Below are 57,671 nucleotides of genomic sequence, written 5' to 3'. Positions count from 1 at the left end.
GTAAACCCCCTTATTTTGCTGGTATGGGATTAACTCCTGAACCAGTCAATGACATACACGGTGCACGCGTGCTCCTGAAACTCGGAGACTCCGTGACAACAGATCACATTTCACCAGCGGGATCTTTTGCCCCAGAAACCCCAGCAGGCCAATACTTGCTGGCTCAAGGTGTGCAGCGAAGCGACTTTAACTCATATGGTTCTCGACGTGGCAACCACGAAGTCATGATACGCGGCACCTTTGCGAATATTCGTATCCGAAATGAAGTAGCCCCCGGGACAGAAGGTGGTTTTACACGTGATTTTACTGATCCGAAGGCCCCCGTCGTATCCGTATATGAAGCAGCTCAACGATATAAAAAAGCAGATATTCCGCTTGTTGTCCTTGGTGGAAAAGAATACGGTTCAGGTTCATCACGTGACTGGGCAGCTAAAGGCACATCCCTTTTAGGAGTACGAGCAGTCATTACTGAGAGTTTTGAACGTATCCACCGTTCAAACCTTATCGGTATGGGTGTATTGCCCTTACAATTCCCCGAAGGACAAACACGTGATTCGCTAGGGCTTATCGGTGATGAAGTCTTTGACATCACAGGTATTGAAACACTCAACGAAGGAATAACGCCACGAACCGTTCACGTTCTAGCACAAGCCAAGGGGCGTGAACCCATCGAATTTGAAGCGCTTGTCCGTATCGATACACCCGGTGAAGCCGACTACTACCGTAACGGCGGTATCTTGCAGTATGTCTTGCGTCAACTAGTGCAGGACAAGTAGGACACGAAACAAAAGTGGGGGTGGGCATCAATAAGCGAATGAGTTGCCCTAGCCCCCCCCCACTGATATCGAGTGTTGAGGTTGAGTCTCACCCGTGTCAGTTCCTGTCTAGTTTCTCCCACGGGTATCAGATGCTAGCCGGTATCAGTGCTGACGAATGGGGTAACAGCGATGAGGGAAGTAACAACCCTTTCCCTCATCGGTTTTTGCTTACATGCCCCATCTTATGACAGATAAGGAACCTCAACGTCAGCAGCACCCTGCGGTTGCAATCCCCACACTCTACCGTAGAAACCTAATTCGGTTTCCCAAGCGTCTTTAATATTTTCCCCGCGACGGAAACCATGTCCCTCACCTGCGAAAATTTTGAGAACCGAAGGATGATGTGCAGCATTGAGAGCCTCATGCATCTGTGTAGCTTGGCTTGGGGGAACCACTTTGTCATCCTCACCTTGCAAAAGCAAGAGGGGAGCGCTCATACGATCTGTATGGAATAAGGGGGATCGTTCCTCCCATATCGGTGAAGACATATCATCAGTCCCCAGCAAGAGGAAAGCATAACGGGACTCAAATTTATGAGTTTCATCAGCTAAAGCCCGTAAATCACCCACTCCATAGAATGAACACCCTGCCGAAAAAACATCAGTAGTTGTCAGGGCAGCAAGCGTTGTGAAACCACCGGCAGAACCCCCGCGGATAGCCATACGTTTACGATCAATAAGGCCGCGTTCAGCCAAGTAAAGTGCGCCGTCCACACAGTCATGAACATCCATCACACCCCAGTTCCCGTTCAAGCGTTCACGGTAGTTACGGCCAAAGCCTGTGGAGCCTCGATAATTCACATCCAAAACAGCGAAACCACGACTTGTCCAGAACTGGAAAGGCACTTTCAAGCCAGGACGACATGATGTGGTAGGCCCACCATGAACATTAACGACCAAAGGAGGAAGCTCGCCCTCTGGCGCAGCAAAATTCGGATTTGCAGGCGGGTAAAAGAAACCATGTGCCCGTTCACCATCACGCGTTGACCAAGAGATTGCTTGGGCTAAAGAAACATACTCTGCTTCCACTTCCGCATCAGATGAGGGGCGAAGAACCTGTGTTTTTCCATCCTTCACTTCGACAATAGCCGGTGCGTGTGTTGCTGAATCAGCAAGGAAAACAACGCGCCCATCAGCGGAAGCCACATTGCCGATAGGCCACCACCCGGTTGACCATTCTTCAAGCAAACCATTATCCAAACGAACAGTTCCAATATGCCATGTGACGTCTTCCGCCCACGAGCAAATGAGCAGGTCATTATCGAAATTATCGAATGTATGAAGCCCTAACTGCCAGTGCGGATGTGAGAATGCTTGAGGGCCTGGGTGCAAAGGGCGCGTACGCAAACGAGTTGTCCATGCATGTACGTCCTCGTCCTCAAACCAAGTGAATCCTTCAGTTCGATACAGATTTGCCCATCCTGTTGAATCATCAACATGGATAAGATCACCATTTAAAGTCCAACGAGGCTCATATACGCACACATCAGGTTGATCAACAAGGATAACTGAGGTAGTAATTCGGCCTTCAAAATCTAAAGATGCTACGTGGAGCACGCTATGTGTCCACGGCATATCTGGGTGATTCCATGTCAGCCAAGCAAGTTTTGAATTATCAGGCGATAAAGTCGGAGCCATCACGAAATCAGCATCACAGTACACAGGAATAATATGCGATCCATCGCGTGCTGCAGAACCATCTAAAGGAATAGCAACCAACGAGTTTGATGGTTCACCTTCTAAGCGGTGATCTTCACGCACAGCATAAAGTAAGCCGCGATCAACAGCCAATTCAATATCGCCATAACGGACATCTTCAAGGGGCGTCAAAGGAATAACACGTGCACGAGCATCAGAACGGTCAAAACGATATAAACGACCATCATATCCATCTGAAAACACAATGAGGCCTTCATGAACTGCATAGGCTCGTCCACCATACTCATGGACACGAGTACGCACATCAGGTAAACGCACCCCATCAATCAAAGGTAAGACTTCACTGGTATGCCCCAAACGATTACGACGGAGCAAAGTATTGCGACCATCCGCCAGCGGGTGTCCTTCCACCCAGTATGTGTCAGGGCCATCAACACGCACTTGCGACAATGAAACGCTGCGCGCGACAAAAGAATCGCCAGTAATGGGTGAAGACCATTCGCCATAGTGTGCGGTTACCTGGGACATGTAAACCCCTTGTGTGGACAATCGATTATTAGTTACATACGCCACCTCTAGTTTAACTGTTAGCTGAATTGAATGCGTTGCATGGGGATAGCGCTGTGAATTCTGTCGATGAAATACGCAGCGACCCAAGAAAAGTATGTGCAAAGAAGGGGAAAGCAGAAAAATAACAAGAAGGTATAGGCAATTCATCATATGAAAAATACGGAGGAGGCAGTGGCAGTTATCACCCGCAGGAAAAAGAAGGATACATTCTGCCCTTTGTGGCATTAGAATCCCAGCATGGCCGGAAAAAAAGAGAAAAAAGATGTGCTTGGTGCCATCAAGCATCCAGCAGATTTACGCACCCTTACTCCGGCTGATTTATTTATACTCGCGGCGCAAATCCGCAGCCGAATGATCAAAACAGTTGCCCGTACCGGCGGGCACCTAGGGCCGAACCTTGGCGTTGTTGAACTCACTATCGCATTACACCGCGTATTTCATTCCCCTCATGACACATTAATTTTTGATACAGGGCATCAAGCCTATGTTCATAAAATGCTGACAGGGCGATCGGATTTATCAGATTTACGTCAAAAAGGTGGTATTTCAGGATATCCGAGCCGCGAAGAATCAGTCCACGACGTTGTAGAAAATTCACATGCCTCGGCTTCCCTTTCGTGGGCTGACGGTATATCGCGTGAAAAACAACGCCAAGGCGATCAGTCATGGACCATCGCAGTAATCGGTGATGGTGCTTTAACCGGTGGAATGGCTTGGGAAGCTCTCAATAACATTGCAGCGGATGAGCGTCGTCGTGTCATGGTGATCGTCAATGACAACGGACGTTCCTATGCGCCCACAATCGGCGGGGTCGCTCATCATCTCGATGTCCTACGAAGTTCAAAAAGCTACGAACGCGCTTTAGCGTGGGGTAAAGAACGCCTCATGAGAATGGGAGATCCTGGGCGTTTCGCCTACGATGCCCTCCATGGAATTAAATCTGGATTAAAAGATGCGTTAATTCCACAAGCTATGTTTGAAGGCTTAGGTTTGAAGTATTTAGGTCCAGTTGATGGCCATGACATTCTTGCTCTTGAGGATTTATTGACACGTGCCCGCGCATTAGAAGGTCCTGTACTTGTTCATGTGATTACTGAAAAAGGCCGAGGCTATATTCCCGCAGAAAAAGACATTGCTGATCGTTTCCATGCGGTTGGTCAGATTCATCCTGAAACCGGTTTACCGGTAGCTCCTGCTCGTTTTGGTTGGACCAGTGTTTTTGCTGAAGAAATTCGTGATATTGCACGTGAAAATTCGCATATTGTTGCAATTACTGCTGCCATGCTTTTACCTGTGGGTTTAGGCCCAATGAATGATGAATTTCCTGACCGTGTTATTGATGTTGGAATAGCGGAACAGCACGCGGTGACTTCAGCTGCGGGAATGGCGTATATGGGTGCGCATCCTGTCGTCGCCTTATATGCAACTTTCCTGAATCGTGCTTTCGATCAAGTACTGATGGATGTGGCTTTACATCACGCGGGGGTCACATTTGTTTTGGATCGCGCGGGAGTAACAGGCGATGATGGGGCTTCTCATAATGGAATGTGGGATATCGCTATGCTTCAGGTCGTACCGTCTTTGCGCTTAGCAGCACCACGTGATGAGGTCACTTTACGTGAGGAATTACGTGAAGCTGTGGCTGTTACTGACGCGCCAACAGTGCTTCGCTACGGGAAAGGGCCGTTGCCTGCGCCTATTCCTGCTGTACGTCGTCACGTAATGATTGATATATTGCGCGAAAGTTCAAATCAGGCGGCTCTGCCTGATAAAGATAAGGCGGGAGATTTTCAAAAGAAACGTATTCTGTGTGTTGCTACAGGCTCAACAGTGCCGAGCGTCCTTGCTGCAGCAGATATTTTAGAAACTCACGGTCATGATGTCACAGTGGTTGATCCACGCTGGTTACTTCCTGTTCCTGAAGAATTACGTGACTGTGCCAAGAATGTAGATCTTGTAGTGACTGTAGAAGATGGCATTGTTGATGGTGGTTTCGGCTGGGCAGTACGCGATCTGTTGTCCGGAGAAAACTGCGATGTCATGGTTTTAGGAATCCCACGTACATTTTTAGCCCATGCGACACGCTCAGATATTCTTCATGAAGTTGGTCTTGACCATGAGGGAATTGTTTCTGCTGTACTCTCACATGTGAAAACCCGGTGATTCACGTCCTGAAACGTGTCAGTTCCATAACGGGCTCGAAGATCAACCCGATAACTTGTTATTAGTTGAGAAGGTTTTACTTGCACACGGTATTTTGTAGCTCCTGTGTACGCATAGGGGAGGTAACGCGACTTTGAGTGTATTGAGGCCCTGAAAGCACGTGATCTTCGTAAGCACAACAAAGCACGGGTAATGGTAATGATGAACGCCTATGCGCAAAGAGCTGTAATGATTGCTGACATGGTGAGTTCTTTTTGCCACGGGCGAGCATCCGACTCATGAAAACGAGCGGTAATCGCTTCAGATAGCGGCCGCTTTCCCTCATAAGGAGCCCAAGCAAGCCAGCGTTGCACTTTCGGAGCCAAGACGATTTCTGCGGCAATTCCTTGTGGCTCAGCTACTGACTGAACCGCTGCGCGTACTGCAATAAGGCGAGCATATGCTGCCGGATCAATACGCTTCCAATTGCGGGCTTCTGGTATAGACGCAGGATCTCGTGTTGGGTGCAAAAGAGGAAGTTCGCAATCTTTTAGTGTTTTCACGGAGGTAATCGCTCGCATCCATTCATCGCTGTATTCACGAGCTTTCGGTGAACGAAATTCTGCTATGGCATGCAACGCCCGTTTATTACGTGGTGGATATTGGGCTGCGCGAATAAGAGCAGAATTTCTGACGAGGAGTGTGGGCGCTATATCGATGCTTTTTGCTAAGCGTTCACGTGTTTCCCATAGAGCACGTAGAAGTGCGAGCCCCCTACGATCACGTATTTTCCCTGCCCCTGGTAGCGTGCGCCAGCGATCTTTTTTGGGTGTGTGGGGCGGCTGATGACGAATGTATGTGAATTCTTGTTGAGCCCATTCCCAACGGTGCATATCGTGGAGCTGATGACTGAGCTGTATGTAAAGTTCTGTTAATAATTCAACGTCGAGAGATGCGTAACGCAGCCAATCCGGCGGCAGAGGCCGTACTGACCAGTTTGCAGCCTGATGGTCTTTGAGCATGGTCAAACCGAGAGTACGTTCACATACCGCAGCAAGTCCAAAACGTTCATATCCTAGGAGGCGGGCGGCTATCTCCGTATCAAAGATATCGGTTGGCTCAAGATTGACGTGCCGTAGGTTAGGTAAGTCTTGATCGGCTGCGTGCAAGATCCATAGGGTATGCAGGGCGGGCGCTAAAGAGGATAAGTCGGGCAGGGCATGAGAATCTATGAGGAAAAGCCCCGCGTCTTCACGGCGTATTTGTATGAGGTACGGGTCGGTGCCGTAGCGAAACCCTTGAGCACGTTCAACATCCAAAGCGATGGGTTGCCGGCCTTGAGCAAGTGTCTGCGCAGCTTGCGCGAGAGCCTCTGGAGTGTCGATAACTTGTGGGATACCTCCACGCGGTTCAGTAATGAGTACAGGATCGGCAAAATTACCTGGAGGTAAGGATGAAACTGTAGGGGGAGTCATGACAAAGGAACTCCGATGATGTGCTGTGCGGCAGTAATACCTGCGGTTCGACACATGAGTTCACTCCACGCGCTCAGATGTTCACCAAGGTAGGCCGTGTAGGGAGTCCATGATGCGCGTAATTCGACATGCAGGGTTGCTCCACGTAAGTCGAGGCCTCCGAAAGATTCTGAGATTTCACGGGTAACGGTGCCTGTGATGTCATGATATCCAGCACCGGCTTCTTCGAGGCAATCGTGAGCCCAATGCCATATGGCTTCAGAAAGTAAGGGATCATTACACATTTCTGCGTCAATTTGTGAGCGCATATGTGCAACGACGCGGAAGGTTCCATTCCAACCGGGTTGGGTGTGGGGGTCGTGGAGTATAACGAAACGTCCTGTGCTGCGTGGCTGAGCATAGTTTTCCTCACGTGTGCGCAGAGTTAAAGCAGCATTCCAAGGGGACAAGCGCGTGGGGGCAGGGATTTCTTCGTATTCCATCAGTGGATGTTGAGCGGCGTCACGTACAGATAAAAGAGCGGTGACAAAATCCGCTGGTACTGCCGTTTCACTCACTTGTTTACTGTAAGTCGTTGAAGCGCTCTTGCTGGGTAGGCGCGCCGATTACGTGTGGGCATTAGTCAGTGAAGTGAAAATATTTGTGCTGTTGGGTGCGGAAAATTTTGTGCGGTACTGAAGGGTGCGTGGAGTTGAAATTGAGGTGCTCCCGCGATGGATACTGACGTGATGGACAGATGCCGGATAAAAATGAGAAGCAAATTTTGGCAGAAAATCAACGTTTTACTTTAATATGTGATCCGACTCGCATCTCTCAATTTCTTATCTGGGGTCAAATACTGTTAAGCTTCCATCCGTTCCCACTGAGGAACGCGCATTAAACGGTGTGTGTTATCGTGGGTAACAGCGAGTGCGGATGTGGCTCAGTTGGTAGAGCATCACCTTGCCAAGGTGAGGGTCGCGGGTTCGAGTCCCGTCATCCGCTCGGGCGATTGGCGCAGTGGTAGCGCGCTTCCCTGACACGGAAGAGGTCACTGGTTCGAACCCAGTATCGCCCACGATTATGTTGGACACAGCATGATCGGAGCCTTAGCTCCAAGCAATGTGGTTTTGCGGATGTGGCTCAGTTGGTAGAGCATCACCTTGCCAAGGTGAGGGTCGCGGGTTCGAGTCCCGTCATCCGCTCGGTCTACATGCAGAGTCCTGCCGGGCTTTGATTGGATACCTTGGTGGGTTGGCCGAGAGGCGAGGCAGCGGCCTGCAAAGCCGTATACACGGGTTCAAATCCCGTACCCACCTCGGGCGATTGGCGCAGCGGTAGCGCGCTTCCTTCACACGGAAGAGGTCACTGGTTCGATCCCAGTATCGCCCACCATTTCTTCTTACTTTTCCGGAATTGTTTCTAACGGGTTTCATTCGCTACCTTTTATGCGTGTCTGCTTTAGAAAAGCTGAGAATCTTAGTGAAGTTATGCTGCTGATGAGGTGCCAGCATGTCACACTAGAGGAGCGTATATAGGCGTTCATGATACTGCGTATAGAAAGACAGCCATGGCTTCAGGGAAAAAACGAGTAGCAGCACCACAGGTAGATATACATAATATTTCCCTTGCCCCTATCGTCCTCATCAAAGGAAGTGAAGGACTACTTGCTGATCGTGCAATGGCACGCCTCAGGGTCCTTGCACGCGAAGCTGATCCGCAGGTCGAACGTACAGACCTATCGGCTGCTTCCTACCAATCGGGCCAGCTGGATATGGTGACTTCACCCTCGCTTTTTGGGGAAGCGCGTATGGTGATTATTTCTGATCTGGAAACATTGGGAGAGTCGCTGAGTACTGATCTTTTGGCTTATATTAAGCATCCTGCGTCGGATGTATGGCTTTTCTTGCGACATCCTGGTGGGAATGCGAAAGGTAAAAAAGTTATTGATGCTATCGGGCAGGCGGGTTTTCCTGTCATATCAGCGGAACCTTTGAAAAAAGATAAAGATAAATACGCTTTACTCATGGCGGATGCGAAAGCTGCGCGACGAGCCCTTGATGCTGAGGCTGCGCATATGCTTGTTGATGCACTGGGAGCAGATGTGCGTTCAATGGCTGCTGCTTTAGCTCAGCTTATTGCTGATGTGGAGGGGCGTATTACTGTTGAGGATGTGCGCCGCTATTATTCGGGACGTGTAGAAGCAACAGGCTTTGAAGTAGCGGATGCGACAATTTCGGGGAACACGGCCCAAGCACTTACTCTGCTCAGACATGCTTTAGCAACAGGAACAGATCCTGTTCCTTTGGTGGCTGCTTTAGCAATGAAAATTCGTCAAATGGCAAAGGTGTCACTTCCTGGTCAGGGACATAACTTGGGTATGGCACCGTGGCAAGTCGATCAAGCACGACGGCAATTACGCGGATGGAGTGAAAACTCTTTAGCAACTGCTTTTAGTGTGCTGGCCTGTGCAGATGAAGAAGTGAAAGGTGCTTCAAAGGACCCTCACCGCGCCATTGAAAAAGCTGTTGTGGCTTTGTGTCGTCTGCGTGGGGAGCACTGAAAAGCTCGTTATACAAAGAAACGGGTGTAAGCCATACCATCGGTACACCTACACCCGCATATACATGTAAAGTATTCGACTTTATGGCTGAGCCAACATATCCTTCATGGCGGAAAATTCCTCGGTAATTTCAGGATGTTCTTTGTACGTCACTTTGCTGACAATCACTGCGATGAGTGTCGCAATAAGAAATGCAGGCAGTAACTCGTAAATATCAGAGTTAATAGCATCCCAAACAAATACGCTGATTGCGCCGCTAAGCATACCGGCTAATGCTCCCCAATTTGTGAGTTTTTTCCAGTACAAACTCAAAAGGGTGATTGGCCCAAAAGATGCGCCAAAACCTGCCCAAGCAAAACTCACAAGCTGAAGAATAGTGCCTGAAGGATTCAATGCAAGGAGTAACGCAACTAAAGCGACAAGAAGCACCGCCAAACGTCCAAGGAGGACCAATTGTTTTTGAGTGGCTTCTTTCTTACGTATTACCCGGTATAGGTCTTCAACAAGGGCTGATGAACATACCACAAGTTGGCTGGCAAATGTGCTCATAATTGCTGCTAAAACAGCGGCGAGAATCAGGCCCGCAATGAAAGGATGCAGCAATAGCTGTGACATACGTAGGATAACGGTTTCTGAATTCGGAAGTTCTTGGTGTACGTGGGAGAAATACGCGATACCAACAAGGCCAGAAAGGATTGCGCAGCCTAAAGAAACTATCATCCAGCTCATACCGATACGGCGTGCGCTCTTGGCTTCAGCTGGGGTACGTAAGGCCATGAAACGTACGACGATATGTGGTTGTCCGAAATAACCAAGGCCCCACGCTATACCTGAAACGATTGAAAAAACTACGGCCACGGTAAAACCGTTATATCCGATAAATGAGAGGTTGCCGGAAGCAACCGTCCGGATTGTTTCCGTGGTGGCGCCGATTCCGCCGATTGAAATAACTCCCACCACAGGAACAACGCCCAAGGCCACCATCATCATGAGGCCTTGAGCGACATCGGTGAGTGAAGCTCCGAGGAATCCTCCAAAGAATGTGTAGAGCAAGGTAATTGAAACGACAATAAGCATGCCGACGATGTAGTTTCCATTGAAGGAGCTTTCAAAGAAAACACCGGAAGCTACCATGCCAGATGAAATATAGAGCGTGAAGAATACTAAGATAATAATGCTGGAAACAATACGCAGGATATGCGAGGAATCTTTTAGGCGATTTTCAAAGAAGCTAGGAACGGTGATGGAATTTTTGGCTACTTGCGAGTAGGCCCGCAAACGTGGAGCAACAAATTTCCAGTTAAGAAAGGCGCCGATTGTCAGGCCAATGGCAATCCAGGATTCAATAAGTCCCGTGGTATAAATAGCACCTGGTAGCCCCATGATAAGCCACCCTGACATATCTGAGGCACCGGCGGAAAGGGCTGCAACTAGTGGAGGAAGTTGGCGCCCTCCAACCATGTAATCTTCGTGTGTTGAAGTTTTCTTGTATGCGACATACCCTAAAAAGAGCATGGCAAGGAGGTAAACTCCTAGGGCTGTATACATCCAGTAGGTATCCATGAGTTCGCCTTTCCTTCCAAACATCGTTGTTTGTTTACATTCATCCTTTTATGGGACTAAAGGCCACTGTAGACGAAAAAACTGTATGTCATACCGAAATGATAGTTTTTCCTGTTCTTATACGTATGTGTGAACATATCTTGACAATATAGGGATTCTTCATGTAAAGAAAGGCGGTGTGATTATGGATCACACCGCCTTTAATCAGTTGGAATAACTGAAAGTTTTACTCACCAAGGGAAGCAACGCGACGAGCAAGTTTTGACTTGCGGTTCGCTGCTTGGTTCTTATGAATAACACCCTTGGAAACAGCCTTATCGAGCTTACGTGAAGCGACACGAAGCGCTTCAATAGCTGCTTCTTTATCGCCAGCATCGACAGCTTCGCGAGCTTTGCGAACTAAAGTCTTGAGTTCAGACTTTACAGCCTGGTTGCGTTGACGACGCTTTTCATTCGTGCGAATGCGCTTCATCTGAGACTTAATGTTTGCCACAGTTGAATGACTCCTTGTGTTTGTACGTACAGGTCGGTGAGGGCTGTGTCAGAACCGGGACTGGGACGTGGGGACATCCACGAACGGTTCAGACCAGACCCCCTGCCCGACCAGGCCGGGAGTCCAATCGGTAATTCTAACAGTAAGAAGCAATACTTCCAATCTTTACAAGAGTAAATAGGGGTGAATGAGGTCACCTCTGAGTATCCCTGCTTTTTACGAATGCGATCACATATATGCACAGCTATTCACATGTGATATCGCCCGTATCGGTATTTATCCACAGATTTCCTTTATTGAAAGCGAAAGAATAATGATTTTGAGAAGGTGTAGGCAAGAAACACATAGTGCGTATCACTCATGCATGGAGGAAGAAAAAGATGCCAGTTTTATATCGCACGCTTGACACACATGAATGTGCTTATACCTATGAAAATGAAGGGAAAAATGTCAGACAGGGTATTGACATACACGATCCCGCTTTAGAGCAAGCTTATGCGTATGCTGAGGCGCATCAATATGATGATGCCATAGCAGAAGTTGAAAATTATGTGGCATGCCATCAAGAAATAGATCCACGAATTCATGTACGCCTGATGAAATTATTAGTTGACTGGTACGCGCAAGATCAACATTTTGCACAGGCTCGTCGCTATGCTGCACAAGCGGCACGTATTGCGCATGAACGTCTGGAACCGCATGATGAACTTGCCTTGATTGCGCGCAATAGTGACCTGTACTGGAAATGTGTATGCGGATATGACGATATTGCGCGTCGTGATTACCCAACCCTGATACGGGATGCAGAAAAATACTTAGGAAACCATCATCCATTGACCTATGCCATACGTAATAACTCGGCTATGCCTTTCAAAATTTGCGGAGACTACGAACAAGCAGCACAAAAATACGCAGAGCTGAAAGAAGAAATGAATGAGGACGCAGAATGTGACGGAAGCCTAAAAACTATGGTCGCCTTTAATGAAGCCGAAGCATATGCATTAAGCGGCCACCCAGAAAAATCCACTGAAATATATCAAGAACTCATCGAAAACATTGATATGAGTAAAGAAAGTAGCCGTATATACGCTTTGAGAATCCGTCATGAAATAGCAGCGAATATCTACGACAGTGGGGAAGTTGAAAAAGCAACGCAGATGTGGAACGCGCTACTACATGAGTGTCGTGAAACTTTGGGGGAATATCACCCGTTGACTATGAAACAAAAAATGCTACATATCAGCCTTTTTATAGCGCAAAAAGACTGGGTAGCAGTGAAAAAACTATGTGCAGAAATCTTAGAATCTCCAGAAAATACCTTACCGAGCGGATGGCGTGAAGAAATAGAAGTTATTATGAAAACTCCACCTCCAATGGATCTACCACATTAAATGTGCGCGATATGGCATCGTGTCAGTTGGCGCATTACGTATACAAAGTGGGACGATAGAAGTACTGTTCATGTTTTCACGGAGGTCCTCGTTGTCCCCCAAAGCGACATCCACGCAAGCCGCGTCCATTCGTCCTGCCCATACACCGCAGGAGCGTATCCGTAATTTTTGCATCATTGCGCATATCGATCACGGTAAATCAACACTGGCGGATCGAATGCTTCAACTAACGGGTATCGTAGAATCCCGCGATATGCGCGACCAATATCTTGACCGAATGGATATTGAGCGTGAACGAGGAATCACCATTAAATCCCAAGCTGTTCGTATGCCGTGGGCAGTAGGGGAGGACGCATACGCGCTGAACATGATCGATACGCCTGGACATGTGGACTTCACCTATGAAGTTTCGCGTTCACTTGCCGCATGTGAGGGAGCTGTTCTTTTAGTTGACGCAGCACAAGGGATCGAAGCGCAAACACTGGCTAATCTTTACCTCGCAATGGAAAATGACCTTGTTATTATTCCGGTTCTGAACAAAATTGATTTGCCGGGCGCTCAACCTGAAAAATATGCTCACGAAATCGCTCAGCTCATTGGATGCGATGAATCGGAAGTTCTCCAAGTCTCAGGGAAAACAGGACAAGGAGTTGCAGATCTCCTCGATGCGATTGTTGAGTTAGTGCCACCACCATCAGGTGATCCTGAGGCCGCGACACGTGCAATGATCTTCGATTCCGTCTACGACACATATCGTGGAGTCGTTACCTATGTGCGTGTAGTTGATGGGAAACTCACAACCCGTGCTCGTGTACGTATGATGTCAACAGGCGCCACGCACGAACTCCTCGAAATAGGTGTGATTTCGCCGGAACCGCAACCATCAGACGGCATCGGTGCGGGTGAGGTTGGCTATCTCATTACCGGTGTTAAAGATGTGCGCCAATCAAAAGTTGGCGACACTGTCACCAATAATGTGCGTGGGGCTGACACGCCTTTATCAGGATATCAAGATCCTAAACCTATGGTTTTTTCCGGTATTTACCCTGTTGATGGTTCAGATTTCCCAGATCTACGTGACGCACTTGAACGACTCCAACTCAACGATGCTGCGCTCACGTACGAACCTGAATCCTCAGCAGCACTCGGATTCGGCTTCCGATGTGGATTCCTTGGGCTTTTACACCTAGAAATCGTGCGCGAACGACTGGAACGCGAATTCGGCCTTGACCTCATTGCTACGGCCCCGAATGTCGTGTACCACGTCCGAAGCGAAGACGGAAGCGAAAGACGCGTTGATAACCCATCCGAATATCCGGAAGGCAAAATCGCTGAAGTTCGTGAACCCATGGTGAATGCGACTATTTTGACACCAACGGAGTTTACGGGGACCGTAATGGAATTATGTCAAGATCGGCGCGGCATGATGAAAGGGATGGACTACTTAAGCGAAGAACGAGTAGAAATCCACTACGCGCTGCCACTGGCCGAGATAGTTTTTGATTTCTTTGACCAACTCAAATCACGGACACGTGGATACGCTTCCCTGGACTACCAAGAATCAGGAGAACAAGCTGCTGACCTTGTAAAAGTGGATATTTTACTTAATGGTGAAAGAGTCGATGCTTTTAGCGCAATCGTTCACAAAGACGCGGCTTACGCATACGGTCTACGTATGACGAAACGCCTGAAAGAACTCATTCCACGGCAACAATTTGAAATACCTGTTCAAGCTGCAGTGGGTGCTCGCATTATTGCACGTGAAACAATTAAGGCACTGCGTAAAGATATGCTGGCAAAATGCTACGGCGGTGACATCACTCGTAAACGTAAGTTGCTTGAAAAACAAAAAGAAGGCAAGAAACGCATGAAGTCAATTGGGCGTGTTGACGTTCCACAAGAGGCTTTCATTGCTGCCCTCACATCCGATGTACCGACAGGTAAAAAGTGACCGACGAATACCAGCACGCGACACCTCCACAGCTTCCACGCCCGAAAACTCCCCGCACCTCACACGGTGGCGAGGGCGTATTCATGGCACGAACAAAGTCATTCACCAGACGTTCACGAGAGCTGCCGGTCACTTTGCAACGCATATGGGAAAGTCATGCTGACCGCTACATTGTGAAAGTTCGTCGCGGCGTAGGTGACACCACTGTTGCTGAAGATTTCCGCATCGACACACCCGATCTTTTTGGTCGAAGCGCGCCAATAACATTAGAAATTGGATCCGGCGGTGGCGAACAAGTCATATACGCGGCACAATCCCACCCAGAACGTGACTTCTTATGCTACGAAGTATGGATTCCCGGTATAGCTAAACTAATCGCGGGAGCAGTGCGTGAAGGCCTCACAAATATCCGAATCATTGAAGCTGATGCTCAACAAGCAATACCTGTGATGATAAAAGAAGCCAGCATTGATGAAGTATGGACTTTCTTCCCTGACCCCTGGCGTAAAACTCGTCACCACAAGCGTCGCTTGGTTTCTGCTCAATTCGCTCCGCAGATCGCTCGTATCCTTAAAGATCACGGTGTCTGGAGGCTAGCTACAGACTGGGATGATTACGCGTGGAACATGCGTGATGTCATCGAAAATGACGCGCATTTTCATAATCCTTACGCAGGGTGTCACCCTGATCCTCAAGACCCAGCAGGACCACGTGGTGGCTTTAGCCCACGATGGGAAGGGCGCTTACTTACACATTTTGAACAGAGGGGACAAGTCGCAGGACGTACAGTTCATGACCTCACAGCCGTGCGACTCCCACGTACACAGGAATAGCCAGTGTCTTTGCATCAGCCTGATGGTTTTGTATGGCCAGCAGATGGGCATATACCTCATCATTTAGCTGAAGTACATGCTCAACGGCCCCTGAGCATGTACGTACATGTGCCTTTTTGTCAGGTGCGTTGCGGTTACTGTGATTTCAATACGTACACCACGGGTTTTGGGCAAGGCGCAGATATTGCAACATATTCTTCAAGCGTCGTGGCAGAAACTCATTATGCTGCGCAGGTGTTGCAAGAAGCAGGCTTTCCCATCCGCCCAATTCGTACACTTTTTTATGGTGGAGGTACGCCTACCCTCTTATCTTGCGAATCAATAGAGCATATTCTTACAGGAATACGCGATTCTTTCACTTTAGCGATAGATGCAGAAATTACCGTTGAAGCAAATCCAGAAACAGTTGACGAACAATCAATACGCGCTTTAGCCGAAACGGGAATCACCCGTATTTCTTTCGGTATGCAATCAGCTGTACCGCATGTGTTAAAAACACTGGATCGTACCCACAGGCCTGAACGAGTACCACAGGTTGTGGCATGGGCACGTGACTTTGGCTTAGATGTGTCACTTGACCTGATTTATGGAACTCCCGGTGAAAGCCTTAAAGACTGGGAACTGAGCCTACAAGCAGTCCTTGAGATGCAGCCCGACCACATAAGCGCCTACGCCCTCGTCATCGAAGAAGGCACAAAAATGGGAGCAGATCTTGCTCGCGGACGTATTTTGCCACCTGATCCCGATAATGAAGCCACAAAGTACGAAATGGCAGATGAAATACTCACCGAGGCTGGATACCGATGGTACGAAATCTCTAATTTTGCTCGAATAAAGCCAGGGGAAGAAAACACAGCTGCTACAGATGCCACACTTTTACGCTATGCCTGTCGCCATAACCTTGCGTATTGGAAAGACTGGGATTGGTGGGGGTTAGGGCCGGGATCTCATTCACATATTGGTCGCTGTCGCTGGTGGAATAGGAAACACCCACGCGCCTACGCACAAATGGTGACGCAGGGAGTCTCACCAGCGGCTGCAGGCGAAATTTTAGATGCTCACACGCGTGAACTTGAGCGTGTCATGCTGGCTGTACGTACAGCACACGGTTTACCAATTCCACCATCAGTATCTGAGCAACGTGTTAAAGAACTTATTGATGAAGGACTAATTGATGAGGACACAGCACATAATGGACGCATACTCCTCACCTTGAGAGGTCGTTTGCTTGCTGACTATGTGACGCATATGCTCGTGTGATTTTCCTTTAGACTTTGCCATATTCATGTGAAAAACCCAGTATTTTCCTCATAAATAACGAAAAATCATAAATCCGTGAGCAACACATCGGTACCGTGTAATTTTTCTTTCTCTAAGAGGCTGTAGGCTAAATCCTCGTGATGCCTCCTGCGACATATGATGATCCTTACGGCCCTGACGTGTTGGCCTATAACCCGCATCCCCAACGCCCTCGCTCACGTGAAGTACCTGTAGAACTCGGCATGGTATTAGAAGACGTGTCAACAGGATGGGTGGGTGCAGTTGTTCATGTAGAAAAATCTGGTGGTATGCACGTTATCGTCTTAGAAGACCGACGAGGTCGCAGGCGGACATTTCCTCTAGGTGGAGGATTTTGGCTAGAAGGTGAACCAATCATTGCCCTCCCGCCCCTCAAAACTTCCAGTATGAAAGCTTCTCAAGCTCGCGCAATGACAACGCCTCTTGGACGTCGACTCACCAATTCAGGTTCCATCGCAGCAGAACGCAACGTGCCGCGTGTAGCACGCGCCTCACGTTTATGGGTCGAAGGTAAACATGACGCGGAGCTTATTCAACATGTGTGGGGTGACGATCTCGCAGATGTTGGGGTAGCCGTGCAGATGTTAGAAGGTGTGGATCATCTTGGAGAAATACTTGATGACTTTGCTCCTGATGAATACCGTCGCGCGGGGGTTTTAGTGGACCATATGGTTCACGGGTCAAAAGAATGGCGCATAGCGCAAGAAGCGAACAAACGTTGGGGAACATCAATTCTTATTGTCGGTCATCCTTTTATTGACATTTGGCAGGCAGTAAAACCTGCTCGTCTGGGTTTAACGCATTGGCCTGATATTCCACGCGGTGAAGATATTAAAACGGGCACACTGCGATATCTTGGGTGGCCGCATGACACTCAAGCAGATATTGCTCGCGCTTGGCGAAAAATATTAGGAGCTGTGAATTCCTATAAGGATCTTGAACCAGAATTACTGGGACGTGTGGAAGAACTCATTGACTTTGTGACTGCTCCTGGCACGCACTAATCGTCCGGCAAGAGTAGGCTTAGCACTCAGAAGGAATGAGTGCCAAGACCGCTATCGTCGGGGAGGTGACCAATGAATGAAGAACGTCGTCTAGATGTCCTACGAGCAATCGTTTCAGAGTACGTTCATACTCGTGAACCTGTGGGATCTAAAGTTATTGCCGCCGCACACGATTTAGGTGTGTCCTCAGCAACGATACGTAATGATATGGCTGCCCTTGAAGAAGCAGGTTTAATTTACCAGCCTCACACAAGTGCAGGGCGAGTTCCTACAGATAAGGGATACCGTCTTTTTGTTGATCGCTTAACAACAATTAAACCTATGAGCACACCAGAACGTCGTGCTGTTGAAGCTTTCCTTGCTCAAAGTGTTGATTTGGATGATGTGGTGAGCCGGACTGTGCGTTTACTGGCCCAAGTGACGCAGCAAGTTGCTGTTATCCAGTATCCGCGTATGCGTATTCATACGGTGCGACGTATAGAAATTGTTGACTTGACTCCGCACAGGCTTCTTGTTGTAGTCATTACCTCTGAGGGGCGCGTAGAAGAACGAATCATTGAAACTTCTCAGCAAGTTAGTGTTGATGAGATTGCTCGCCTACGCATATGGATAAATGAAGTATGCGAAGGATTATCACGAGAAGATGTACGTGAACATATGCATGTACTTCCTGAAAGTAATGATTATGCTGATACTTCATTGATATCTGATGTGATGAAAGCTGTTGCTGAAATGCTGCATCCGGGAGCTGATTCACGGATTGTCATGGCAGGAATGGCAAATCTGACACGTTCAGGAGTAGATTTTCGGGATATTTCTCCAGTCCTTGATGCTCTTGAAGAACAGGTTGCTTTATTACGCCTCTTTGATGAACTTACTCCGGAAGACGAGGTACATGTCACGATCGGCTCAGAAAATCAGCATGATGGGCTAACAGAAGCCTCTATCGTGACAGGAACATACGGCGGAGCTGATGGGCCGATGGCGCACCTAGGTGTTGTCGGTCCGACACGCATGGATTACGCCAGAACAATGTCCTCTGTCCGAGCAGTTGCAGCGTATTTATCGCGTTACTTGACCCACTGAACATGACGGGTAAGCGACCTTCAAACGTAATCTTGTGAAGAAACGAAATATAAGGAAATAAGCAAGTGAACGACTACTACCAGATTCTCGGTGTATCGCGTGATGCTACAGAAACAGAAATCAAAAAAGCCTATCGTAAAAAGGCGCGTGAATTACACCCTGACTACGGCGGCGACGAAGAAGCATTCAAGGAATTATCTGTAGCTTATGAAACGCTTTCAGATGCCAATAAGCGCCAAATGTATGACTTAGGTGGGCCTGAAGCTGTGCGTGGTGGCGGAACTGGTCCAATGGGACCGGATATGTTTGGTGGCTTTGGTGACATCCTTGGTGCTATGTTTTCAGGAGGCTTTGGGGCCGGCAGCGCCGCTCCAGCGCCGCGCGCTCGGCGAGGGCAAGATCAGCTTGTTGGCGTAGAAGTTACCCTTGAGGAAGCCACTTTTGGGGTTTCGCAGCAAATTCGTGTGAATACGTACGTATTGTGTGAAACCTGTCAAGGGAGTATGTGTGCGGCAGGTACGCATCCGGTGACGTGTTCTCAATGCCACGGCACAGGCATGCAGGTGCGTATGCAACAAATGTTTGGTGCAACTATGCGCACACAGGTTCCATGCGGTATGTGCCGAGGACATGGCGACATTATTTCTTCCCCTTGTTCGGAATGTTCAGGTACTGGTCGTATGCGTTCGGCTCGAACGCTGTCTGTTGAAATTCCAGCAGGTATCGAAGAAGGGACACGTATTCGCCTATCAGGTGAAGGTGAAGTAGGTGTAGGTGGTGGACCTGCAGGTGATATTTACTTGGAGATTCACGAAAAGAAGCATCCAGTATTTACTCGTCACGGTAATGACTTACATATGTATGTCACTATTCCTATGACAACAGCGGCCTTGGGTTCCACCATCACTGTAGAAACACTTGATGGTCCACGTGAGCTGGAACTTGCGCCAGGAACACAACCTGGGTACGAAGTACGGTTGGATGGTTTAGGTGTTGGCCGTTTGCAACGCCCGGGGCGAGGACATCTGTATGCCCATATTGGTGTGGAAATCCCTCGTGAATTGGATGAGCGTTCACGTGAATTACTTGAACAGCTTGCAGAGCATCGTGGTGAGGAACGTGTGCATACTCAGCGTCAAGAACCGGGGGTTTTTGAGCGTCTACGTGAAAAATTCATGGGGAACAATTAAAGAAAGCAGTGTGATCGCACTATGACACGACAGGTTTTCTTTGCTGATGACCTGCACCCACATGCACAGGAGCCTCGTGCAGGTGATCGCGCTATTTTAACGGGAGATGAAGCTCACCATGCTTCGGTGAAACGTATTGAAAATGGTGAGCTGATTGATCTCGTGGATGGGTATGGTAAACGCCTGATCTGTGAAGTTCACTCGGTGACAAAAAAAGCTCTTGAAGTAACTGTGCGTGACGTGATTGATGAGGAAGCCGCAATGCCACGACTTACTTTAGTGCAGGCTTTAGCTAAAGGTGGGCGTGATGAACAAGCAGTTGAAACAGCGACAGAAGTAGGCGTGGATTGTATCCTACCGTGGCAAGCAAACCGTTCTATTGTTCGTTGGACAAGGCCAAAAAGCACGAAAGGCCAAGCGAAATGGTGCTCGGTAGCACGTACTGCCGCTAAGCAGTCACGTCGAGCATGGGTTCCTTCTGTGACGCATGTGTATGATTCACGTGCCCTTGTCGAATGGGTGCGCTTGCTTGCAGAACGTGGGGGAGTGGTATTGCTATGTCATGAAGAAGCGAGTGATACCGCGGTGGCTTTGTTGAATGACAAAGGAAAAGAGTGGGCCTCGTGTCCTGAAATTGCTGTGATTGTAGGTCCTGAAGGAGGGATCGATTCTGACGAAGTAGCTTCCCTATGCGCGGCAGGGGCTTTTCCCGTACTGCTTGGCCCTCATGTGCTACGTGCATCCACGGCGGGTCCGGTAGCTCTGGCATTGGTGAGTGCTGCTATTGGGCGGTGGTCATAAAATTGCTTGACGTTAAGAAAGAAAAATAACAATCCTACATATACTCTTTCAATTTGATCTGAGCATATATTCGCTACACCGCTATCTGTATAGGACAATGTAAAAAGGTATTACACACGTGATTCCTTGATACCTCACTTATTAGGAGAATGACATACAGCATATGAGCGACCCACTCATACCCCAGCCTCATACGGACAATACCGTTACTCGTCGTGCCGTCATACCTCCTGATATTGACCCACTCAGCATCCTTGGTACATCTGACCAAGTGCTTCGTGCGTTAGAAAAAGGGTACCCGCGAATCAGATTTCTTGTTATCGGACATGAAATCACCTTGACAGGACCCACCAGTGATGTTGAATCGGCAGCTCAACTGGTTATTGAACTTATCCAAGCAGCCCGCCGCGGCGATCCTTTAGATGCGCATACTGTAGGGCAAGCGCTGCGTATGCTTTCTGCTGCAACACTTGCCGCCACACCTACAGATGAAATTCTGTCAGTTAAAGGACGCTCCATACGCCCCAAATCAGAAGGACAAAAAGCCTACGTTGACGCAATAGAGCGCGCCACCGTCGTATTTGGAATAGGTCCCGCAGGCACCGGTAAAACATACCTTGCTATGGCTCAAGCTGTCAGACGGCTCTTATCAGGGCAAGTCCGTCGAATCGTCCTTACGCGCCCAGCAGTGGAAGCGGGAGAAAATCTTGGATTTTTACCGGGGACACTGACAGAAAAAATCGACCCCTACCTGCGTCCTTTGTACGATGCGTTAAAAGACATGCTGGACTCGGACACATTGCCTAAACTCATGGCTGCAGGAACCATTGAAGTTGCGCCACTAGCATATATGCGTGGCCGAACCCTCAACGATTCCTTCATTATTCTAGATGAAGCGCAAAATACGACAGCTTCGCAAATGAAAATGTTTCTTACGCGTTTAGGTTTCAACTCTCAAGTAGTTGTCACCGGCGACGTATCACAAATCGACCTTCCAGGAAGCAGCCAGTCAGGACTCCTGATGGTCGAGAAAATCCTCGATCATATTGAGGGCGTAGAGTTTTGCCACCTCACCAGCGCGGATGTTGTTCGCCATGAACTTGTCGGACATATTATCGACGCATATGAACGTTGGGACCAGCGTCAAGACCTCCTGCGGCGTACGCGCACACTCGATGCGCCCACTCGTCAACGCTTCAGGTCTTATCAAAAGAAAGGACACTGAAGATGACTGAAGTCATTAACGAAACAACCTACGACATTGATTGTCATGAATTTGTGCTCCTTGCTGACCATGTCTTAACAGCAATGCATGTATCCACTGCGGTTGAACTCAATATTGTTTTCATTGAACCTCAACCAATGGAAGAACTACATGTCCGCTGGCTTGACTTGCCTGGTCCTACAGATGTGATGAGTTTCCCTATGGACGAATTACAGCCGGGTACACCTGAAAAATTAACCCCTGCAGGAACCCTTGGTGATATTTGTATCTGTCCGCATGTGGCCGAAAAGCAAGCAGCAGAAGCAGGGCATAGTATCGCAGAGGAAATGCTCATGCTGGCCACACATGGGATGCTTCACCTGCTGGGATATGATCATGCTGAGGAAACAGAACGTGAAGAAATGTTTACGCTTCAACGTAAACTTCTGCTGACATTCCTTGCCACACGATAAGAGCGTCCGGTGTCATATTCTTCTTCGCTGCCCGTAGCGGCCCTCCTTTGTGTAGCTTTCGTTGCTTTAGTAATGGCGCTCTTTCTTTCTGCCATGGAAACGGGTCTTGCGCACCTGTCACGAGCAAGCGTTGATGATTTAATCCACGACGAACGTCGACATGCCTCCATATTGAAAAAACTTGTCGAACAACGTAGCCGTACGGACCTTACTTTGCGAGGTTTACGCACGTTCTGGCAGGTTGTCCTCGCTGTTTCGTTGACTGTGGTTTTCGCTCATACGCAACTGCCTTGGTGGGCCAGTGCCTGCATTGCTTTGATCGTGTGTTCAATCCTCCAATTTATGGCTGTAACGTTGATCGCAACCCGTATAGCAGGACGGCAACCCGATAGTATCGCCCTCATCGGAGCGCGCTGGACATACCGTATGCTTCAGATATCGCATATTTTTGACCCCATTATTCACGTAATGCGCGGATACTTCCCGCAATCTAGCCGTACAGAAGCTGAAGTCCGTGCAGAAATGGCTGAAGACTTACGTGAAATGGTCGATCAAGTAGGCGAAACAGAAATGCTTGAAGACAAGGATCGCCAAATGCTGCGGTCCATATTTGAACTGGGACACACTCTTGTGCGTGAAGTTATGGTTCCACGTACAGATATGGTGACAATTGATGCTCAGGAAAGTGCTCGTAAGGCACTTCATCTTTTCGTGCGTTCAGGATTTTCTCGGATCCCCGTTATTGGACATGATGTTGATGATGTGCGTGGAATCCTGTACTTCAAAGACCTTGTGATGCGTATGGAAGCTCACGGTGGTGAAACAAATCTTGTTGCGGAACAGATGATGCGTCCAGCCGAATTCACCATTGAAACTAAACCTGCCGATGATCTCCTGCGTCATATGCAGACAGAACACTGTCACCTCGCTCTTGTCGTCGATGAATACGGAGGAATTTCAGGTCTGGTTACTCTTGAAGACCTCCTCGAAGAAGTAGTGGGTGAATTGACTGATGAACACGACCGAAAAGTGCGTGAACCGGAACAACTACCGGATGGCTCATGGCGTGTATCCTCACGATACGGAATCTGGGAAGTTGGAGAACTCCTCGGAATTGAAGTAGAAGATGAAGATGTTGATTCCATCGGGGGGCTTCTTGCAAAAGCAATCGGTAAAGTACCCTTACCAGGAGCAGTGGGAGATCTTGCAGGAGTTCACATGCTTGCAGAAGAAGCACATGGACGTCGCCGACAAGTAGATACTATTGTGTGTTCCTTATCTGCCCTCAATACCAGTACACATGCCCCTCAGGAGGATTGATTACATGTATTTCCCAAGTGATGATGAACTCATGGCGGGTCCAAATGCTTTCGACGAAATAGAAAGCGAGGGTATAGACAGTAGTGGCTACGATGGCGAATCTGAAAATGTATCCAATAACGAAAGAGCCTATGTCACAGGATTTGAGGCGGATACTCATAGTGGCGATGGAAATGAGTGGGTCTTAGACGAAGAACACGAACGTATTCGAGCGGAAGAACACCTTGCTGGTCTGCGTGAACTTAAAAAAGAAACCCAAACATCTGGGTTGCTCAACGGTGATTTTCCTGAGGATTTCCGTGCAGGTTTCGTATCCATCGTTGGACGTCCTAATGTAGGGAAATCAACGTTAACGAATGCTCTTGTGGGGCAAAAAGTCGCTATCACATCGGGGCGACCTGAAACTACTCGACATAACATTCGAGGCATTGTTCACCGGCCGCATGCGCAACTAGTCCTTGTGGATACACCGGGATATCATCGGCCACGTACCCTGTTAGGTAAACGACTCAACGACATGGTACGTGAAGCATTAGCTGAAGTTGATTGCGTTGTATTCTGCATGCCTGCGAATCAAAAAATTGGGCCAGGCGACCAGTTTATTGCTCGTGAGCTTCGTGATATTCACCGTCCTGTGATCGCAGTAGCAACCAAATGTGACACAGTGCCACGTCAGCGTGTGATGAAACATCTGATGAGTATTGAAAGGCTTGGTGATTGGGCAGCCATTGTCCCTGTTTCTTCACATGAAGGCCGAGGCATTGACATCCTCATGGATGTTTTAACGAAGCACGTGCCACAATCTCCTCCGCTGTATCCACTGGACGGTGTAACTGATGAATCTCGTGACACCTTGATAGCGGAATTTATTCGTGAAGCTGCTCTTGAAGGTGTTCACGATGAACTTCCGCATTCCCTTGCTGTTCAAGTGGAAGAAATTATTGAACGCCCTGCACGTCCAGGCGATACGCGTCCACCTCTGCTTGATATACATGTGAATGTGTATGTCGAACGTGATTCGCAAAAAGCCATCATCATTGGTCGTAAAGGGGCCAGGCTGAAACATATAGGTACGCAAGCGCGAACTCATATTGAGGAGCTGCTGGGGCGACGTGTCTATTTAGATTTACACGTGCGTACAGCAAAAGACTGGCAATCTGACCCAAAGATGTTAGGACGTTTAGGTTTCTGAAAGGATTCCCCCCGACATCTGAACGTGTTAAAAAGTACATATCGTCGTAGAAAGCATGCTTATCTTAATGTGACTTGTCCTTTATGGAGTGCGATCCCATGTTCCCTTGGGAGTAGTGAGTCCGGCCCCCCAAAACATGGTTCCCGTAGTTAGGCGATCCCGTGTTCCCTTGGGAGTGGTGACTATCACCGTGAATCTCAGTGGCACGGATTGCCTTCTTCCCGTCTCCTCCCAGGAGCAGCGTCCACAATGTGTGCGAAAAAATACGCAAAATAGACTCCTCAGTTAGGGTGTTTACTATGCGTCAGATGCTGCTGCTTCTATGCCGCGCCGGGGCCTGAAAGGGTCGGAACCCCGTCGCGGCTATATGCCTATCCGGCTCACGCCCATAAATCTCACCACATATGACGTATGAGGAAAATTTCTTGGAGAAACCCATGAAAACTACTGCTTCTGTTCCCACACCATCATCATCAGGTATGCCTGTGAGTAAATACAGGGCTTTTTTAGACACAAATCCCATTGATCTGCCAGATCGCATGTGGCCTTCACAACGCATTAATGCCGCACCACGGTGGATGTCAACAGATCTACGTGATGGCAACCAAGCCCTCATTGAGCCAATGGATCCTGCGCGTAAACGACGTATGTTCGAGTTGCTCATACGCCTCGGTTACAAAGAAATCGAAATAGGATTCCCAGCGGCTTCACAAACAGATTTTGATTTTGTGCGTTCTCTTGTTGATGACAATATTGTTCCTGAAGACGTTACCCTTTCTGTTCTGACCCAGTCACGACCTGAAATCATTGAACGTACTATTGACGCGCTTGTGGGTTTGCCGCGTGCAACCGTGCATTTGTATAACGCGACTTCGCCTCTTTTCCGTGAACTTGTATTTAGAAATAACAAAGAACAAACCGTTGAATTAGCAGTGAATGGAACACGTGAAGTTATTGCTCGTGCAGAAAAAGTTCTGGGCGATGAAACGATATGCGGTTTCGAATATTCACCTGAAATTTTTGTTGATACTGAACCGGATTTTGCTTTAGAGATTTGCGAAGCAGTAATGGATGTATGGCAACCGGATTCTGACCGTGAAATCATCCTGAATTTACCTTCCACGGTTGAAAGAGCTACACCTAATGTGTATGCAGACCAAATTGAATTTATGAGTCGAAATCTGTCGCGTCGTGAATACATTGCGCTTTCTGTGCACCCACATAATGATCGGGGTACGGGAGTAGCAGCCGCTGAACTTGCCTTGCTTGCGGGAGCTGACAGGATTGAAGGTTGCCTGTTAGGACAAGGCGAGCGCACAGGAAATGTAGACCTTGTAACGTTGGGATTGAATCTATTTAGTCAAGGAATCGACCCTGGTATTGATTTTTCTGATGTGGATGAAATTCGACGCACAGTTGAATATTGCACTTCGATGACTACGCCGATGCGTGCCCCTTATGTTGGTGATCTGGTGTACACAAGTTTCTCAGGCTCACATCAAGATGCTATTAAGAAAGGCTTCCAAGCGCGTAAAGCTCAAGTCGCTGCGGCCGGAGGTAAAGAAGAAGCGGTTGTGTGGGAGCTCCCGTACTTACCGATTGACCCTCATGACGTGGGTCGCAGTTATGAAGCTGTGGTTCGTGTAAATTCGCAGTCAGGCAAGGGAGGGGTTTCCTACCTGATGTCCACATCACACAATTTAGAGTTGCCTCGCCGCTTGCAAGTTGAATTTTCACGGATCGTACAGCGTCATACTGACACCTATGGCGGAGAAATCGACGCGGCAACCTTGTGGGATATTTTTGCTGATGAGTATTTACCGACCTCCTCAGCCCACGGATTGACACCTTGGGGTCGTTTTGAATTAGGGTCGTCACGGGTTTCTTCTTCTGATGATGATGACAGGGTAGAGCTTCATACGGTTGTGCGTGATAACGGGAATGAGATTCAACTGGAAGCGGTTGGAAATGGTCCTATTGACGCATTTGTTCAAGCGATGCATAGTTTTGATATTGATGTGCGTATTTTGGATTATGCCGAACACGCAATGAGTCAGGGACGTGACGCGAAAGCAGCTTCTTATGTTGAAGCAGCGATTGATGGGCGAATTGTATGGGGGGTAGGTATTGATCCTTCCATCACGCGAGCCACATATCAGGCTGTGATCTCGGCTGTGAACCGTGCTTTGCGTTAGGCAGTGAACTAGTGAACTGACGGGAGCGATGAACTGTTGTCAAAGTGAGCGGGTGGCGTGGATTCAGCAAGAATTGCGCCACCCGTATCGCATATTCATGGTCTGGGTCTTTTGTGACCTATAGCCTCTGATACGACAATATTGGGACCGTTGTCCTGAAAATTGTATTTTCTGCAACAGTTATGAAAAGTAGTGGTAACTACAGTGTGTAAAAGCCCCGTTATTTTTGTGGCATACCAGTAGAATTTTTGGCTAAAACACAGGGTAAATCATGTGGCCGGCATGTTCGTTAGGGAGTAAAAATATGTTTCTGTATGCGCCTATTCCTTGGTATTCGTGGTTGGCTTGGGTTGGAGTCATTACAGCGCTCGTTATATTGAATGAAATCAGTAGGCGCTCACGTATTGCAGCTTGGCTTTGTTTTATTGTTTTACCAGTTGCTCTGACAATCTTTGTGTGGCCAACTACTGCGGGCCCTGGATCTTCTACCGGTACGTGGTTTCACTGGGCCAAAGTGTATTCAGCATTAGCAGGTTGTCTTGGCTTTATGGCTTTACGATATTGGCCTCGTTTGTCAAAAAATAAATGGGCACTCCTATTCCCACCGGCAATCTTAGCTATTAATATTTTTGAGGCATGTTTACGTGACTTCCAAGTTGGTGCAATGAATGCCGATGGTATGGTTGATGGTGTGTACATGCTTTCAGGCGCATGGAACTGGATGAATGGTGTGGCTGGTTTACTGAATCTGCTGACAATTTGCGGATGGGTAGGCATCATTATTTCGCGTGATAAATCAAAAGACATGGTTTGGCCGGATATGCTGTGGTTCTGGATTATCGCCTATGATCTATGGAATTTCGCATACGTTTACAACTGTGTGGGGGATCATTCTTTCTACGCTGGCGCGGCATTACTGATTTCTTGCACAATTCCTGCTTTCTTTGTGAAAAAGGGTGTGTGGTTGCAGCATCGTGCTCACACTCTTGCCTTCTGGATGATGTTCACTATGGCTGTCCCTACTTTCGTCACCTCCTCACAATTCGCAGTTGATTCTTCTCATAATCCAGCAGCTTTATTCACTGTATCCGCTGTTGCTTTAGCAGCGAATATTGCTGTTGTTATCTACCAGATTTACACGGTAGTGAAACGCCGTAAGAATCCGTTGCACGATGAGTTGTACGCGCATTTAGCCCAGTACCGTGAAGTACGTGAAGCAAATATGCCGTTAGTCTGATTCTGAAGGTGATAGCAGAAGGCGTGTGCCACTATCCCCACAGCCATTTTGAGTGAAAGTATTCCTTATTTCAAGAATAAAAGAGGCGTAAAAACGACTCTGGGGTAAAAAGGGGAGGGCACTTATACAGAACCATTGCCAACAAAATGGGACAATAAGAAAGTGATGAGGACTTACCGTGATGAAGCTATTGTGCTACGCACTCATAAATTAGGTGAGGCAGATCGGATCATCACGTTACTTACTCGTGATAACGCCCAGATTCGAGCTGTGGCTAAAGGGATACGGCGAACCTCTAGTCGCTTTGGTGCTCGATTAGAACCCTTCAGCGTTGTTGATGTGCAACTCCACAAAGGCCGTACACTTGATACGGTCATTCAAGTAGAAACAATTGCTTCCTACGGTGAACTTTTAGCAGCTGATTATGAACTGTATGCTTCAGCTCATGTACTTGTTGAAACTGCTGAGCGCCTCACAAGTGACGGTGAAGAACGCACTCATAGTCAGTATTTATTACTTTTAGGAGCGCTTCATTCTTTAGCTTACCGCCGTCACCATCCCAGATTAATTGTGACATCCTATATGTTACGTGCTTTAGCGATTGCAGGATGGGCGCCATCATGCTTTGACTGCGCAATGTGTGGCGCTGTAGGTCCTCATAAGTCTTTTTCGATTCCTGAGGGCGGAGCTGTATGTGATGATTGTCGTCCCGTAGGGGCTTTAGCACCATCAGTAGATGCCATGCTTCTTTTAGGGGATTTACTGTCAGGTGACTGGGAATCCGTGAAAAAAGCTAAAAAATATGCCTATACGGAAGCTTCTGCTCTGGTGTCTGCTTATATGCAATGGCATGTGGAACGTCGCCTGCAATCATTGAAATTCTTGGAAAGCAGCCGTATGACTCCATGAAATCCTAAAAATATAATGAATAGGTGAAAGAAAAGATTTACTGTTGTAAAGAATACATGTAGGGATCAGCAGTAAAAAGAGAATATGCTCTGTTTTAGTCTCTGCGCGTATGGGAGAAAAGATGAAACTTACACCTTATGAACGTGCTCCGAAAGATCCGTATGCCTTTTTATGCGGGCCTGGGCAATGGTCTAAAAATCCTCCTGTCTTGCCGAGTAGCGAAATCCCACAGCATATTGCTATAGTGATGGATGGTAATGGACGTTGGGCAAACGAGCGAGGTCTTGTGCGCACAGAAGGGCATAAAGCTGGCGAATACGCCTTGATGGATACGATTGCAGGGGCCATTGACATAGGAGTGCGTTATCTGTCGGTTTACACATTTTCCACCGAGAACTGGAAACGATCCCCGGCAGAGATTCGTTTTATCATGAGCTATGCAAGCGATGTATTGGAGCGACGTACTCCGCAATTAAATGAGTGGGGAGTACGGGTTCGCTGGTCGGGTCGCCATCCGCGTTTGTGGAAATCTGTGGTGAAGGCACTACAGAAAGCTGAAAGAGAAACACAGCAGAATACAACCCTTGATCTAGTTATGTGTGTGAATTATGGAGGACGGGCAGAGATCGCTGATACGGCTCGTCGTATCGCGCAGGGTGTAGCAGAAGGTAGGCTTCGTCCAGAGGGGGTTAATGAGCGTACTTTTGCGCGTCATTTGTACTTGCCAGATATTCCTGATGTGGATTTAATGATTCGTAGTTCCGGCGAGCAGCGAGTATCAAATTATTTGCTCTGGCAGTTAGCTTATGCGGAATTAATGTTCGTACCAACTCCGTGGCCGGCTTTTGATCGTGAAGAATTATGGGATTGCGTCCTTGAATATGCGGGCCGTGATCGACGTTTTGGTGCAGCAGTCGATCAGGTAACACTCAGGTAACTAATTGCTTGGTGGAAATTTTTCATGTGTTCTCCCAGTGTTTCACGTATGCGAAACTAGCCGAAAGAAAGAGTATTAACGAGCTGCGTTAAGTTGTATTTTCTTTTGCGCAAGGTCAGATGTCCTCGTTTTGGTGTGAGCGAGAAAGCTCAGCACTTTCACTGTCGCTAGGTGTGATTGGACAGACTGATTCCTTATTTCTACGCAGGCGTGTGTGCCAAATGAGGCCTCCAAAAACTAGAAGCACTATGGTGATACCTGCCCATCCCCAAGGTGAACCAGCGATTGCTTGAAGAGTGGAAGTCCACAGGGTCAGCAATCCCAGCGAATAAAGGATTGCCCATGCTATGCAACCGGGAATCATAGCTAATGTGTATGTGCGCCAACGTAAACGAACGAGTCCAGCTCCGGCATTAACAGCCGTTTGTACACCTACCGTAAGAAAACATAAAGGAATAACGACAAGTCCCCATTTGTCGAGTATGTGAGCGCCTTTACGTGGAGTAGGTCCATTGAACCAACGAGCGATTGCACCTAAGAAACCAGTACGTTTTTCGGCGGAGATGAAACCGTGGGCAGCCGCCCGTCCAAGCCAATACGTCAATTGGGCGCGGAAAAAAACAACGAAAAAAAGGAAAATAAAAAGAGGGAATCCGGATGAAATCCATGAAAACATCATGTGCCTCCGTTACCTGTCAATGTTATCGAGGGCTGCAATTTGCGCATATCCCAAAGAGATCCATTGAATGTTCAACTTCACTGAATCCATGCGATGCAGCTATTTTTGCTACCCATGTTTCAATGGTGCTTTGGGATATTTCTTCTGCATATCCGCATTTTCGGCAAACTAAGTGATGATGGTGTTCTGAGGTTGCGCAGCGGCGGTAAAGAGCTTCCCCATCAGATGAACGCAGAACATCAACATAATCATCCTCAGCGAGGGCCTGTAAATTACGGTAAACGGTTGCAAGGCCTACACGATAACCTTGAGAATTGAGCTGCTCAAAAATTTGCTGTGCACTACGAAATTCTCGTACGCGTTCGAGTTCATCGAGGACTGCTTGGCGTTGTTTCGTCATGCGTTGCATAAGGTGTCCTCACAGTTGAGAAGGAAAAACATATGTCCCTCTGCTTGATTGTATTTGTATAGGAGTATATTTCGTTTACGTGTATTCTCACGAGCATTTTATCGTAAATAAAAACTTTTTTGGATAATCAATCCTCAAAGAAATAGCATGGTAAGTGTAGTCATTTCTTATCAGATTATTTTTCTTTCACAACAGAAAAATAACGAGTATTCCAAATGAAATCTTATAAGAGGTTACTCATGTGTTGATGCTTCACGGCTTCGTGTCAGTGATGTTAAATGTTGACGACGGAAAGAAGTAACAATCCCATGAATAATAAAGCCCACTGCATAAAGCACAATTGCTGCGACAACAATAGTTGCGCCAGGAGATAAATCGACAAAGTAGGTAAAGGTAAGTCCTCCTACCGTCAGACATGTTCCAATAATCATTGCCCATGTCATTGTTGAACGAAATGAAGCTGCCCACAGTTGAGCAATGGCTACTGGAATGACCATAAGAGCCGAAACAAGTAAAGATCCTACTATGCGCATAGCAATAGCAACTGTAAGAGCAGAAAGTATTGCCAAAATCATTGATAAAAATCGGACAGGTAGGCCCGTTGAACGTGCGAATTCTTCATCATTTGTGACTGAATAAAGTGCGGGGGTAATACCAATTCCAATTAAAAGCACAATTCCTGCAAGGAGCGAAACAGAAAAAATATCGTTCCATGAAACCGTGGAAATTGAGCCGAAAAGATATGAATTTAATTGTGCGCTTGTGCCGCCAGCAATACCGATAAGAAGCACGCCGCCAGCAATACCTCCATAAAAAATCATGGCAAGGGCAACATCAGCAGAGGCGTGACCTGAATAACGAATAAGTTCAATGGCTACGGCTCCGATAATGGAAATAATGAGGGCGCCAGGTATTGCCCATCTATCAGGGGAAGCTACATGAGCTGTTGCCGCTGCAAGCCAGCCTAATGCGACACCGGTCAGCGATAAGTGGCTGATACCGTCACCGAGCATTGCAAGTCGGCGATGGACAAGGTAAGTGCCGACTACAGGTGCGCACATGCCGATAAGTAATGCAGCAAGCAGTGAACGTTGCATAAGCGGTGAGGACAACATATCAAGAAGTTCAGTGAGCATGGGGATGCGCGTCTCTTTCAACGTAGTACCCGCAGTCGCGGTGTGCAGGATCTGGAAGTTCACTGAGGTGAGGAGGCCCATCGTAGGAGATACGTCCTGTGGTTATATGAATTTCACGGTCAAGGTGGGGACCGAGTTCTCCCAGCTCATGTAGTACCACTAAAACACTATGCCCTTTTGCTTTTTCTGAGGCGACAACGTGGGCAAGTTGGTTTCGTGATTCTTGGTCGATACCTGCCATTGGTTCATCCATGATGAGGAGGTCAGGTTTTCGTACTAGCGCGCGTGCGATAAGTACACGCTGTTTTTGCCCGCCGGATAGATGAGCGAAAGGTAAATGAGCATACTCAGTGAGGCCCACATGTGTGAGTGCTTCACGAGCGCGTGTCATGTCTTTACGTGTAAGCCACCATTTTGTTCGTGAAAGTAAACCGGAGGCCACTACTTCCAAGCAGGTTGATGAAATTGCTCCGTGTGCGGAAGAACGTTGTGGGACATAGCCGATACGTTTCCACGGGAAAGTTTTGCTGTGGGTTGCATGTCCAAAGAATAGGATGTCTCCGGTTACAAGAGGTGTGTTTGCCAGTAAAGATCGTATGAGGGTTGATTTTCCTGATCCGTTAGGACCAGTGATTGCGAGGACTTGGCCTTGTGGTAAGTCAAAACTTATATTGTTGATGATGAGGTGTGAATCCCACGCTGCGTGGAGATTGTGTACGGCAAGGGCGGGTGTTTCGCTTGTGGAAACACCCGCCGGAGTATGTGAAGCTGCTGTTACTTGCAACTTAATGCCGTCCTTAAAGCAGCAATATTGTCTTTCATCACTGCTGCGTAATCTTTGTCTGGACTGCTTTGTGATTCGATAGGGTCAAGTACTGCTGTTGTGATTCCAAGGTCTTGAGCTAGAGTTTCCGCTACTTTCGGGTCGATTAGTGCTTCAGTGAAAATTGTGGTGATGCCTTGTTCTTTCACGAGTTCAGCGATTTCTTTAAGCCGTGCAGGTGAGGGAGAAGCATCGGGATCAAGTCCAGATATTCCAACCTGTGTGAGTTTTGTACGTTCAGCGAGGTAGCCAAATGCTGTGTGAGCAGTGACGAAGGTTGTATGTTCACATTGAGCTGTGCCTTGCACGAGTGAAGTAGAAAGATCCTCAAGGTTCTTTTTTAAGGAAGCGGCATTTGAAGTGTAGGTTTGTGCATGTTCAGGGTCTGCTGATGCGAGTGCTTGTCCGATAGCTGTGGCAGCTTGTGCCATACGTGTGGGGTCAAGCCAGAAATGAGGATCAAAATCCATATCGTGATGATGGTGATGATCTGCGTGTTCAGTTTCGTGATCGTGCCCGGATTCATGATCGGCGTCATGGTCATGGTCGGCATCGTGATCGGCTTCTTCAGTTTGAGATGAGAGAAGCTGAACTGCTGAGGACACATCAATCACTGTTTTTGGCGCCTGCATTTCAATGGCTTCATCTACAGCAGGTTGAAAACCTTTCAGATACACAATGGCTTCCGATGAAGCTAATTCATTGGCTTTTGAGGGTGTGATCTCTAAATCATGAGGTTCTGCACCCTCTGGTGTTAATGAAGAAACGATAATGTGGTCGCCACCGATTTTTTCAGTGAGATATTGCAGAGGATAAAAGGAGGTCATCACATGAAGTTTGTTAAGTGATGAACTGCTTTGCTCGGTGGTGGTAGATGGAGCAGTTGAACATGCGGATAGAAGGAAAGCAGCGCATGTAATACCAGAGAGGATGAGTGAAGTTTGTGAAAATGAACGACGCATATCCTCATTTATAAGTTAAATGAGAATCATTGTCAAAAGAGCGGAAGGCGTTTTTTCCGTGTTTTTCTTCATAATTCGCAAAGAAAACATGGCCTATTGACTCGGATAATAGGGGCTCATCTTCAAATTATTCCATTGCAGTTCCCCAGAATATGAACCCGTGCAGGTATTCGTATGCAATTGCAATGTGTGCGCCAGTAAAAATGTCGATATACGTATGCGCATGGACTTTGCCATAGGCTTCACAGTTTTCAGAAGTGTGAGTACATGCTATGAAAGGTAAACTCATCTTGACGTGTGTCGCACCAGCCAGATGCGACACCCCGCATTATAAGGAGTGCATAGTGGCAAAAGGACCTTCCCGCCTCGAATCAGTCATCAGCTTGGCTAAACGTCGTGGTTTCGTTTTTCCCTGTGGGGAAATTTACGGCGGAACCCGATCTGCATGGGATTACGGGCCGCTCGGCGTAGAGCTGAAAGAAAATATTAAAAAACAATGGTGGCAGTACATGGTCCGTTCACGTGAAGACGTTGTAGGGCTGGATTCATCAGTTATTTTGCCTCGCGAAACATGGGTAGCCTCCGGACATGTGAAAGCCTTCACCGATCCACTTGTTGAATCGCTCCACACACACAAGCGCTACCGCGCTGATGAACTCATCGAAAACTACGCTGCGCGTAAAGGACTAGATCCTGACACTGTTGAGCTTTCAGATGTTCCAGACCCTGTTACTGGACAGCCTGGTGCTTGGACAGAGCCTCGCGCATTCTCAGGTTTACTGAAGACATACCTGGGTCCCGTAGATGATGAAGCTGGTTTGCATTACTTGCGTCCAGAAACTGCTCAAGGCATCTTCATTAACTACGCGAATGTCATGACCGCCGCACGTAAGAAACCACCTTTTGGTATCGGACAAATTGGCAAATCATTCCGTAATGAAATCACCCCTGGCAACTTCATTTTCCGGACACGTGAATTTGAACAAATGGAACTGGAATTTTTCTGTGCACCGGGAACCGATGAAGAATGGCATCAATACTGGATTGACTATCGAAAAGCATGGTACGTTGGTTTAGGAATCGCTGAAGAAAATCTTCGTTTTTACGAGCATCCACAAGAAAAACTTTCCCACTACTCCAAGCGAACCGTTGATATCGAATACAAATTCGGTTTCCAAGGCAGTGAATGGGGTGAGCTTGAAGGAATCGCTAACCGTACAGATTACGATTTAGGCGTTCACTCCGAAGCTTCAGGTGCAAAGCTTGATTACTATGACCAGCCTACCGGCGAACGGTGGACACCTTATGTTATCGAACCTTCTGCTGGCCTTACTCGTTCGCTAATGGCATTCCTTATTGAGGCATATCATGAGGATCAAGCTCCGAACACAAAGGGTGGTGTTGATACTCGTACGGTGCTGCGCCTTGATCCACGTTTGTCACCTGTGAAAGCAGCCGTATTCCCACTCTCACGTAAAGACGAACTCACCGGTCCTGCTCGTGAACTCGCCGCTGAACTACGTACATTGTGGAATATTGAATACGATGACGCGGGAGCGGTTGGGCGTCGTTATCGTCGTCAAGATGAAATTGGTACCCCTTACTGCATCACCTACGACTTTGACTCAGTAAATGATGGAGCTGTCACTATTCGTGACCGTGACACAATGACTCAAGAACGCGTAGCACTTGCTGAAGTAAAAACCTGGCTGATCGAACGACTCGGAGCTTGCTGAGTGCCTGAAAATCCAGTACATGTCAGCGGCCCAACCCCAGCATTCGAGGTTGGGCCACTGCGCGTCTGGTCACCTGTCGTTCTTGCGCCAATGGCTGGGGTTACTGACGCGCCTTTTCGTCGTCTTTGCCGCGAATACGGAGAAAGCGGATTACCTGATCGTTGGTTTGAAAATCATGTGCCGACACCTCGTATAGATGCTCCCTCGGGTCTATATGTGATGGAAATGGTCACGTCACGAGCTTTTGTTGAAGGATCTGCACGTACTTTTGACATGTTGCGCCCTGATCCTGCTGAGCGTGTTCGTTCTGTACAACTTTACGGCGTGAATCCAACAGTAATGGCACAGGCTGCGCGGCTTTTAGTTGACCAAGATCTTGCAGATCATATTGATCTGAATTTTGGTTGCCCTGTCCCTAAAGTTACCCGTAAAGGCGGGGGAGCGGCACTGCCCTGGAAAAAAGATTTATTCACTGATCTTGTGACCAGCGTTGTGCGTGCAACAGAATCAGCGAGTGTGCACCGTGATGTCACTGTGCCGGTCACAATTAAAATGCGTATTGGTATTGATGAGGAACACCATACCTACATGGATGCTGCTCGCATCGCGGAAAAAGCGGGAGTAGCTGCTGTTGCTTTACATGCTCGAACGCAAACGCAACACTATTCAGGTAAAGCACGATGGGAACATATTGCCCGTCTGAAAGACAGACTTAAAATCCCAGTACTTGGCAATGGTGATGTTTTTTCTGGTGCTGATGCTCTTGCCATGATGAATGATACTGGTTGTGACGCTGTTGTTGTTGGGCGTGGGTGCCAAGGGCGCCCTTGGATTTTCCGTGATCTTGTACGGGCACTGCATGGTTTGCCGGAATTACAAGGACCAACGTTACGACAAGTAGCTACAATCATTGAAAAACATGCACAGTGGGTTGTTGAAAAAGAAAATGATGAGTTCCGTGCTTTGCGTGAAATGCGTAAACATGTGGGATGGTATTTACGAGGCTTTGCAATAGGTGGGCCAATCCGTGGAGCCTTAAATAAAGTGTCCTCATTGGGGGAACTTCATGAACGTTTACATGCTTTAGACTTAGATCAGCCTTTTCCTAAAGCCGCGCAAGGGCCACGAGGACGCGCGGGGGGAGAAAAAACCCCGCATTTGCCGGATGGGTGGCTAGACTCACCGTACTTAACTCCTGCACAAAAAGAGCAACTACATTTAGCTGAGGACGGTGCTGATGGTGGATAACATCATCACAGTGGGACGTGACGGACAATCTGCACGAGGGACTATCACTTTTGGTTCACGTACACGCATTATTATTCCCTTGACCGCGCAGACATGTGATGAACTGGCCTGCCAGATACGCCGCGCCTCAAAATATCCTCATGACATGTATGAATGGCGCTTTGATTTTTTCAAGGAAAATACGCAAACAGCATATGATACTTTGATAAGTGAGGTGGATAGTCCAATTCTAGCAACTTATCGCACCCAGTACGAGGGAGGCGAAGGTCAAGCTTCGCATGCGCAATATCATGAGATTATACGAAACCTTGCTTCCCGATATGACGCTGTTGATATCGAGATACAACGTGAGGGTTCAGCAGAACTTATTCACGAAGCTCACCAATTAGGGGCTACTGTCATTGCTTCTTTTCATAATTTCACGGCTACACCATCTTCCTCGTATTTACGTGACATTGTGACTCGTCAGGTGCAATCTGGTGCGGATATTGTGAAATTTGCTTGCTATGCGCGAGATTCACATGATCTTCTCACGATTTTAGAAACACAAATATGGGCCCATGACACTTTTTCGCGCCCCATTATCGGCATAGGTATGGGACCTGCGGGGGCCCTGACACGTATATGCGGTATCACGGCTGGTAGCTCAGCAACTTTTGCAACGGCGGAACATGCTTCAGCACCTGGGCAGATGAATGCCACGCAGGTACGACATGTTTTGGATTTACTTGAAAAATCTGTGTAATAGATGCCGTGCCCTCGCAAACCCTGACAACCCCAGGAAAGAAACCTCAGAAAGGTGAGGGGACAGGTTTTACTCGTGCTACTTTGAACCAAGCGCATGCATTTGGGGCAACAGCAACAGAATTTTCAGATAAGGAAGCTGTGCCTACTGAAGAAATTAAAAACTCATGGCAATCAGGCACATGTACAGTTTCATTTGAAGTATTTAACACCACCATGACATCAGAGACCACATGGACTGAGACTCCAGAATGTGCCCACGGCAATCCCGATACCAAAGCGAAAGATGCTGTGCCTAAGGAATAACGGGAACGGATTTTAAGTGCCTCACGTATACGAGAAAGGAAAGAAGGATCATCAGAGGCAGTGTGTGGAACTGTTTTTGCTGCATGTGTCGTATATGAAAAAATACTTTCCACATCGTTCCAGGGAATATACACTGCACCTGGTAAAGATAAGCTGAAAAAAATCATGGCTGAACGCCTCTCAGATGAGGCATCGTATTCCCATGCTTTGGGTGTCTCAGTGGGATAGTGGGGCCTATGCGATAAAGCCGAATACGACCATGCATTGACTTGACCGACAGAATCATGCACATCGAAAGATTTTGACAGAACCTCATGTAAAACTGAGCTGTCCCAAGGAATGTTCTCTAGTGCGGTATCACGTAAATGGTGGAACCAGTCATCTTCTAATTGACGTCGCAGGATATCAGGATTATTTATAGGTGAAGCCGCTGTTAAAACCGGTGAATTATCATCACCGCCTATTTCAGCTAAAAGTATTTGCACAAGATCAGAAAAACGAGAACGTAAAATATCAGCATCAGCATCAGCATCAGAAATATCGCCGCGTACATCAGCAGGCATATCTAACATTCCTAAATCAATACCATCGATTCCAAGTGTCAAAGCAGCACGCACACGCGTTAATAAAGTGGTAATTCCTTCGGTGATATTAAAAGTGCGATCAATCGTAGGCAAAGAAGCTCCAGGAAGTACCAACAAGGCTTTGAGGTTATGCTGATGAAAGGCACTCACACACCCAGCAAGGCTGGAATCTGTATCCCACACGATGTCGGGTTTTGCTGGCGTAAATGAGATCGCATGAAAACCTAACTCACTGAGTGGCTGCGCATATGCGCCTACAGCATTGAGGCAATCCTCATTCATACGAGCGGGAAAAGCGCAAATAACCGCGTCATGCCACCAAGGGGTAGGGCCAGTATGTTTGCGATGTATCCGCATTGTCCGAACAGAGGAAGCAGGAACTTCAGGAGTCACAATATACATCGTGGCATGTTCCTCTTTCACATAGGGGTTGATGAGCCGTTAGGCTGGTCACGTGAATCTTTTTTCCTACAGTGACCGTGACAAAGAACGTTGCGTACCAGAAGCAGGTAAAACGAGTTTTCGGACAGATTTTGAGCGTGACCGCGCAAGGATTTTGCACTCTGCGGCACTGCGTCGTTTAGGTGAAAAAACGCAGGTTCTTGGCCCGATGAGCAATGATTTTATTCGTACTCGTCTGACTCATTCATTAGAAGTCGCACAGGTTGGGCGCGAGCTTGCCAAAATGTTGGGGGCTGATCCTGATGTGGTGGATGCAGCGTGTCTATCACATGATCTAGGACATCCGCCTTTTGGACATAATGGTGAAAAAATACTGGATGAATTAAGTCAACATGTCGGTGGGTATGAAGGTAATGCGCAGACTCTGCGGATACTGACACGTTTAGAACCAAAAGTACGTGATCGTAGTGGAGGTGTCGCAGGCCTGAATCTGACACGTTCAACATTGGATGCTGTTTGCAAATATCCGTGGAAGCGCGCACAAGGTCCTGATCGTGCTTATTCGATGAAGAAATACTCGGTATATTCTGATGAGCAGGTGGTATTTGACTGGTTGCGTCAAGAAGCTCCTGTGGGACGTCGCTGTATTGAAGCGCAAATAATGGATTTATCCGATGACATTGCTTACTCAGTTCACGATGTAGAAGATGGTATTGCCACGGGAAAAATTAATCTGGGACTTCTTGCAGATGAGCGTCATATTTGTGACGTGCTGGAGACAACGATGAAATGGTACAAGCCACGTTGCGGGGAAAATGATCTGGCACAGGCTTTGGAACGTATCATTTCTTTGCGGTGCTGGCTGACCTCTTTTAACGGAGGCTGGTCAGATCTTGCTGCTTTGAAGGATCTGACATCTGAATTGATTGGACGTTTTTGTGTGGCAACGGTGAAGGCGACACGTAAGCGTTTTGGATCGGGTTCTTTTGGACGTTACAGTGCAGATCTTATTGTTCCTGAGGGTACGCGGGCAGAAATCCTTGTGTTGAAAGGATTGGCTGCACATTATGTGATGGAGCCTCGTGAAACTGAACCTGTGTACTATCAGCAGCGTACGTTACTTGCTGACCTTGTTGATGCTGTGTGGCAGTCAGGTCCTGAGCATTTAGAACCGGTATTTGTTGACGCATGGCGTGAAGCTGAGGATGAGGACGCGCGATTTAGGGTAGTTATCGATCAGGTGGCTTCTTTAACAGATGTGTCAGCTTATGCGTGGCATGCTCGTCTGTGTGGTTTACTTTCCTCACAGTTGTAGAGCTTGCCGGGATCTTTGGTGCATTCCGCTGGCAGGGGAGCCAGAGACGGGCGTGTTTGTGAGGGGACTTTTATTTCTCAAGGTCCACTCGACTGTATGTGTGTGTGTCTTGCTCGTGCTTGCGTGTATGAATTTGCTTTTATATACGTGTAGCACTATTGGCAAATAAATATTTCACGAATCACAATGACGTTAAATCACTTTAATTGCTCATCTCATCTTAAGGAAAGATGGTTGAATGCTGTCCGTGAGGGGGCATCTATAGGTAAAGATCGCTAAAATCATTCCTATGGCAGGCTTGATCCGTAGGGAGGATATTGACGCAGTGCGTGAAGCCTCACGGATCGAAGATATCGTGAGTGAACATGTGACTTTGCGTCCAGCCGGTGTTGATTCTTTGAAAGGGCTTTGCCCGTTCCATGATGAGCGAACACCGAGTTTTCATGTGCGACCACAACTGGGACGTTGGCATTGTTTTGGTTGTGGCGAAGGCGGCGATGTTTTCTATTTCATTGAAAAGATTTCACATATCACTTTTGTTGAAGCCGTTGAATTTCTTGCGTCAAAAACATCAATTACATTGCATTATGAAGAAGGCGGTCGAGCGACTCGGCAAGAAGAACCCGGACGCAGACAGCGACTTCTTGACGCACATCAAATAGCACAAGAATTTTATCAACAACAACTCGCTACTGCTCAAGCCCACGTTGGCCGTGAATTTTTAACTCAACGTGGTTTTACAGAGGCAATGTGTCGACATTTTGGTGTGGGATATGCTCCTGCTGGTTGGGATCATCTCACACGCTATTTGCGCTCTCGTGGTTTTACTGACCAAGAACTACAGATCGCGGGTTTGGCTACTTCAGGTAAACGTGGGTTATATGATCGTTTTCGGGATCGTTTGGTGTGGCCGATTCGTGACATTACAGGTGCCACTGTAGGTTTTGGTGCTCGTCGTTTGGATGATTCTGACAAAGAATCACCAAAGTATCTCAACACCCCTGAGACACCTATTTATAAGAAATCGCAAGTATTGTACGGCCTTGATTTAGCGAAAAAATCTATTATTCACAAACGCCGCATAGTCATCGTTGAAGGGTACACGGATGTGATGGCTGCTCACGTTGCAGGTGAACAGTGTGCGGTTGCTACGTGTGGTACAGCTTTTGGTTCTGAGCACGTCAAAATAGTGAGGCGGCTTTTAGGGGATGTTGCTGATCCTGCAGCAGGGGTTGTCTTATCTGATGGGCGCGCTCACGGTGGGAAAGTTATTTTTACTTTTGATGGTGATGCTGCAGGTCAGAAAGCCGCGATGCGTGCTTTCCATGAGGACCAAAACTTTGCTGCTCAGACTTTTGTTGCTGTTGAACATTCTGGAATGGATCCATGCGATTTACGTATGGCACGCGGAAATGAAGCGCTGATAGCACTGATCGAATCTCATACGCCCCTTTTTGAATTCGTGATTCGTTCAGCTTTGTCGCAAATGGACTTGAGTACTGCAGAAGGCAGAGTACAGGCCTTGCGTTTATCAGCCCCTATCCTTGCAGATATTAAAGATTATGCTTTACGTGGCGAATATATTCGTACTGTTGCTGGTTGGCTGGGAATAGGAATAAATGAAGTTGGACGTGAAGTTCAACGTGCGGGACGCGGAAATGCACGTGAAAAACGGGTACGCCCTCAGGCCTATCAAAATACTCGTAATTCTCAATCCTTGGTAGCAGCAGAACCTGTTGCACATTCGTATATGATCGGGACTTTTGATCGTGCTGTTCAGGTAGAGCGTTTAGCCTTAGCTTCCTTATTACAACATCCGATGGATGTGGTTGGCTCAGGTTTTGAGTATCTTGAGGGAGATTCTTTTCAGGTTCCGCAATTTCGCGCAGTTCATGATGCTATTCGTGCAATCGGTGGCTTAGATGCGTTTTTACAGATTTTGCGTGAACAAGAAGCTCTACACGGCAAAGGGCACGACAGCGTAATGAATGCAACGAAAGGTTTTATCGATGCGATCTGTCGTGAAATGGGGCCAGGGATAGCGGAAGTTGTTTCTGAGCTTGTTGTTACTCCTCTTCCTATTGATCGTGAAGACTACGTGCGAGCTTATTGTCGTGGTGCGGTGGCGGCAATGGTTCGTATGGATTTCACACGTCGCACGGCTGATGCACGCACTTTGGTACAGCGCTTGTCACCTCAAGATCCTCAATATAATGAAGCTTTTACTGTGCTTATGCGTTTAGAGGAGAAAAAACGTTCTTTCACTGAGCGCGATCAGTGAGTGTTTCCTTATTCGAGGCCAACACTTTCTCGGACTTCATATTCAAGACGACGAGCGAGCTTTTGACCTTCATCATTTAGAGTGCCAAAGGCTGAGAGTACTGAGAAAAGTTCACCAGTAGGCGCGCGACGTATTTGAGCCACAATACGTGTGCCATTTTCAGATATGACGTGACGCATCATGATGATGGTGTATTCGATACGTTCACGCATCATTGTCATAAATTCAGTGACATTATCATTGCGGGTGATTGCGTGAAAAGGTTCGCGTTGAGGATCAGTCCACAGAATTGATAAAGAGCGTGAAGATGCAGTCCACTGTGCGGATTGGATTTCATGCCATGCGCATCGGTCAATTATTGCGTCTGTGGCTAGATATAAAAGTTCATGTGTGCCAGCAATGAGCCAGTGACCATCTGATAGTTCAATCGACGGATATTTGCGCTCTGCGGAGGATAAGGCAGCATGAAAAGATGAGGGTATAGGCACAATTTTCCCTTTCGCTGACATGTGTGGATCTTATTAACATACAACAGGTTGCTTTATTGTGATGAAAGGTGATGTATGTGTGTTGATGTATTTGAGAGTCTTTCCCATGCTATGAATCTGTGACAAAAGTAAGACTTTTACAGGTGAAGCAATACAATCTTCAAAATCACGTGTGAGCGCGAAAGAAAAAGTAAAGCAAAGAAGGAAAAGCGCCTGCACTTGTCATCAAATGTCACAACAAACCACCCACTCGGGTGAAAAATCAGTCAAATGATGGTGCTTGCTGAAGGATCTCACGTGCAGTGGACGTATCACTGTATGCGTGTTTAATTCCTTCGATTTCTTGATACCACTCAGGTCCTTTGCCTGTAATCATAACAATGTCATCTACATGCGACTGTAAAATCGCGCGTCGCACAGCATCACGACGACAAGTACTCACTTCCGTAACATCCACACGATCAGGCCGTACGCGATCAATTCCACGTAACAAAAAATTACGAATAGACTGAGGATCCTCATAACGAGGATTTTCGTCAGTTACCCACAAAACATCAGCTTCACGTGCGGCAACAGCGCCTAAATCCTCTCGCTTTGATGGGTCACGCTCACCATCAGTTCCAAAAACAACGCTCACACGACCTGTAGTAAGATCACGTGCTGTTCGTAGTGTCCACTCAAGCCCTTCAGGTGTATGAGCAAAATCAACAATAACAAGCGGCTGATCGGTGCGAGTAGGATTAACTATTTCCATACGACCAGGAATCTGATCTGCATGTGCAAGGGATGCAATAACCTCATCAATATCTAACCCTAAAGTGAGCGCCGATATGAAGGCTGCAACAGCATTTTGCACATTCACGCTACCTAATATTGGAAGCGAAAGACTGTAGGAATCACCCTGTGGGGACTGAAGGGTAAAAATAGTGCTGTGGGTATCTCTGTCGCAATGTATCTCGCGCGCGCACCAATCAGCAGGCGTATCAGTCATAGCGGCATAGGTGACGTGGGGAATTGAGGTTTCACGAGCCAAACGTTGACCCCATACATCATCGACACATATCACTCCAAAACGGGCATGTTGTGGGGTGAAAAGTTCTTTTTTCGCCTCGAAATAATTCTCCATATCACCGTAATAATCAAGGTGATCGTGCTGAAGATTCGTAAATACAGCGACGTCGAAAATAATGTCATGCACACGTCCCAGGCTGAGTGCATGTGAAGATGTTTCCACAATTGCAGCACCGAGATTCTTTTGCGCAGCAAGATCTAAAAATCTGTAGACGACAGGTGATTCTGCAGTGGTTTTTTGAGAAAGAAACTCAACGTCCCCTACATGGGTTTGCACAGTTCCACACAGTGCCGCATCTGGATAAGTGCCACGTAAAGCTGAACGCATTAAATACGTGGTCGTTGTTTTACCATTTGTTCCGGTGACAGCGAGTGTGCGAATACGTGTTGCTGGATCATGATGTATTACTGAGGCGATAGTGGCGGCAGCAAAACGTGGATCTTGAACGACTACTACAGGAATATTTGTTGATATTTCTTTGATAATTTGTGCTCCCGCAGAATCAGTGACAACAGCAACTGCTCCGCCAGCAACAGCCTGAGGGAAAAAAGATGCTCCATGTTGAACAAGACCTGCAACAGCAACGAAAATCCATCCATGTTCAATATCGGATGAATTAACGGTGACTCCACTGACAGGCGTATTCCACCCTTGATGACCATGTATGACCAAAGTGGCATCTTCTATACGAGATACTGCCTCGGAAAAAGAAAGAGGACGAACATCTGGACGAATATCACGAACGGTCATAGTCATACGCCCTATCTTAGGCTCGGATTGTGGCTTAACGGAGGGTCATCCGACGACGTGCCGCATAAGGACGATAGCATTCGGAAATATGAGACCTTTGACGTACCGTGAGGCACAGCATCGTAGTCAGATACTTGATCTGAAATACATGGATGTTTTTGTTGATTTAAGCTCAGCGGGCCTCATGCAGGAAAATACGTATCCTGTATCGTCAACTTTAACCGTGCAAGCCACAGAACCAACGGTAGTCATAGATTTCACAGGCATAGTTGACACTGTTTGCCTTAATGGGCAACCGCATCCTTTTACATACGCAGATGACCGGATCACTGTATGCGGTATTCCTCCACATGAAAATTGTGACATTACAGTGAGAGGACATGCTTTTTTCTCTCGTACAGGGGAAGGCCTTCACCGCTATAAAGACCCTGAAGACGAACGTATCTACTTATACACTCAGTTCGAACCGCAAGACGCGCATAGGGCGTGGCCGTGTTTTGACCAGCCGGATATGAAAGCTCCGTGGCATTTTACGGTCAAAGCACCTGCCCACTGGGTGGTGACTTCAAATGGCGTGGATAAAGCAGCTCCGAACGCGACTTTCTTAGGAAAGTTCCAAGAATCAGCAACTATCGAACATGATTTCACCGTAACAGAACCGCTTCCAGCCTACATCACAGCTCTTGTTGCGGGAGAGTACGCAGTAATTGATGGAGGCACGTGGTCAGGAGGAGCAAGTGGTCAGGATGCGGATGGGAAATATGTGACTATTCCTTTACGTCTTATGTGTCGTACAGCTTTAGCGCCCTATGCGGATAGTGATGATATTTTCGAGGTTACTCGTTCTGGCCTTGATTTTTTCCATGAGCGTTACGGATTAACATATCCGTGGGGGTCATACGATCAGGTTTTTGTTCCAGAGTACAACTTGGGCGCTATGGAAAACCCTGGGTGCGTTACTTTCACGGAAAGCTTTCTTTCACGCGATACGCTCACATGGGCGCAACGTCAAAGACGTGCAAATACTATCCTTCACGAAATGAGCCACATGTGGTTCGGGGATCTTGTCACCCCGCGCTGGTGGAATGATTTATGGCTGAAAGAATCATTTGCTGACCACCAAGGAACCCTCGCTACTGCAACGGCGACACAGTACGCAGGGGAGTGGGCTTCTTTTGCGATTGCCCGTAAAGCATGGGCTTATCAGCAGGATCAGTTACCAACAACTCATCCTATTCTTGCTGATATTCCTGACGTGACAGCAGCAAAAAATAACTTCGATGGCATCACATACGCCAAAGGTGCCTCTGTTCTTAAACAATTGGTGGCATGGGTCGGCGATGAGGCTTTCTATGCTGCGGCACGGGCGTATTTTACGAAATTCGCTTTTGGTTCAGCCCAGATGTCGGATCTTCTGGAGTGTCTTTCTAAAGCATGTGGACAAGATTTATCACAATGGGCCCACACGTGGCTTGATACGACGGGCCCCACATTTTTGCGTACGCATATGGAAACTGATGAGGATGGGCGTATCCTTACATTTGACCTTATCCATATGAATAATGCCGATGATCTGGCTGAAGAATATGCTGACGCTTATCCGCTGCCGTCCACTGTTATACGTCCTCATCGTCTTATCATTTCAACTTGGGCTATACGAGATGACATTTTGGTTCGCACACACCGTTTTGATGTGCGTACAGATACGCAGCGCACAGCTATTGACACAGATGGTGTCCTTGCATACTCGGGGGCGATTGAGGACGTGCAGCTTATTGTCATCAATGATGAGGACTTGACATACGCAGTTTCGTTTTTTGATGAAAATTCTGCGGCAATTGCTTTGAAATATGTCAGTAGCTGTCCTACGCCTATTACGCGTGCAGTGATGTGGTCTACCGTGTGGAATATGGTCAGGGAAGCTCTTATATCACCTGCGGAATACATGAAATCAGTATTGCAACATGCTCCTGATGAAAGTGAAGAACCTGTTGTTCGTCGCCTCATTGATACCTGCGTGACAGTATTTGACTTCTATCTGCCATACGAGGAACGTCGAAGCCAAGCCCTCACCTGTATGCAACGTATTGAGGATTTATACGACTCTGGTCGCATACGTGCAGGAAGTGGGGCAGAGCGCGAATGGCTCCGTTTATACTGCGCCGCAGCGCGATATGTACTCACCTGTGACCTGGAATCTTTACCTCATTCCACTGAAGGTGGTAATGGCCTACGTGAATTGTCACAAGGCTTCTGGCGAGGCAAACAAGTCACACGCGCAACCATATGGCAGGCGCGTACAGTACTGGCTGCACACGGTGCAGTTACCTGCGATCAACTTAATGCGTGGCTGGCAGAAGACATGTCTGGCGAAACAGTGACTCGTCATCGTCAAGCACTCAGTGCTTTACCTGATGCCCAACTGCGAAGCGCACGATGGCAAGAAGTATTGTCAGGAACTTTGTCGAATGATGATTTATCTGCCACATTAGCGGGATTACGCATGTCAACACAGAATAAAGGAATTGATCCTCACGCCTTTTTTGATGAAGTAGTTTCTTTATGGAATCGCTCAAGTATCGGCATAGGAATTCGTTTTGTGGCAGGAGCTTTTCCGCATGACCGTCGTATATGTTCATCAGAGGATGTACACGCATGGTTAGAGGAAAACCCTCACATTCCTCAAGCCTTACAACGGTTACTTGTGGAAGAAAACGATCATTTGCGTCGTGCTGAACGTATACAAGATGCAGATTTTACGTCTTTTGCCTGTAGGCGTTCACTGTGAATATGAATATGGGAAAAAGAATGACTGAAAATCCAAGTCTCCCACCGGATGGGCAGGATAGACCTCCTTATTCATATGATCCTGCGGCCTCTATGTCACTGCTTACTCAGCTATTGAATAATCCCTTAGATTCGGGGTATGAATCATGGCCGCTGGTAAACCCTTCACGTCGTATGCGGTGGATATATCGTTTTCTTGTTGCCGTATGTGCCGTAGGAATAGGGATTTCTTCTGTCGCAATTGTTCGTGCTTTGCATGCGGCAAATTCTCACAATATCCGTGACGAACTTATTCAGCGTGCTCATGATAAACAACAGACAGTCATTCAGCTTGAAGAAGAAGTCACAGATACTCACACTTCTTTGCGTAGCTTAAGTGAGAGTACATGGCAGACAACTTCTATTGATTCCTCGCTACGTGTGACCACTGCCAGCGCGCCGGTAGCTGGTCCGGGCCTCACTGTCATTCTTACCGATGCTTCGCAAGGACTGGCAACTGATAAATCTTCGCAGGGGCGCGTTCGGGATCAAGATCTTCGTATGGTCGTGAATGCTTTATGGGCTGCAGGAGCTGACAGTATCAGTATTAATGGGAATCGCGTAGCCCCCGGAACCTTTATACGGACAGCAGGCAGCACAATACTTGTGAATGTGACAGCGATTCAGTCACCGTATGAAGTGAGTGCAATTGGTGATGCGAATACCTTATCGACGGCTTTGGTGCGCGGCTATACAGGTGATTACCTTTCAAGTGCAGAGTCACTGCTCGGGATCTCTGTGCGAGCGGCGGCAGCTCCTCATATCACAATGAGTGCTTTGGATCTGCGCAATATTCGTTATGCTGAACCTGTAGTAACAAAAGAAGGGCAATAACACTATGATTGCGGTTCTTGGTCTTGTTCTTGGAATCATCGTCGGCTATTTTCTTGATCCGACTGTTCCTGTATGGCTTCAACCTTTCCTTCCGGTCGCGGTAGTTGCAGGTCTTGATGCGCTTTTTGGAGCAGCACGCGCATGGCTTGAAGGAAAATTTCAAGATCGTGTTTTTGTTACCTCCTTTTTCTGGAATGTTGTTGTTGCTTGTTTGCTTGTTTCCCTTGGGACCCAACTGGGTGTGGGGTCTGCAATGACAACAGCTGTTGTGGTGGTTTTAGGGATTCGTATTTTCTCTAATACCGCTTCGATTCGTCGGCTGCTATTAAAGGCATAACTTATGGCGGATGAGGCACGTTTTCCGATATTAGGCGTAAAAAAACCTGTAGATGATGGCTCTGAAGCAGCTTCGCGTCTGGAGTATAAGTTTTCATATGCGCATCGAATAAAAGAGGCTTTTCTTGGTGTTCCGCGTGCTATGCACCTGTTACTTTTGCTGATTTGCTTGCTTCTCGGCTTTGCTTTAGTTACGCAGGTGCGGGCGCAGCAACATGAACCTTTGGAATCTTTAGATCAAGAAGATCTTGTGGTTTTGTTGAGTGAACTTGATGCGCGCGAGCGGGATCTCCGTCAGGAAAGTTACGAGCTTCAGAAGCAATTGGATGAAATTAAAAGTGCAGAATCTGAACATGAGGCTGCACAAGAGGCTGCTCGTCAGACAAAACAGTTGGCGGATATTATTGCAGGGCTTTTGCCGGTTCACGGTGAGGGAGTGCAAATGACGGTTGCGGATCCAATAGGGTCATTAACACCTGCTCAATTTGTCATGCTTTTAGGTGAGCTACGTAATGCTGGGGCAGAGGCGATAGATCTGAATGGTATTCGTTTGAATGTGCGCTCATCTTTTACCTCAGATGAGTCAGGTATTTTACTTGACGGCAAGCGTATATCTTCGCCGTATCAATGGAAAGTGGTAGGTCCTGCGCGAACGATTGCTACGGCCTTGGAAATCCAAGCGGGTGCTGCGGCACAAATGCGTGCAAAAAACGCGTCAGTCGATGTTATAACAACAACTGATATTGTGATCGATAGCATAGCTCAGGTTTTTACTCCGCAATGGGCGCGTATCTCATAAGAAATGGCAGCAGTGGACGTAACTTGCCTGTAGGCGCAACAATGGAATTAGTTTTAGAATAGCTGAGCAGATAGACAGTTATACGCAGGAGGTATGCCATGGAGCAACAGGAATTCGATCCTACGGCTACGTCTGTTTTTAAGATCCCACTCGTGGATGATTCACAGGTGGATATTCCTGCGTTATCGGCTGTTGATCGTGAGGCTGTTGCTGCTTTACCTGCAGGTTCTGCTTTATTAATAGTCCAGCGTGGCCCAAATACGGGCGCGCGTTTTTTGCTCACTCCTGAAGTAACTCAGGCTGGTCGCTCACCTAAATCAGATATATTTTTAGATGATGTGACAGTATCGCGTCATCATTGTCAATTTATTGCTCATGAAGGTGTGCATATTGTGCGTGATTCGGGTTCTTTGAATGGCACTTACGTGAATCGTGAGCGCGTGGAGCAGGTGGTTCTTTCTGCAGGTGATGAGGTGCAGATTGGTAAGTATCGTTTAACCTACCATCCTTCGCATGTCTTATGAGTAACGCAGTTTCACAACCTCTGTATGAGGAAGGCGATTCTCTTTCTCTCTCACCGTGGCCACGTGGAGTTTCGCATGAGGCAGTATTAACTATCGGTCAGGTTGTAGAGATTTTGACCGGCGAGTTTCCTGCGGTTACTTTGTCGAAGATTCGTTATTTAGAGGATCAAGGCCTTGTGGCTCCTCAGCGTACAGGGTCAGGTTATCGGAAGTATTCGCGGGCAGATGTAGAGCGTTTGCGTTTCATTTTGATGCGTCAGCGTGATTCTTTTGCTCCGTTGCGTGTTATTGGTGATGAATTACGTGCTCTGGATGCTGGGCAGGAAGTGGAACCGGTTCCAACTGCACGTGTTGTTGCTTCAGAAGGTCGAGTTGTTTTGCCGGGTAATCGTCCTTTGATACCGGCTCGTGACGTAGCTGATCTTGCAGGAACGGATGTGGAAACTCTTGAGCGTTACTCGCGTTTGGGGCTAATTACACCGGATTTGAGTGGCTATTTCCCGTCACGCTGTGTTCAAGTAGTGCGTTTAGTTGTTCTTTTAGAGTCGCATGGTGTGGATGCGCGTACTTTACGTACTGTGCGTAATAGTGCGGAGCGTTGTGCGGATCTTATTGACCAGACAGTATCATCGCAACGTTCGCGTCGCCGTGCTTCTGATATGGAAAAGGCTGCTGCGCGTTCAATGGAGTTCGGTGAACTATTCGGTGATTTGTACCAAGAAATGCTGCGTGTGTCACTTTCTCAGCTAAATGAGCACGGGACTAAACCTTCACGTTAAACTTGAGATTTAGGCGCGCCGTGTAAATTATTGACCACAGGCACAATAATGCATAGCGTAGTACCAGTGACTTACCCGTTATTTTCACATAAGGACCACCAGTGAACACAAGTTCTGTGCCGAATGTGCCAGCCGCACGTCAAGGCTTACTTTTTGGCGATACGCTGGTTGACCAAGATGACGATTTAGGATACCGCGGCCCTGTTGCTTGTGCTGCTGCGGGAATTACTTACCGTCAGCTTGATTATTGGGCACGTACAGGATTATTACAGCCATCGGTGCGTGCAGCTCGTGGCTCTGGTTCTCAAAGATTATATTCTTTTAAGGACATCCTTGTTCTGAAGATTGTGAAGAAACTGCTAGATGCAGGTGTTTCACTTCAGCAGGTTCGTACAGCCGTCACTCAAATGCATAACAGGGGAGTGGAAGATCTTTCCTCTATCACGCTGATGAGCGATGGAGCTTCTGTTTACGAATGTACATCAACTGAAGAAGTCATCGATCTTTTACAAGGTGGACAAGGAGTTTTTGGTATCGCTGTCGGGCGCGTATGCAGGGAAGTTGAAGGCTCGCTTGCAGATTTGCCTGTTGAACAAGCTGAGCTTTCCGTGGTAGATGACTTAGCTGAGCGTCGCAGAATGAAACGTTCCGTATCCTGATCGTAAGGATATCTAGTAAATCTGCCCTCGCCCTGAATCATGCAGGGGAGGGCAGTACTGTTTAGGCATGCGTGTTACTTTTATCGCGCAGCAGATTCGTGCGCACCGTATATCCAGTGTCAAGATCAATGATTTCAACACTGACAATGCCATGAAGATCAACGTGGTATTTTTCTTGTACAAGTGGACCATCGGATGTGCGCTCAATGGGTACGCATGACAGGTCGATTGTTCCCACTTGTAAATTACGATGGAAAGGCATAAAAACCTCAGCTAGCGGAGCTATTTCTCCGCGAGGCACACCAGTTTCATCGACACGTGTGTACTCAATAAAACGGAAATATCCAATATTATGAGCCGCTCTGTATGTTCGAGTGACGGTAATTTCTTTATGTGAATTCAAGCGTAATTCAGGTTCAAGAAGGCAATCAAAAGCCACTTCATCACCATAATCAGCTTCACGGAAAACACCCATACCACGAGCTAAAGTATCACGTACCGTGTAGCCTGCTTCAACATCAGCAGCAATTGCAAGACCAATCGCTGTGGAAGCTGAAGCATGGGGTGAACGATGAACACGGCGACCATATTCTGTGCGTAATATGCGCGAGACGAGGGGGAGTTCAGCACCGCCACCGACAACATATACGCCTGCTACATTTTCTGGAAGGATGAAACGGGCCTCATCTGACTTATGGAGCAGAGGAGTCAGTGTCGCTAAAGTTTCATCAACAAGATCTGTTGCTGCTTCATAAAAATCTGTAACAGGAATCGTCACAATTTTTCCGCAAACCTCAAGTGTCATGAAACGTGTATTTGCATGAAGTGATTCTTTGACTTCGCAGCAGTGAGTGACCAGTTGTGCCCATTCCATATCAGTTAAATCGACACTAGACAGGGAAGCGGCGCGTAAAGCCATTTGTGCAAGGAGAATATCGAAGTCATCACCGCCGAGCATATTATGACCACGAGAAGCAATGACCTCATGCTGTGTTCCCTGAGCGCTCACAATTGAAGCATCAAATGTGCCACCGCCTAAGTCGTAGACCATAATTGTTGTGCGTTTGGAATTCAGGGTTCCGGCATGGCGATGTGTGTATTCGAAGCCTGCAGCAGAAGGCTCATTTACCATTGAAAGAACTGACCATCCCGCATTACGGAATGCCTCAATGGTCATGAAACGTTGTCCTGAATGAGCGTGTGCAGGAATACCAACCGCAGCTTCTAAAAGTGTGTCGTCATTGCATAATGAGGTGATGGATGAGGATTCACGTAGTTGTGTGGCAACATGGTGCAGAAAACGGGTCACAATATCGACAATGAAGAAGTCACGATGAGCAATACGTACAGTGGTGGAAGTCGTTATCTGAGGGTCAGCAAGTAAGCGTTTGAAAGAGCGGAGGCTGGGATAGCCTTGTGCGGCGAGGTCTTGTGCTTCATGCCCAAAAACAAGAGTGTTATCTTTGAGGGTGACAACTGAAGGTATGTGTTCGTGTAGGTCACCGTTGGAATCTTCAAAAGAAACAACAGGGTAATTTCCTCGATCAACATAGGCTACAGTGGTACGCGAGGTTCCAAAATCTACACCTAATCTCATGTGTGCAAGCCTAGCCTGTATAGCGCATATTTGATGAAAGACGTGACTGGAAAGATGAATTTTATAAAGGGGCACAGTGCAGGTAGAAACCTGTGTGTTTTATCTGCGCGGTGAGTGGAAGTTATTTCTATTTATTCAGGAGAGTGGAATTCATTCGATCAAAACTGACATAATATTCATTATCGGCTTATTAGGTATTTGCGTGAAAAAATGAATGACATTCTCGCTCAAATCCAAAAAACCTTCTCAGTGCGCTATAATACTTTGGCTTATTACCTGTTCGATATCAGGAGGAACTGTGGCAGATCGCGCGCTTCGTGGCATGCAAATTGGCGCTAAGTCAATGGAATCCGAAGAAGGTGTCGTCTTTGCAGACCGATACATTGTTCGCTACATGTGTGCTAATGGTCATGAATTTGACGTGACCTTATCAACAGAAGCCACTGCGCCCGCGACATGGGAATGTCGATGTGGTTTAGTTGCCGACCTTCTTGGCGATGCTACAGAAGATGAAGATCAAAAAGTAAATAAACCTGTGCGAACGCACTGGGACATGTTATGCGAACGACGCACTATGGAAGAACTTGAAGAAGTACTCAATGAGCAGCTCACTCTTTTACGTGAAGGCCGTTTACGTCCTGAAGGCTCTTACCAAAAAACTTCATAAAATATGATTCTCTTTTCATGCGCCTTGTGGGAATTTCCTTACAAGGCGCGTCGTTTTTTTCCACGAGAAATAAGCGAAGTAATACATGCCGATCCGCATAAAACAGCAGCAGAAATAAGTGCTCCCATCATGGCTTCATCACAATAACGTGCGGCAAAAGTAATTGACGAACGCAAAGGTAATTCACCTGCAATATGGGCAGAAACCATACGAGATGAAACAGCTTGCACAGTCCCATTTGGACGAATCAACATGGATTCCCCCGTTGTTGAAGCCTGAATAGCGGAACGTGAAAATTCCATAGCACGGAATCGTAAAATTTGCCCCTGCTGAGCAGACTCAGGTGAAGTTAAAAAATGATAATTATTTGTTGGAATAACAATGATTTGGCCTCCCTGCCGTACCCCCTGTGCAAGTAAAGACTCATAAGCAACCTCAAAACAAATACCCACAGTCATTGGTAGCAAACGACCATCAGAAAGCTGCGCCTCAAGATATGCAGCATTTTGCACAGGAAGAAGATCCACCTCAACCTGCGCAGCTTCAGTAGCTAAACGCGAAACAAAACTACGAAAAGGAATAAATTCACCAAAGGGAACAGGAATCTGCTTTCCATACAACGAGGATGACAAACCCGAATGGGGATACCACATCCCCACCCAGTTCCACCGATGATCCTCACGATACTCAGGTAAACCAACAAGAGTCGGAACCCCTACTGTATCCACCGCATGTGCAGTAAGAGAATGAACCACAGAACTTACACGCGGATCACGATCTAAAGAATTTTCACCCCACACAATAAAATCAAGATCAGAAACTTCCCTACCTAAAAGATGATGCTCATCTGCATGATCGCCACTGACTTTTCCCTCAATAGCATATGTATAGGCCCCAGGTAAACGCACATTCCCTTGAACAACTCCCACATTCACAGCACCATTTTCTTGAGACAACGGCAAAGGGAATACATACGGCCCACCCAATAAAATACAAGCACATAGCAGAGTAACAGGTCTGCCCCACCAAGCTCGTTTATCATCATCAGCACGAAAAGCTACACTCCGCCGCAACAACACAGCAGAAAACACAACGATAAATGACACACCTACTTCACCAACAAAAGGTGCGATATGACCGAGCGGCCCATCCACCTGAGGATAAGCTAAATTTCCCCACGGAAAGCCAGACCAAGGCCAATGCGATCGAAATTGCTCGATCCCCACCCACATAACTGCCACAGTAACAGCTTGACCATATACACTCCGCGCCCACTTCCACACACGCAATAAAGAAACAGACCATCCCCATAAAGCAAAGAAAAAAACCTGAGTCAGCGCTAAAACACACCATGGTAAATAGCTACCAGTTGCAGGAATAGCCCAAGTAATATGCGGAAACCAGAAAGCAGAACCAAATATTGCTCCAATAATGAATGCTCGGCCAGCACCTGCATGATCGAGACGTGCAATCACTAAAGCAAGAGCAAAAGGAATACCCCACCACGCGCCCACATCAGGAAAAGCTGCCCATAAAACAGCCCCAGCCCCACAAGCACATATGAGATCGAAAAGAAAATACAGAAGATGACGCCTTTCTTTTACAGTGCTGACCATGCGACCACTCCATGCGCTAAGGCTTGACGTGCCTGAAGCATAACCTCCGCCGCATCTTCATCAGCCACGCGGCGCAGCTGATCTAACACATCCATCACTTGCCTCATCCAGCGAACAAAATCGCCCCCCTGCACTTCACATTCTGACAAAGCGACAGTCAATGATGCCCCACGCGCCCATGCAGCAGTCGCCGCCATAAGCCCCGGGTGAAGTGGAGGTGATACATGCGCTCCAACCTCAGTTTCTATTTCGTTCACACGAGCAAGAACACGACATGCACTATCCCAAGCCTCAGCCAAAAGCGGCTCAATCCCCTGCGGTAAAGCTGGCGCAGAATCTTCATCACCACGTGACTCATAAACAAAACATGAAGCCACTGCAGCTAATTGCGCATAATCAAGGCCACGGAAAACCCCTGTGCGTAAGGCCTCCACAATGACAAGATCATGCTCACCAAAAATATGCGTGAGCTGTTGCCCAAACTCACTCACATGATCCTCACGTAAGAAACCCATACGCTCTAAAACATCACATACCCTATCGAAATCACGCGCCACCGAATGAGTATGCCCATCAATATGCGCCACCAAACGCTCTACTTCCCGTGCTGCACGCGCCCACGCATGTCCTGCACGCGCATGAGATTCGCGTTCAGGACACCGATGAACCGGATGCGAACGTAAACGACGCTCTAAATCCTCAGTTGAAGATATTTTCTCAGGAGAATCAGATGCATACGGACGAGATAACGTACCAGAACGAATAAGAGCTGATAAATCCTGAGCAACCTTTGCACGAACCTGTGCGCGACGAAGAAGATGCGAGGCAGGAATCTTCATACGACCAACAATACCCAGCCAATTCACTCGTTCATCAGAGGAAAGATAATACTTTTTCCCATCCGTACCAATACTCACTAAAGCAACAGAATGGCTGGCAGTCGAAGCCACATCACAGATGACATAGTACGTCAGTCGTCGCCCCTTACGGCAACACACAATATCGCCCGTACGTGCCCGAGCAAAAAGACGACGCTTATTTTCTAAAGCCTCATGTGCCCGTGCTCGTGCTCCCTCCTTTTGCTGACGAGCTATGCGCTCACGTAAAGCAAAATATTCTTGAGCATCCCCCGAATCACAATGCATATCTGCAGCAAAGACATCCATGCGAGATTGTAAGTCACGGACTTGCTGAGCTAAATGCACCACAGCCGTATTTGCCTGATACTGAGCAAAAGAAGTTTTTAAAACTTCACGAGTTGCAGCACGTGTGGAATGAATCACTAAATTAGCCACCATATTGTACGTCGGTCTAAAAGCACTGATAAGTGGATACGTTCGTTTAGAAGCAAGAGCAGCTACTTCCTCTGGAGCAACTTGACGGCGATGAAGAACAACAGCATGACCCTCATTATCAATACCACGCCTACCAGCACGTCCCGATAATTGCGTGTACTCCCCTGCCGACAACGACACATGCTGTGCACCATTCCATTTATGGAGCGACTCAATGACCACAGTTCGCGCCGGCATATTAATACCTAGAGCTAAAGTCTCTGTCGCATACACGACCTTCACCAGTCCTTGAGCGAACAGGCGCTCCACGGCTTCTTTCATCACCGGTAAAAGGCCAGCATGATGAGCAGCAACACCAGCTTCCAAGGCCTGCGCCCATTTGCGCACACCTAAAGCAGCATGATCGCGTACATCAATGCGATTTAAAACTTCATCAACGCTCCGGCGAATACGCGCAGCTTCATCATGTGAAGTCAGGAGCATACCTGATGACAGAATATGAGCAACAGCGTCCTCACAAC

The 57,671-nt window shown here is 47.5% G+C and carries 49 protein-coding genes and 5 tRNA genes (2 of these 54 cut by a window edge); 37 read left to right on the top strand and 17 right to left on the bottom strand.

Annotated features, from left to right (window positions below; genetic code table 11):
- Nucleotides 1-776, top strand: partial view of an aconitate hydratase AcnA gene (acnA, locus tag LRP54_RS07230; RefSeq protein WP_231235535.1) — the 3' portion only. The gene continues 1,912 nt to the left of window position 1, outside the view; only the last 776 of its 2,688 coding nucleotides appear in the window; its start codon lies off the left edge, out of view; the stop codon is at nt 774-776.
- A 224-nt stretch (nt 777-1,000) separates the two neighbouring features.
- On the opposite strand, the gene LRP54_RS07225 is transcribed toward acnA, so the two are convergent.
- Nucleotides 1,001-3,004: an alpha/beta hydrolase family protein gene (locus LRP54_RS07225; RefSeq protein WP_231235534.1), complete on the bottom strand. Its 2,004-nt coding sequence runs from the start codon at nt 3,002-3,004 to the stop codon at nt 1,001-1,003.
- Between the two features lie 279 nt (nt 3,005-3,283).
- Here LRP54_RS07225 and dxs point away from each other — a divergent pair, with 279 nt between their 5' ends.
- Nucleotides 3,284-5,209, top strand: a complete 1,926-nt coding sequence (dxs, locus tag LRP54_RS07220) for a 1-deoxy-D-xylulose-5-phosphate synthase (RefSeq protein WP_231235532.1) — start codon at nt 3,284-3,286, stop codon at nt 5,207-5,209.
- Nucleotides 5,210-5,418: 209 nt separating this feature from the next.
- Here the strand turns inward: dxs and LRP54_RS07215 are convergent, their stop codons facing one another.
- Nucleotides 5,419-6,663: an HRDC domain-containing protein gene (locus tag LRP54_RS07215; RefSeq protein ID WP_231205122.1), complete on the bottom strand. Its 1,245-nt coding sequence runs from the start codon at nt 6,661-6,663 to the stop codon at nt 5,419-5,421.
- Nucleotides 6,660-7,220, bottom strand: a complete 561-nt coding sequence (locus LRP54_RS07210; protein WP_231235531.1) for a DUF3000 domain-containing protein — start codon at nt 7,218-7,220, stop codon at nt 6,660-6,662. Before LRP54_RS07210 ends, LRP54_RS07215 begins: the two co-directional genes overlap by 4 nt.
- A gap of 354 nt (nt 7,221-7,574) precedes the next feature.
- Between LRP54_RS07210 and LRP54_RS07205 the strand changes: the two genes are divergently transcribed.
- The 6 genes from LRP54_RS07205 (at nt 7,575) to holA (ending at nt 9,205) form a co-directional block, all read left to right on the top strand.
- A tRNA-Gly gene (locus LRP54_RS07205) sits at nt 7,575-7,647 on the top strand.
- Between the two features lies 1 nt (nt 7,648).
- Nucleotides 7,649-7,720 (top strand) — tRNA-Val (locus tag LRP54_RS07200).
- Between the two features lie 54 nt (nt 7,721-7,774).
- A tRNA-Gly gene (locus tag LRP54_RS07195) sits at nt 7,775-7,847 on the top strand.
- A 43-nt stretch (nt 7,848-7,890) separates the two neighbouring features.
- Nucleotides 7,891-7,961, top strand: a tRNA-Cys gene (locus LRP54_RS07190).
- 1 nt (nt 7,962) lies between these two features.
- A tRNA-Val gene (locus tag LRP54_RS07185) sits at nt 7,963-8,037 on the top strand.
- Nucleotides 8,038-8,212: 175 nt separating this feature from the next.
- Nucleotides 8,213-9,205, top strand: coding sequence for a DNA polymerase III subunit delta (gene holA / locus LRP54_RS07180; RefSeq protein WP_231235530.1), 993 nt, complete (start codon nt 8,213-8,215; stop codon nt 9,203-9,205).
- A gap of 81 nt (nt 9,206-9,286) precedes the next feature.
- Here the strand turns inward: holA and putP are convergent, their stop codons facing one another.
- Nucleotides 9,287-10,768 (bottom strand): sodium/proline symporter PutP, encoded by a 1,482-nt coding sequence (putP, locus tag LRP54_RS07175; protein WP_231235528.1) that lies wholly within the window; start codon nt 10,766-10,768, stop codon nt 9,287-9,289.
- A gap of 226 nt (nt 10,769-10,994) precedes the next feature.
- Nucleotides 10,995-11,261, bottom strand: a complete 267-nt coding sequence (gene rpsT, locus LRP54_RS07170; protein WP_231205118.1) for a 30S ribosomal protein S20 — start codon at nt 11,259-11,261, stop codon at nt 10,995-10,997.
- A 380-nt stretch (nt 11,262-11,641) separates the two neighbouring features.
- Between rpsT and LRP54_RS07165 the strand changes: the two genes are divergently transcribed.
- The 16 genes from LRP54_RS07165 (at nt 11,642) to LRP54_RS07090 (ending at nt 30,283) form a co-directional block, all read left to right on the top strand.
- Nucleotides 11,642-12,652 carry a hypothetical protein gene (locus tag LRP54_RS07165; RefSeq protein ID WP_231235527.1) on the top strand — a complete coding sequence of 337 codons (1,011 nt, stop codon included), beginning with the start codon at nt 11,642-11,644 and terminating at the stop codon, nt 12,650-12,652.
- A gap of 70 nt (nt 12,653-12,722) precedes the next feature.
- Nucleotides 12,723-14,603, top strand: a complete 1,881-nt coding sequence (lepA, locus tag LRP54_RS07160; RefSeq protein WP_231235526.1) for a translation elongation factor 4 — start codon at nt 12,723-12,725, stop codon at nt 14,601-14,603.
- A gap of 83 nt (nt 14,604-14,686) precedes the next feature.
- The gene (gene trmB, locus LRP54_RS07155; protein WP_231235524.1) at nt 14,687-15,436 is read left to right on the top strand and encodes a tRNA (guanosine(46)-N7)-methyltransferase TrmB; all 750 of its coding nucleotides are present in this window, start codon (nt 14,687-14,689) and stop codon (nt 15,434-15,436) included.
- 3 nt (nt 15,437-15,439) lie between these two features.
- Nucleotides 15,440-16,696 carry a radical SAM family heme chaperone HemW gene (hemW, locus tag LRP54_RS07150; protein WP_231235523.1) on the top strand — a complete coding sequence of 419 codons (1,257 nt, stop codon included), beginning with the start codon at nt 15,440-15,442 and terminating at the stop codon, nt 16,694-16,696.
- A 140-nt stretch (nt 16,697-16,836) separates the two neighbouring features.
- Complete coding sequence (locus tag LRP54_RS07145) at nt 16,837-17,739, top strand: DUF3097 family protein (RefSeq protein WP_231235583.1); 903 nt, start codon at nt 16,837-16,839, stop codon at nt 17,737-17,739.
- Between the two features lie 72 nt (nt 17,740-17,811).
- Nucleotides 17,812-18,825 carry a heat-inducible transcriptional repressor HrcA gene (hrcA, locus tag LRP54_RS07140; protein WP_231235522.1) on the top strand — a complete coding sequence of 338 codons (1,014 nt, stop codon included), beginning with the start codon at nt 17,812-17,814 and terminating at the stop codon, nt 18,823-18,825.
- A 65-nt stretch (nt 18,826-18,890) separates the two neighbouring features.
- Complete coding sequence (gene dnaJ / locus LRP54_RS07135; protein ID WP_231235521.1) at nt 18,891-20,015, top strand: molecular chaperone DnaJ; 1,125 nt, start codon at nt 18,891-18,893, stop codon at nt 20,013-20,015.
- A 21-nt stretch (nt 20,016-20,036) separates the two neighbouring features.
- A complete protein-coding gene (locus tag LRP54_RS07130; RefSeq protein ID WP_231235520.1) occupies nt 20,037-20,816 on the top strand; it encodes a 16S rRNA (uracil(1498)-N(3))-methyltransferase in 780 nt (259 codons plus the stop codon).
- Nucleotides 20,817-20,979: 163 nt separating this feature from the next.
- Nucleotides 20,980-22,041: a PhoH family protein gene (locus LRP54_RS07125; RefSeq protein ID WP_231205110.1), complete on the top strand. Its 1,062-nt coding sequence runs from the start codon at nt 20,980-20,982 to the stop codon at nt 22,039-22,041.
- A 2-nt stretch (nt 22,042-22,043) separates the two neighbouring features.
- Entirely contained in the window at nt 22,044-22,493 is a 450-nt protein-coding gene (ybeY, locus tag LRP54_RS07120) for an rRNA maturation RNase YbeY (protein WP_231235519.1), read from the top strand.
- Between the two features lie 9 nt (nt 22,494-22,502).
- Nucleotides 22,503-23,813 (top strand): hemolysin family protein, encoded by a 1,311-nt coding sequence (locus LRP54_RS07115; protein WP_331274811.1) that lies wholly within the window; start codon nt 22,503-22,505, stop codon nt 23,811-23,813.
- A gap of 4 nt (nt 23,814-23,817) precedes the next feature.
- A complete protein-coding gene (gene era, locus LRP54_RS07110; protein ID WP_231235518.1) occupies nt 23,818-25,005 on the top strand; it encodes a GTPase Era in 1,188 nt (395 codons plus the stop codon).
- A 437-nt stretch (nt 25,006-25,442) separates the two neighbouring features.
- Nucleotides 25,443-27,200, top strand: coding sequence for a 2-isopropylmalate synthase (gene leuA, locus LRP54_RS07105; RefSeq protein ID WP_231235517.1), 1,758 nt, complete (start codon nt 25,443-25,445; stop codon nt 27,198-27,200).
- A gap of 304 nt (nt 27,201-27,504) precedes the next feature.
- Nucleotides 27,505-28,437: a DUF5692 family protein gene (locus LRP54_RS07100; RefSeq protein WP_231235516.1), complete on the top strand. Its 933-nt coding sequence runs from the start codon at nt 27,505-27,507 to the stop codon at nt 28,435-28,437.
- Nucleotides 28,438-28,602: 165 nt separating this feature from the next.
- Nucleotides 28,603-29,346 carry a DNA repair protein RecO gene (gene recO / locus LRP54_RS07095; RefSeq protein WP_231235580.1) on the top strand — a complete coding sequence of 248 codons (744 nt, stop codon included), beginning with the start codon at nt 28,603-28,605 and terminating at the stop codon, nt 29,344-29,346.
- 121 nt (nt 29,347-29,467) lie between these two features.
- Nucleotides 29,468-30,283, top strand: coding sequence for an isoprenyl transferase (locus LRP54_RS07090; RefSeq protein WP_231235515.1), 816 nt, complete (start codon nt 29,468-29,470; stop codon nt 30,281-30,283).
- Nucleotides 30,284-30,398: 115 nt separating this feature from the next.
- On the opposite strand, the gene LRP54_RS07085 is transcribed toward LRP54_RS07090, so the two are convergent.
- The 6 genes from LRP54_RS07085 to LRP54_RS07060 all read right to left on the bottom strand — a co-directional run bounded on the left by LRP54_RS07085 (nt 30,399) and on the right by LRP54_RS07060 (nt 34,581).
- Nucleotides 30,399-30,962, bottom strand: a complete 564-nt coding sequence (locus LRP54_RS07085) for a DedA family protein (RefSeq protein ID WP_231235514.1) — start codon at nt 30,960-30,962, stop codon at nt 30,399-30,401.
- A gap of 22 nt (nt 30,963-30,984) precedes the next feature.
- Nucleotides 30,985-31,371 carry a Fur family transcriptional regulator gene (locus LRP54_RS07080; RefSeq protein ID WP_231205103.1) on the bottom strand — a complete coding sequence of 129 codons (387 nt, stop codon included), beginning with the start codon at nt 31,369-31,371 and terminating at the stop codon, nt 30,985-30,987.
- A 233-nt stretch (nt 31,372-31,604) separates the two neighbouring features.
- Nucleotides 31,605-32,507, bottom strand: a complete 903-nt coding sequence (locus LRP54_RS07075) for a metal ABC transporter permease (protein WP_231205101.1) — start codon at nt 32,505-32,507, stop codon at nt 31,605-31,607.
- Complete coding sequence (locus tag LRP54_RS07070) at nt 32,497-33,291, bottom strand: metal ABC transporter ATP-binding protein (protein WP_231235513.1); 795 nt, start codon at nt 33,289-33,291, stop codon at nt 32,497-32,499. Before LRP54_RS07070 ends, LRP54_RS07075 begins: the two co-directional genes overlap by 11 nt.
- Entirely contained in the window at nt 33,282-34,292 is a 1,011-nt protein-coding gene (locus LRP54_RS07065; RefSeq protein WP_231235512.1) for a metal ABC transporter substrate-binding protein, read from the bottom strand. Before LRP54_RS07065 ends, LRP54_RS07070 begins: the two co-directional genes overlap by 10 nt.
- 127 nt (nt 34,293-34,419) lie before the next feature.
- On the bottom strand, nt 34,420-34,581 hold the full coding sequence (locus LRP54_RS07060) for a hypothetical protein (protein ID WP_231235511.1): 162 nt from the start codon (nt 34,579-34,581) through the stop codon (nt 34,420-34,422).
- 55 nt (nt 34,582-34,636) lie between these two features.
- On the opposite strand from LRP54_RS07060, the gene LRP54_RS07055 reads away from it, so the two are divergent.
- Genes LRP54_RS07055 through aroD form a run of 3 tightly spaced genes read left to right on the top strand, consistent with a single transcriptional unit; the run spans nt 34,637 to nt 38,021 of the window.
- Nucleotides 34,637-36,028 (top strand): glycine--tRNA ligase, encoded by a 1,392-nt coding sequence (locus LRP54_RS07055; protein WP_231205092.1) that lies wholly within the window; start codon nt 34,637-34,639, stop codon nt 36,026-36,028.
- Nucleotides 36,029-37,276 (top strand): tRNA dihydrouridine synthase DusB, encoded by a 1,248-nt coding sequence (dusB, locus tag LRP54_RS07050; RefSeq protein ID WP_331274809.1) that lies wholly within the window; start codon nt 36,029-36,031, stop codon nt 37,274-37,276. It begins immediately after the preceding gene.
- Nucleotides 37,266-38,021 (top strand): type I 3-dehydroquinate dehydratase, encoded by a 756-nt coding sequence (aroD, locus tag LRP54_RS07045; protein ID WP_231235510.1) that lies wholly within the window; start codon nt 37,266-37,268, stop codon nt 38,019-38,021. Before dusB ends, aroD begins: the two co-directional genes overlap by 11 nt.
- A 46-nt stretch (nt 38,022-38,067) precedes the next feature.
- Here aroD and LRP54_RS07040 read toward each other — a convergent pair whose 3' ends face one another.
- Nucleotides 38,068-39,312 carry a hypothetical protein gene (locus LRP54_RS07040; protein WP_231235509.1) on the bottom strand — a complete coding sequence of 415 codons (1,245 nt, stop codon included), beginning with the start codon at nt 39,310-39,312 and terminating at the stop codon, nt 38,068-38,070.
- Nucleotides 39,313-39,364: 52 nt separating this feature from the next.
- Here LRP54_RS07040 and LRP54_RS07035 point away from each other — a divergent pair, with 52 nt between their 5' ends.
- Together LRP54_RS07035 and dnaG are read left to right on the top strand one after the other, a co-directional pair.
- Nucleotides 39,365-40,627 carry a deoxyguanosinetriphosphate triphosphohydrolase gene (locus tag LRP54_RS07035; RefSeq protein WP_231235508.1) on the top strand — a complete coding sequence of 421 codons (1,263 nt, stop codon included), beginning with the start codon at nt 39,365-39,367 and terminating at the stop codon, nt 40,625-40,627.
- Nucleotides 40,628-40,916: 289 nt separating this feature from the next.
- The gene (dnaG, locus tag LRP54_RS07030; RefSeq protein WP_231235507.1) at nt 40,917-42,908 is read left to right on the top strand and encodes a DNA primase; all 1,992 of its coding nucleotides are present in this window, start codon (nt 40,917-40,919) and stop codon (nt 42,906-42,908) included.
- A gap of 8 nt (nt 42,909-42,916) precedes the next feature.
- On the opposite strand, the gene LRP54_RS07025 is transcribed toward dnaG, so the two are convergent.
- Nucleotides 42,917-43,417 (bottom strand): hypothetical protein, encoded by a 501-nt coding sequence (locus LRP54_RS07025; RefSeq protein WP_231235506.1) that lies wholly within the window; start codon nt 43,415-43,417, stop codon nt 42,917-42,919.
- Nucleotides 43,418-43,658: 241 nt separating this feature from the next.
- A complete protein-coding gene (locus tag LRP54_RS07020; RefSeq protein WP_231235505.1) occupies nt 43,659-45,224 on the bottom strand; it encodes a UDP-N-acetylmuramoyl-L-alanyl-D-glutamate--2,6-diaminopimelate ligase in 1,566 nt (521 codons plus the stop codon).
- A gap of 82 nt (nt 45,225-45,306) precedes the next feature.
- Between LRP54_RS07020 and pepN the strand changes: the two genes are divergently transcribed.
- The 7 genes from pepN to LRP54_RS06985 all read left to right on the top strand — a co-directional run bounded on the left by pepN (nt 45,307) and on the right by LRP54_RS06985 (nt 51,975).
- On the top strand, nt 45,307-48,006 hold the full coding sequence (gene pepN / locus LRP54_RS07015; protein ID WP_231235504.1) for an aminopeptidase N: 2,700 nt from the start codon (nt 45,307-45,309) through the stop codon (nt 48,004-48,006).
- A 20-nt stretch (nt 48,007-48,026) separates the two neighbouring features.
- Nucleotides 48,027-48,878 carry a DUF881 domain-containing protein gene (locus LRP54_RS07010; RefSeq protein WP_231235503.1) on the top strand — a complete coding sequence of 284 codons (852 nt, stop codon included), beginning with the start codon at nt 48,027-48,029 and terminating at the stop codon, nt 48,876-48,878.
- A 4-nt stretch (nt 48,879-48,882) separates the two neighbouring features.
- Entirely contained in the window at nt 48,883-49,215 is a 333-nt protein-coding gene (locus LRP54_RS07005) for a small basic family protein (protein ID WP_231205074.1), read from the top strand.
- A gap of 3 nt (nt 49,216-49,218) precedes the next feature.
- The gene (locus tag LRP54_RS07000; protein ID WP_231235502.1) at nt 49,219-50,013 is read left to right on the top strand and encodes a DUF881 domain-containing protein; all 795 of its coding nucleotides are present in this window, start codon (nt 49,219-49,221) and stop codon (nt 50,011-50,013) included.
- A 98-nt stretch (nt 50,014-50,111) separates the two neighbouring features.
- Nucleotides 50,112-50,537 (top strand): FHA domain-containing protein, encoded by a 426-nt coding sequence (locus tag LRP54_RS06995; RefSeq protein WP_231205070.1) that lies wholly within the window; start codon nt 50,112-50,114, stop codon nt 50,535-50,537.
- Entirely contained in the window at nt 50,534-51,316 is a 783-nt protein-coding gene (ftsR, locus tag LRP54_RS06990; protein WP_231235501.1) for a transcriptional regulator FtsR, read from the top strand. The genes LRP54_RS06995 and ftsR overlap by 4 nt, the downstream gene beginning before the upstream one ends.
- A 101-nt stretch (nt 51,317-51,417) precedes the next feature.
- Nucleotides 51,418-51,975, top strand: a complete 558-nt coding sequence (locus tag LRP54_RS06985; RefSeq protein ID WP_331274735.1) for a MerR family transcriptional regulator — start codon at nt 51,418-51,420, stop codon at nt 51,973-51,975.
- A gap of 61 nt (nt 51,976-52,036) precedes the next feature.
- On the opposite strand, the gene LRP54_RS06980 is transcribed toward LRP54_RS06985, so the two are convergent.
- A complete protein-coding gene (locus tag LRP54_RS06980; protein ID WP_231235500.1) occupies nt 52,037-53,572 on the bottom strand; it encodes an Hsp70 family protein in 1,536 nt (511 codons plus the stop codon).
- Between the two features lie 298 nt (nt 53,573-53,870).
- On the opposite strand from LRP54_RS06980, the gene LRP54_RS06975 reads away from it, so the two are divergent.
- Nucleotides 53,871-54,239, top strand: coding sequence for an RNA polymerase-binding protein RbpA (locus tag LRP54_RS06975; protein WP_231205064.1), 369 nt, complete (start codon nt 53,871-53,873; stop codon nt 54,237-54,239).
- A gap of 38 nt (nt 54,240-54,277) precedes the next feature.
- Here LRP54_RS06975 and lnt read toward each other — a convergent pair whose 3' ends face one another.
- A complete protein-coding gene (lnt, locus tag LRP54_RS06970; RefSeq protein ID WP_231235499.1) occupies nt 54,278-55,855 on the bottom strand; it encodes an apolipoprotein N-acyltransferase in 1,578 nt (525 codons plus the stop codon).
- Nucleotides 55,840-57,671, bottom strand: partial view of a DEAD/DEAH box helicase gene (locus tag LRP54_RS06965; RefSeq protein ID WP_231235498.1) — the 3' portion only. 919 nt of this gene lie beyond the right edge of the window; 1,832 of the gene's 2,751 nt are visible here — the last part of the coding sequence; its start codon lies beyond the right edge, outside the window — the gene reads right to left on this strand; it ends in the stop codon at nt 55,840-55,842. Before LRP54_RS06965 ends, lnt begins: the two co-directional genes overlap by 16 nt.

It is taken from the genome of Schaalia sp. lx-100, from assembly GCF_021083625.1.
GTDB lineage: Bacteria > Actinomycetota > Actinomycetes > Actinomycetales > Actinomycetaceae > Pauljensenia.
Note: the sequence above shows the minus strand (reverse complement) of the source record. Positions and strands in the feature narration are given on the sequence as shown.

Excerpts from the sequence above, each read along its gene's own strand:
- LRP54_RS07225 (WP_231235534.1), bottom strand. The coding sequence starts at position 3,004 with ATGTCCCAGGTAACCGCACACTATGGCGAATGGTCTTCACCCATTACT.
- dxs (WP_231235532.1), top strand. The coding sequence starts at position 3,284 with ATGGCCGGAAAAAAAGAGAAAAAAGATGTGCTTGGTGCCATCAAGCAT.
- LRP54_RS07215 (WP_231205122.1), bottom strand. The coding sequence starts at position 6,663 with ATGACTCCCCCTACAGTTTCATCCTTACCTCCAGGTAATTTTGCCGAT.
- holA (WP_231235530.1), top strand. The coding sequence starts at position 8,213 with ATGGCTTCAGGGAAAAAACGAGTAGCAGCACCACAGGTAGATATACAT.
- putP (WP_231235528.1), bottom strand. The coding sequence starts at position 10,768 with ATGGATACCTACTGGATGTATACAGCCCTAGGAGTTTACCTCCTTGCC.
- LRP54_RS07165 (WP_231235527.1), top strand. The coding sequence starts at position 11,642 with ATGCCAGTTTTATATCGCACGCTTGACACACATGAATGTGCTTATACC.
- lepA (WP_231235526.1), top strand. The coding sequence starts at position 12,723 with ATGTTTTCACGGAGGTCCTCGTTGTCCCCCAAAGCGACATCCACGCAA.
- trmB (WP_231235524.1), top strand. The coding sequence starts at position 14,687 with ATGGCACGAACAAAGTCATTCACCAGACGTTCACGAGAGCTGCCGGTC.
- LRP54_RS07145 (WP_231235583.1), top strand. The coding sequence starts at position 16,837 with ATGCCTCCTGCGACATATGATGATCCTTACGGCCCTGACGTGTTGGCC.
- hrcA (WP_231235522.1), top strand. The coding sequence starts at position 17,812 with ATGAATGAAGAACGTCGTCTAGATGTCCTACGAGCAATCGTTTCAGAG.
- LRP54_RS07130 (WP_231235520.1), top strand. The coding sequence starts at position 20,037 with ATGACACGACAGGTTTTCTTTGCTGATGACCTGCACCCACATGCACAG.
- LRP54_RS07125 (WP_231205110.1), top strand. The coding sequence starts at position 20,980 with ATGAGCGACCCACTCATACCCCAGCCTCATACGGACAATACCGTTACT.
- ybeY (WP_231235519.1), top strand. The coding sequence starts at position 22,044 with ATGACTGAAGTCATTAACGAAACAACCTACGACATTGATTGTCATGAA.
- era (WP_231235518.1), top strand. The coding sequence starts at position 23,818 with ATGTATTTCCCAAGTGATGATGAACTCATGGCGGGTCCAAATGCTTTC.
- leuA (WP_231235517.1), top strand. The coding sequence starts at position 25,443 with ATGAAAACTACTGCTTCTGTTCCCACACCATCATCATCAGGTATGCCT.
- LRP54_RS07100 (WP_231235516.1), top strand. The coding sequence starts at position 27,505 with ATGTTTCTGTATGCGCCTATTCCTTGGTATTCGTGGTTGGCTTGGGTT.
- recO (WP_231235580.1), top strand. The coding sequence starts at position 28,603 with ATGAGGACTTACCGTGATGAAGCTATTGTGCTACGCACTCATAAATTA.
- LRP54_RS07090 (WP_231235515.1), top strand. The coding sequence starts at position 29,468 with ATGAAACTTACACCTTATGAACGTGCTCCGAAAGATCCGTATGCCTTT.
- LRP54_RS07085 (WP_231235514.1), bottom strand. The coding sequence starts at position 30,962 with ATGATGTTTTCATGGATTTCATCCGGATTCCCTCTTTTTATTTTCCTT.
- LRP54_RS07080 (WP_231205103.1), bottom strand. The coding sequence starts at position 31,371 with ATGCAACGCATGACGAAACAACGCCAAGCAGTCCTCGATGAACTCGAA.
- LRP54_RS07075 (WP_231205101.1), bottom strand. The coding sequence starts at position 32,507 with ATGCTCACTGAACTTCTTGATATGTTGTCCTCACCGCTTATGCAACGT.
- LRP54_RS07065 (WP_231235512.1), bottom strand. The coding sequence starts at position 34,292 with ATGCGTCGTTCATTTTCACAAACTTCACTCATCCTCTCTGGTATTACA.
- LRP54_RS07060 (WP_231235511.1), bottom strand. The coding sequence starts at position 34,581 with ATGAGTTTACCTTTCATAGCATGTACTCACACTTCTGAAAACTGTGAA.
- aroD (WP_231235510.1), top strand. The coding sequence starts at position 37,266 with ATGGTGGATAACATCATCACAGTGGGACGTGACGGACAATCTGCACGA.
- LRP54_RS07040 (WP_231235509.1), bottom strand. The coding sequence starts at position 39,312 with ATGTATATTGTGACTCCTGAAGTTCCTGCTTCCTCTGTTCGGACAATG.
- dnaG (WP_231235507.1), top strand. The coding sequence starts at position 40,917 with ATGGCAGGCTTGATCCGTAGGGAGGATATTGACGCAGTGCGTGAAGCC.
- LRP54_RS07025 (WP_231235506.1), bottom strand. The coding sequence starts at position 43,417 with ATGTCAGCGAAAGGGAAAATTGTGCCTATACCCTCATCTTTTCATGCT.
- LRP54_RS07020 (WP_231235505.1), bottom strand. The coding sequence starts at position 45,224 with ATGACTATGACCGTTCGTGATATTCGTCCAGATGTTCGTCCTCTTTCT.
- pepN (WP_231235504.1), top strand. The coding sequence starts at position 45,307 with ATGAGACCTTTGACGTACCGTGAGGCACAGCATCGTAGTCAGATACTT.
- LRP54_RS07010 (WP_231235503.1), top strand. The coding sequence starts at position 48,027 with ATGACTGAAAATCCAAGTCTCCCACCGGATGGGCAGGATAGACCTCCT.
- LRP54_RS07005 (WP_231205074.1), top strand. The coding sequence starts at position 48,883 with ATGATTGCGGTTCTTGGTCTTGTTCTTGGAATCATCGTCGGCTATTTT.
- LRP54_RS07000 (WP_231235502.1), top strand. The coding sequence starts at position 49,219 with ATGGCGGATGAGGCACGTTTTCCGATATTAGGCGTAAAAAAACCTGTA.
- LRP54_RS06995 (WP_231205070.1), top strand. The coding sequence starts at position 50,112 with ATGGAGCAACAGGAATTCGATCCTACGGCTACGTCTGTTTTTAAGATC.
- ftsR (WP_231235501.1), top strand. The coding sequence starts at position 50,534 with ATGAGTAACGCAGTTTCACAACCTCTGTATGAGGAAGGCGATTCTCTT.
- LRP54_RS06980 (WP_231235500.1), bottom strand. The coding sequence starts at position 53,572 with ATGAGATTAGGTGTAGATTTTGGAACCTCGCGTACCACTGTAGCCTAT.
- lnt (WP_231235499.1), bottom strand. The coding sequence starts at position 55,855 with ATGGTCAGCACTGTAAAAGAAAGGCGTCATCTTCTGTATTTTCTTTTC.